General features: G+C 64.0%; 60 protein-coding genes, 1 pseudogene and 1 riboswitch (1 of these 62 only partly in view). Of the genes and pseudogenes, 20 read left to right on the forward strand and 41 right to left on the reverse strand.

Translation table 11 applies throughout. The features are described from left to right. The first annotated feature begins 254 nt into the window (after window positions 1-254). Window positions 255-458 carry a YegP family protein gene (locus IB274_RS02705; protein ID WP_192430545.1) on the forward strand — a complete coding sequence of 68 codons (204 nt, stop codon included), beginning with the start codon at window positions 255-257 and terminating at the stop codon, window positions 456-458. Between the two features lie 74 nt (window positions 459-532). On the opposite strand, the gene ybgF is transcribed toward IB274_RS02705, so the two are convergent. The 13 genes from ybgF to IB274_RS02770 form a co-directional block, all read right to left on the reverse strand. Continuing rightward, the gene (gene ybgF / locus IB274_RS02710; protein WP_192430546.1) at window positions 533-1,375 is read right to left on the reverse strand and encodes a tol-pal system protein YbgF; all 843 of its coding nucleotides are present in this window, start codon (window positions 1,373-1,375) and stop codon (window positions 533-535) included. 6 nt (window positions 1,376-1,381) lie between these two features. Beyond that, complete coding sequence (pal, locus tag IB274_RS02715; protein ID WP_017522099.1) at window positions 1,382-1,888, reverse strand: peptidoglycan-associated lipoprotein Pal; 507 nt, start codon at window positions 1,886-1,888, stop codon at window positions 1,382-1,384. 52 nt (window positions 1,889-1,940) lie between these two features. Further along, window positions 1,941-3,239, reverse strand: a complete 1,299-nt coding sequence (gene tolB, locus IB274_RS02720) for a Tol-Pal system beta propeller repeat protein TolB (RefSeq protein WP_192430547.1) — start codon at window positions 3,237-3,239, stop codon at window positions 1,941-1,943. Beyond that, the gene (tolA, locus tag IB274_RS02725) at window positions 3,236-4,291 is read right to left on the reverse strand and encodes a cell envelope integrity protein TolA (RefSeq protein ID WP_192430548.1); all 1,056 of its coding nucleotides are present in this window, start codon (window positions 4,289-4,291) and stop codon (window positions 3,236-3,238) included. The genes tolB and tolA overlap by 4 nt, the downstream gene beginning before the upstream one ends. After that, the gene (gene tolR / locus IB274_RS02730; protein WP_026079377.1) at window positions 4,288-4,752 is read right to left on the reverse strand and encodes a protein TolR; all 465 of its coding nucleotides are present in this window, start codon (window positions 4,750-4,752) and stop codon (window positions 4,288-4,290) included. Before tolR ends, tolA begins: the two co-directional genes overlap by 4 nt. 24 nt (window positions 4,753-4,776) lie before the next feature. Next, a complete protein-coding gene (gene tolQ / locus IB274_RS02735; RefSeq protein WP_045210353.1) occupies window positions 4,777-5,472 on the reverse strand; it encodes a protein TolQ in 696 nt (231 codons plus the stop codon). Window position 5,473: 1 nt separating this feature from the next. Next, window positions 5,474-5,920, reverse strand: coding sequence for a tol-pal system-associated acyl-CoA thioesterase (gene ybgC / locus IB274_RS02740; RefSeq protein ID WP_192430549.1), 447 nt, complete (start codon window positions 5,918-5,920; stop codon window positions 5,474-5,476). A 52-nt stretch (window positions 5,921-5,972) separates the two neighbouring features. Further along, window positions 5,973-7,031 carry a Holliday junction branch migration DNA helicase RuvB gene (gene ruvB, locus IB274_RS02745; protein WP_192430550.1) on the reverse strand — a complete coding sequence of 353 codons (1,059 nt, stop codon included), beginning with the start codon at window positions 7,029-7,031 and terminating at the stop codon, window positions 5,973-5,975. Between the two features lie 10 nt (window positions 7,032-7,041). Beyond that, complete coding sequence (gene ruvA, locus IB274_RS02750) at window positions 7,042-7,647, reverse strand: Holliday junction branch migration protein RuvA (RefSeq protein ID WP_192430551.1); 606 nt, start codon at window positions 7,645-7,647, stop codon at window positions 7,042-7,044. 34 nt (window positions 7,648-7,681) lie between these two features. Beyond that, window positions 7,682-8,206 (reverse strand): crossover junction endodeoxyribonuclease RuvC, encoded by a 525-nt coding sequence (gene ruvC, locus IB274_RS02755; RefSeq protein ID WP_192430552.1) that lies wholly within the window; start codon window positions 8,204-8,206, stop codon window positions 7,682-7,684. 114 nt (window positions 8,207-8,320) lie between these two features. Then, a complete protein-coding gene (locus tag IB274_RS02760; RefSeq protein WP_192430553.1) occupies window positions 8,321-9,067 on the reverse strand; it encodes a YebC/PmpR family DNA-binding transcriptional regulator in 747 nt (248 codons plus the stop codon). 73 nt (window positions 9,068-9,140) lie between these two features. Beyond that, on the reverse strand, window positions 9,141-10,919 hold the full coding sequence (gene aspS / locus IB274_RS02765) for an aspartate--tRNA ligase (RefSeq protein ID WP_024763363.1): 1,779 nt from the start codon (window positions 10,917-10,919) through the stop codon (window positions 9,141-9,143). A 43-nt stretch (window positions 10,920-10,962) separates the two neighbouring features. Continuing rightward, a complete protein-coding gene (locus IB274_RS02770; protein WP_017522110.1) occupies window positions 10,963-11,232 on the reverse strand; it encodes an FmdB family zinc ribbon protein in 270 nt (89 codons plus the stop codon). Window positions 11,233-11,472: 240 nt separating this feature from the next. Here IB274_RS02770 and IB274_RS02775 point away from each other — a divergent pair, with 240 nt between their 5' ends. The 3 genes and pseudogenes from IB274_RS02775 to IB274_RS02780 all read left to right on the forward strand — a co-directional run bounded on the left by IB274_RS02775 (window position 11,473) and on the right by IB274_RS02780 (window position 12,756). Next, the gene (locus IB274_RS02775) at window positions 11,473-11,943 is read left to right on the forward strand and encodes a Dps family protein (protein WP_017522111.1); all 471 of its coding nucleotides are present in this window, start codon (window positions 11,473-11,475) and stop codon (window positions 11,941-11,943) included. A gap of 216 nt (window positions 11,944-12,159) precedes the next feature. Beyond that, window positions 12,160-12,423, forward strand: a pseudogene (locus IB274_RS29910) (cold shock domain-containing protein membrane protein); the annotation flags it as partial. 93 nt (window positions 12,424-12,516) lie between these two features. Further along, entirely contained in the window at window positions 12,517-12,756 is a 240-nt protein-coding gene (locus tag IB274_RS02780; protein ID WP_192430913.1) for a cold-shock protein, read from the forward strand. Between the two features lie 70 nt (window positions 12,757-12,826). Here IB274_RS02780 and IB274_RS02785 read toward each other — a convergent pair whose 3' ends face one another. Both IB274_RS02785 and IB274_RS02790 read right to left on the reverse strand, forming a co-directional pair. Beyond that, window positions 12,827-13,033: a SlyX family protein gene (locus tag IB274_RS02785; protein WP_192430554.1), complete on the reverse strand. Its 207-nt coding sequence runs from the start codon at window positions 13,031-13,033 to the stop codon at window positions 12,827-12,829. Window positions 13,034-13,036: 3 nt separating this feature from the next. Continuing rightward, window positions 13,037-13,462 carry an HIT family protein gene (locus tag IB274_RS02790; RefSeq protein ID WP_138215296.1) on the reverse strand — a complete coding sequence of 142 codons (426 nt, stop codon included), beginning with the start codon at window positions 13,460-13,462 and terminating at the stop codon, window positions 13,037-13,039. 715 nt (window positions 13,463-14,177) lie between these two features. Here IB274_RS02790 and IB274_RS02795 point away from each other — a divergent pair. After that, window positions 14,178-15,500 carry an OprD family porin gene (locus IB274_RS02795; protein WP_192430555.1) on the forward strand — a complete coding sequence of 441 codons (1,323 nt, stop codon included), beginning with the start codon at window positions 14,178-14,180 and terminating at the stop codon, window positions 15,498-15,500. An 86-nt stretch (window positions 15,501-15,586) separates the two neighbouring features. On the opposite strand, the gene IB274_RS02800 is transcribed toward IB274_RS02795, so the two are convergent. After that, window positions 15,587-15,994 carry a PaaI family thioesterase gene (locus IB274_RS02800; protein ID WP_139791665.1) on the reverse strand — a complete coding sequence of 136 codons (408 nt, stop codon included), beginning with the start codon at window positions 15,992-15,994 and terminating at the stop codon, window positions 15,587-15,589. A gap of 111 nt (window positions 15,995-16,105) precedes the next feature. Here IB274_RS02800 and IB274_RS02805 point away from each other — a divergent pair, with 111 nt between their 5' ends. Both IB274_RS02805 and IB274_RS02810 read left to right on the forward strand, forming a co-directional pair. Continuing rightward, window positions 16,106-17,821, forward strand: coding sequence for a proline--tRNA ligase (locus tag IB274_RS02805; RefSeq protein WP_192430556.1), 1,716 nt, complete (start codon window positions 16,106-16,108; stop codon window positions 17,819-17,821). Between the two features lie 8 nt (window positions 17,822-17,829). Beyond that, the gene (locus IB274_RS02810; RefSeq protein WP_192430557.1) at window positions 17,830-18,786 is read left to right on the forward strand and encodes a hypothetical protein; all 957 of its coding nucleotides are present in this window, start codon (window positions 17,830-17,832) and stop codon (window positions 18,784-18,786) included. 3 nt (window positions 18,787-18,789) lie between these two features. On the opposite strand, the gene IB274_RS02815 is transcribed toward IB274_RS02810, so the two are convergent. Next, entirely contained in the window at window positions 18,790-19,065 is a 276-nt protein-coding gene (locus IB274_RS02815) for an acylphosphatase (RefSeq protein WP_192430558.1), read from the reverse strand. Beyond that, complete coding sequence (locus tag IB274_RS02820; RefSeq protein WP_192430559.1) at window positions 19,065-19,535, reverse strand: TlpA disulfide reductase family protein; 471 nt, start codon at window positions 19,533-19,535, stop codon at window positions 19,065-19,067. The genes IB274_RS02815 and IB274_RS02820 overlap by 1 nt, the downstream gene beginning before the upstream one ends. 30 nt (window positions 19,536-19,565) lie before the next feature. On the opposite strand from IB274_RS02820, the gene IB274_RS02825 reads away from it, so the two are divergent. Together IB274_RS02825 and IB274_RS02830 are read left to right on the forward strand one after the other, a co-directional pair. Further along, window positions 19,566-20,975: a PilZ domain-containing protein gene (locus IB274_RS02825; RefSeq protein ID WP_192430560.1), complete on the forward strand. Its 1,410-nt coding sequence runs from the start codon at window positions 19,566-19,568 to the stop codon at window positions 20,973-20,975. 185 nt (window positions 20,976-21,160) lie between these two features. Beyond that, window positions 21,161-21,556: a hypothetical protein gene (locus tag IB274_RS02830; protein ID WP_192430561.1), complete on the forward strand. Its 396-nt coding sequence runs from the start codon at window positions 21,161-21,163 to the stop codon at window positions 21,554-21,556. Between the two features lie 4 nt (window positions 21,557-21,560). Here IB274_RS02830 and IB274_RS02835 read toward each other — a convergent pair whose 3' ends face one another. Both IB274_RS02835 and IB274_RS02840 read right to left on the reverse strand, forming a co-directional pair. Continuing rightward, window positions 21,561-21,758: a hypothetical protein gene (locus tag IB274_RS02835; RefSeq protein ID WP_192430562.1), complete on the reverse strand. Its 198-nt coding sequence runs from the start codon at window positions 21,756-21,758 to the stop codon at window positions 21,561-21,563. Between the two features lie 157 nt (window positions 21,759-21,915). After that, window positions 21,916-23,145, reverse strand: a complete 1,230-nt coding sequence (locus IB274_RS02840; RefSeq protein WP_192430563.1) for a YihY family inner membrane protein — start codon at window positions 23,143-23,145, stop codon at window positions 21,916-21,918. A 125-nt stretch (window positions 23,146-23,270) separates the two neighbouring features. On the opposite strand from IB274_RS02840, the gene arsC reads away from it, so the two are divergent. Genes arsC through IB274_RS02855 form a run of 3 tightly spaced genes read left to right on the forward strand, consistent with a single transcriptional unit; the run spans window position 23,271 to window position 24,667 of the window. Further along, window positions 23,271-23,624, forward strand: a complete 354-nt coding sequence (arsC, locus tag IB274_RS02845; RefSeq protein ID WP_192430564.1) for an arsenate reductase (glutaredoxin) — start codon at window positions 23,271-23,273, stop codon at window positions 23,622-23,624. Then, window positions 23,621-24,217, forward strand: a complete 597-nt coding sequence (gene wrbA / locus IB274_RS02850; protein WP_192430565.1) for an NAD(P)H:quinone oxidoreductase — start codon at window positions 23,621-23,623, stop codon at window positions 24,215-24,217. The genes arsC and wrbA overlap by 4 nt, the downstream gene beginning before the upstream one ends. Further along, window positions 24,218-24,667 carry a DUF2069 domain-containing protein gene (locus IB274_RS02855; RefSeq protein WP_192430566.1) on the forward strand — a complete coding sequence of 150 codons (450 nt, stop codon included), beginning with the start codon at window positions 24,218-24,220 and terminating at the stop codon, window positions 24,665-24,667. It begins immediately after the preceding gene. Between the two features lie 30 nt (window positions 24,668-24,697). Here IB274_RS02855 and hda read toward each other — a convergent pair whose 3' ends face one another. Together hda and IB274_RS02865 are read right to left on the reverse strand one after the other, a co-directional pair. Next, on the reverse strand, window positions 24,698-25,402 hold the full coding sequence (gene hda / locus IB274_RS02860; protein WP_024764559.1) for a DnaA regulatory inactivator Hda: 705 nt from the start codon (window positions 25,400-25,402) through the stop codon (window positions 24,698-24,700). 144 nt (window positions 25,403-25,546) lie between these two features. Continuing rightward, window positions 25,547-26,587, reverse strand: a complete 1,041-nt coding sequence (locus IB274_RS02865) for a DUF2066 domain-containing protein (RefSeq protein WP_192430567.1) — start codon at window positions 26,585-26,587, stop codon at window positions 25,547-25,549. Window positions 26,588-26,799: 212 nt separating this feature from the next. Between IB274_RS02865 and purM the strand changes: the two genes are divergently transcribed. The 3 genes from purM to IB274_RS02880 are packed head-to-tail and all read left to right on the forward strand — an operon-like array spanning window position 26,800 to window position 29,238. Further along, the gene (gene purM / locus IB274_RS02870; protein WP_192430568.1) at window positions 26,800-27,861 is read left to right on the forward strand and encodes a phosphoribosylformylglycinamidine cyclo-ligase; all 1,062 of its coding nucleotides are present in this window, start codon (window positions 26,800-26,802) and stop codon (window positions 27,859-27,861) included. After that, the gene (gene purN, locus IB274_RS02875) at window positions 27,861-28,511 is read left to right on the forward strand and encodes a phosphoribosylglycinamide formyltransferase (RefSeq protein WP_192430569.1); all 651 of its coding nucleotides are present in this window, start codon (window positions 27,861-27,863) and stop codon (window positions 28,509-28,511) included. Before purM ends, purN begins: the two co-directional genes overlap by 1 nt. Before the next feature lie 10 nt (window positions 28,512-28,521). Further along, window positions 28,522-29,238, forward strand: a complete 717-nt coding sequence (locus IB274_RS02880) for a DUF3108 domain-containing protein (RefSeq protein ID WP_192430570.1) — start codon at window positions 28,522-28,524, stop codon at window positions 29,236-29,238. A gap of 70 nt (window positions 29,239-29,308) precedes the next feature. On the opposite strand, the gene IB274_RS02885 is transcribed toward IB274_RS02880, so the two are convergent. The 5 genes from IB274_RS02885 to IB274_RS02900 form a co-directional block, all read right to left on the reverse strand. After that, complete coding sequence (locus tag IB274_RS02885; RefSeq protein WP_192430571.1) at window positions 29,309-30,244, reverse strand: DUF2167 domain-containing protein; 936 nt, start codon at window positions 30,242-30,244, stop codon at window positions 29,309-29,311. Window positions 30,245-30,414: 170 nt separating this feature from the next. Next, window positions 30,415-30,972 carry a glutathione peroxidase gene (locus tag IB274_RS02890; RefSeq protein ID WP_192430572.1) on the reverse strand — a complete coding sequence of 186 codons (558 nt, stop codon included), beginning with the start codon at window positions 30,970-30,972 and terminating at the stop codon, window positions 30,415-30,417. Between the two features lie 48 nt (window positions 30,973-31,020). Continuing rightward, window positions 31,021-31,143 carry a hypothetical protein gene (locus IB274_RS29805; RefSeq protein ID WP_263866328.1) on the reverse strand — a complete coding sequence of 41 codons (123 nt, stop codon included), beginning with the start codon at window positions 31,141-31,143 and terminating at the stop codon, window positions 31,021-31,023. Then, on the reverse strand, window positions 31,140-32,333 hold the full coding sequence (locus IB274_RS02895) for an MFS transporter (RefSeq protein ID WP_192430914.1): 1,194 nt from the start codon (window positions 32,331-32,333) through the stop codon (window positions 31,140-31,142). The genes IB274_RS29805 and IB274_RS02895 overlap by 4 nt, the downstream gene beginning before the upstream one ends. Window positions 32,334-32,407: 74 nt before the next feature. Continuing rightward, on the reverse strand, window positions 32,408-32,824 hold the full coding sequence (locus IB274_RS02900; protein WP_192430573.1) for a MarR family winged helix-turn-helix transcriptional regulator: 417 nt from the start codon (window positions 32,822-32,824) through the stop codon (window positions 32,408-32,410). Window positions 32,825-33,015: 191 nt separating this feature from the next. Between IB274_RS02900 and IB274_RS02905 the strand changes: the two genes are divergently transcribed. After that, window positions 33,016-34,836 (forward strand): acyl-CoA dehydrogenase C-terminal domain-containing protein, encoded by a 1,821-nt coding sequence (locus tag IB274_RS02905; protein ID WP_192430574.1) that lies wholly within the window; start codon window positions 33,016-33,018, stop codon window positions 34,834-34,836. A 176-nt stretch (window positions 34,837-35,012) separates the two neighbouring features. Here IB274_RS02905 and IB274_RS02910 read toward each other — a convergent pair whose 3' ends face one another. From IB274_RS02910 to cobO, 10 genes are all read right to left on the reverse strand, one after another. Continuing rightward, the gene (locus IB274_RS02910) at window positions 35,013-35,735 is read right to left on the reverse strand and encodes an adenosylcobinamide-GDP ribazoletransferase (protein ID WP_225614665.1); all 723 of its coding nucleotides are present in this window, start codon (window positions 35,733-35,735) and stop codon (window positions 35,013-35,015) included. Between the two features lie 92 nt (window positions 35,736-35,827). Beyond that, on the reverse strand, window positions 35,828-36,415 hold the full coding sequence (cobC, locus tag IB274_RS02915) for an alpha-ribazole phosphatase family protein (protein WP_192430576.1): 588 nt from the start codon (window positions 36,413-36,415) through the stop codon (window positions 35,828-35,830). Next, window positions 36,412-37,467 (reverse strand): nicotinate-nucleotide--dimethylbenzimidazole phosphoribosyltransferase, encoded by a 1,056-nt coding sequence (gene cobT / locus IB274_RS02920; RefSeq protein WP_192430577.1) that lies wholly within the window; start codon window positions 37,465-37,467, stop codon window positions 36,412-36,414. The genes cobC and cobT overlap by 4 nt, the downstream gene beginning before the upstream one ends. Next, window positions 37,464-37,985 carry a bifunctional adenosylcobinamide kinase/adenosylcobinamide-phosphate guanylyltransferase gene (cobU, locus tag IB274_RS02925; protein WP_192430578.1) on the reverse strand — a complete coding sequence of 174 codons (522 nt, stop codon included), beginning with the start codon at window positions 37,983-37,985 and terminating at the stop codon, window positions 37,464-37,466. Before cobU ends, cobT begins: the two co-directional genes overlap by 4 nt. Window positions 37,986-38,181: 196 nt before the next feature. Continuing rightward, window positions 38,182-39,621 (reverse strand): cobyric acid synthase, encoded by a 1,440-nt coding sequence (locus tag IB274_RS02930; protein ID WP_192430915.1) that lies wholly within the window; start codon window positions 39,619-39,621, stop codon window positions 38,182-38,184. An 8-nt stretch (window positions 39,622-39,629) separates the two neighbouring features. Beyond that, window positions 39,630-40,631 (reverse strand): threonine-phosphate decarboxylase CobD, encoded by a 1,002-nt coding sequence (cobD, locus tag IB274_RS02935; protein ID WP_192430579.1) that lies wholly within the window; start codon window positions 40,629-40,631, stop codon window positions 39,630-39,632. After that, the gene (cbiB, locus tag IB274_RS02940) at window positions 40,631-41,560 is read right to left on the reverse strand and encodes an adenosylcobinamide-phosphate synthase CbiB (RefSeq protein WP_192430580.1); all 930 of its coding nucleotides are present in this window, start codon (window positions 41,558-41,560) and stop codon (window positions 40,631-40,633) included. Before cbiB ends, cobD begins: the two co-directional genes overlap by 1 nt. Then, a complete protein-coding gene (gene bluB, locus IB274_RS02945; protein ID WP_192430581.1) occupies window positions 41,557-42,207 on the reverse strand; it encodes a 5,6-dimethylbenzimidazole synthase in 651 nt (216 codons plus the stop codon). The genes cbiB and bluB overlap by 4 nt, the downstream gene beginning before the upstream one ends. Continuing rightward, on the reverse strand, window positions 42,204-43,496 hold the full coding sequence (locus tag IB274_RS02950; RefSeq protein WP_192430582.1) for a cobyrinate a,c-diamide synthase: 1,293 nt from the start codon (window positions 43,494-43,496) through the stop codon (window positions 42,204-42,206). The genes bluB and IB274_RS02950 overlap by 4 nt, the downstream gene beginning before the upstream one ends. A 28-nt stretch (window positions 43,497-43,524) precedes the next feature. Next, on the reverse strand, window positions 43,525-44,136 hold the full coding sequence (cobO, locus tag IB274_RS02955) for a cob(I)yrinic acid a,c-diamide adenosyltransferase (RefSeq protein WP_192430583.1): 612 nt from the start codon (window positions 44,134-44,136) through the stop codon (window positions 43,525-43,527). Window positions 44,137-44,405: 269 nt separating this feature from the next. Further along, window positions 44,406-44,629, reverse strand: a riboswitch (cobalamin riboswitch). Between the two features lie 130 nt (window positions 44,630-44,759). Between cobO and IB274_RS02960 the strand changes: the two genes are divergently transcribed. Genes IB274_RS02960 through IB274_RS02975 form a run of 4 tightly spaced genes read left to right on the forward strand, consistent with a single transcriptional unit; the run spans window position 44,760 to window position 48,255 of the window. Then, complete coding sequence (locus IB274_RS02960) at window positions 44,760-45,905, forward strand: ABC transporter permease (protein ID WP_192430584.1); 1,146 nt, start codon at window positions 44,760-44,762, stop codon at window positions 45,903-45,905. After that, window positions 45,902-46,687 carry an ABC transporter ATP-binding protein gene (locus tag IB274_RS02965; RefSeq protein WP_192430585.1) on the forward strand — a complete coding sequence of 262 codons (786 nt, stop codon included), beginning with the start codon at window positions 45,902-45,904 and terminating at the stop codon, window positions 46,685-46,687. Before IB274_RS02960 ends, IB274_RS02965 begins: the two co-directional genes overlap by 4 nt. Further along, entirely contained in the window at window positions 46,688-47,626 is a 939-nt protein-coding gene (locus IB274_RS02970) for an MlaD family protein (RefSeq protein ID WP_192430586.1), read from the forward strand. After that, the gene (locus IB274_RS02975) at window positions 47,623-48,255 is read left to right on the forward strand and encodes an ABC-type transport auxiliary lipoprotein family protein (RefSeq protein WP_192430587.1); all 633 of its coding nucleotides are present in this window, start codon (window positions 47,623-47,625) and stop codon (window positions 48,253-48,255) included. Before IB274_RS02970 ends, IB274_RS02975 begins: the two co-directional genes overlap by 4 nt. A gap of 121 nt (window positions 48,256-48,376) precedes the next feature. On the opposite strand, the gene IB274_RS02980 is transcribed toward IB274_RS02975, so the two are convergent. The 4 genes from IB274_RS02980 to IB274_RS02995 form a co-directional block, all read right to left on the reverse strand. Next, window positions 48,377-51,487, reverse strand: coding sequence for a type I restriction endonuclease subunit R (locus IB274_RS02980; RefSeq protein WP_192430588.1), 3,111 nt, complete (start codon window positions 51,485-51,487; stop codon window positions 48,377-48,379). A 79-nt stretch (window positions 51,488-51,566) separates the two neighbouring features. After that, window positions 51,567-52,478, reverse strand: coding sequence for a DUF5655 domain-containing protein (locus IB274_RS02985; RefSeq protein ID WP_192430589.1), 912 nt, complete (start codon window positions 52,476-52,478; stop codon window positions 51,567-51,569). Beyond that, entirely contained in the window at window positions 52,475-53,842 is a 1,368-nt protein-coding gene (locus IB274_RS02990; protein ID WP_192430590.1) for a restriction endonuclease subunit S, read from the reverse strand. Before IB274_RS02990 ends, IB274_RS02985 begins: the two co-directional genes overlap by 4 nt. Next, window positions 53,839-54,495 carry the end of a type I restriction-modification system subunit M gene (locus IB274_RS02995; RefSeq protein WP_192430591.1) on the reverse strand. The gene runs 1,182 nt beyond the window's last position, so only the last 657 of its 1,839 coding nucleotides appear in the window; its start codon lies beyond the right edge, outside the window — the gene reads right to left on this strand; the stop codon is at window positions 53,839-53,841. The genes IB274_RS02990 and IB274_RS02995 overlap by 4 nt, the downstream gene beginning before the upstream one ends.

Below are 54,495 nucleotides of genomic sequence, written 5' to 3' on the forward strand. Positions count from 1 at the left end.
AGTACCCGGCAAAGCCCGGAGCACAGCAGACATCAGCCGAGCTGAAACCACTGTCGCTTCCGAGAGCGGCGACGATTCTACCAGAAGTCGCCCTCGCCTTCCGAAGATCGGAGCGTCCGAAACATGCAATGGCGGGTCATCGCTTTCCGTTAGCCACGTCAGACTCGGTGAGCACCGTCCCTAGGCACGCGCCGCGCTGTTAACGTCACCCGACCGGCGCACAAGACCGGCCCCACGCCATGAAGGAGAACTGTATGACGGTTGCGCACTTCCATGTTTACAAGGACATCCGCCACGAATGGCGCTGGCGATTCGTGGCGAAGAACTCGAAAATCATCGCCATGAGTTCGGAGAGCTATCACAACCTCACCGATTGCGAACACTCCATCGCACTACTGCAACATGGAGCCGAAGCGCCCATCCGCGGCGACGAACACTATGAGCAGTTGCGCCCCTGACGACTCGCCATGTGCTGTCCGGCGCCCACAAAAAAAGCCCGCGATCAATGCGGGCTTTTTTTGTGGGCGAATCCTTACTTGAGGTTCTTCAGGTCACGCTGGGACAGTTGTGCAGCGGAAGTACCCGGATACTGGGCCACGACCTGCTGCAGGATGCCACGAGCCTTGTCGTTGTTGCCCAGGCGACGCTCGACGTCGGCAAGCTTGTACAGCGAGTCCGGCACCTTGGCGCTGCTCGGGTAGGCCTGGCTGACGCGAGCGAAAGCCTGGCCGGCGCCCTGCAGGTCACCTTTGGCGAGATTCACCTCACCCAGCCAGTACTGCGCGTTGCCAGCGTACTGGCTGCTCGGGTACTTGCGCAGGAAGGCGCCGAAGGCCTGGCTGGCCTTGTCGAAGTCCTTGGCCTTGATCAGATCGAAGGCGGCGTCGTAGTAGAGCTTCTCTTTTGCCGGGTCACCCGGCTCGCTGCTGGCGGCGGGCTGCTGTTGCTGGGCGGCGGCAGTGCCTGCGCCTGCGGCAACTCCGGCACTTGCGCCGGCAGCGGGGGAATTGGGTTGAACAGCAGCACCTGCCGCTCCTGCACCTGCACCGCTTGAAAGGCGGCTGTCGATGTCCTGGAAGCGTTCCTGGTTTTCCTGCTTCATTTGCTGGATCTGGTTCTGCTGCTCTTCGAGCATGCCACGCAGACGGGACATTTCGTCCTGCATCTGCTGCAGCTGCATGAACAGCTGAGCCTGACCGGAGACGGGAGTAGTCATCCCGCCTCCGGCGTAGGCGCCATCGGCGCCTGCGGTGCCATAACCCGAGGGCGGTGTGCTGGCATAGCCGCCATTACCGTCCTGTACCGGAACCGCGGCTGCCGCCATTAGGGGCAGTCCGCATGCGATCAAGGTCAGAAAACGCAGGCGCATCGGCATCAGGTCTTACTTCTTCAGCTCAACGCGACGGTTCTGGGCCCAGGACTGCTCGTCATGGCCAGTGGCAACCGGACGCTCTTTGCCGTAGGAAACCAGTTCCAGCTGAGCCGGGGAAACGCCCTGCAGTACCAGATAGCGCTGAACGGCCTTGGCACGGCGCTCGCCCAGAGCCATGTTGTACTCACGGGTGCCGCGCTCGTCAGTGTGACCTTCCAGAACTACGCGCTGGCCGGAACCCTTCAGGTCCTTGGCGTGTACGTCCAGGGCACGCATAGCTTCCGGCTTCAGGTCGGAGCTGTCGTACTCGAAGTAGAAGGTGGTGATAGCGCGCAGAGCGGCTTCGTCGCTCAGGGAGCCATCAACGGCACCGCTGTTGGCGCCGTAGCCAGCGTTCGGATCAACGCCGCCATTGGCGCCTTCGCCAGTAGCATCGCCTTTCTTGGACGAACAGCCGACGGCAACAGCCATGGCGAGGGCGATAACGGCAAATTTGCCGAATTTCAGCATTTCCATCATGTAACTCCTAATGAACCCCAGTGTATAAATTTGAAACAGTTGGCAACCGTCAGTTCAGGTAAGGGGACCAGGAAGGCTCGCGCACGTCGCCTTGAGCGGTGGGTAGCGGTAACCGAACACGTCCGTTGATGCTCACGAGCATTAACACGCCCCGGTCCTGCTGGCGGGTGGCGTATATTAGCATCGTGCCATTTGGCGCAACAGTGGGCGAATCATCCAGGTTGGTGTTGGAAAGTACCCGGAGATTACCGCGCTGAAGGTCCTGAGCTGCAATCTGGAAGTTAGTGAAACCGTCCTGGCGGTGAACCATGACCAGGGTCTTCTCGTCCGCCGACAGTTTCGGGTTGGCGTTGTAGTTGCCGATGAAGGTCACGCGGTCGGTAGCGCCCGAGTTCACGTTCATCTTGTAGATCTGCGGTTTGCCGCCACGATCCGAGGTGAAGTAAAGGGTTGAGCCGTCCGCCCCCCAGAAGGGTTCGGTGTCGATCGCCGAGTTGTTGGTCAGGCGACGCAGCTGGCGGCTGCCCAGGTCCATCACGTAAATTTCCGGGTTGCCGTCGCGCGACAGCACAAAGGCCAGGCGGGTGCCGTCCGGCGAGAAGGCCGGGGCGCCGTTGAGGCCTTCGAAGTTGGAGATCTGCTCGCGGCGACCGGTGTCAACGTACTGCATGAAGATGCGAGGACGCTTCTGCTCGAACGACACGTAAGCGATACGGCGGCCATCGGGCGAGAACCGCGGCGAGAGGATCGGCTCGCGCGACTGCAACAGGGTCACCGGGCGTGCGCCGTCATAGTCCGAGCGCTGCAGGGTGTAGCGGGTGTTGTCCACCGAGAAGCGCTCCGCAGTCACGTAGAGCAGCTTGGTGGAGAACGCGCCCTTGATACCGGTGAGCTTCTCGAACGACTGATCAGCGATGTAGTGCGACATGTCGCGTAGCTGGTCGGTAGTGCCGCCCACGCTGCCGGTCAGAACCTGCTCCTGGGTCGCCACGTTGAGCAGGGCGTACTGGATCTGCAGACGGCCACCGCTGGGCACGATGCTGCCGACCAGAACGTACTGCGCGCCAAGGGCCTGCCAGTCGCGGTAGATCACTTCGCTGGCCTGGGCCGGCTGGCTGATCATGTTCTGGCGCGGGATCGGCTCGAAGTAACCGGAGTTGCGCAGGTCATTGCCGATGATGTTCGACATGTCTTCGGGCAGGACGTTGCCGCCCTGCCAACCGAACGGAACCACGGCGATCGGAACGGCCGAGTCACGACCGCTGGAGATCACCAGCGGGTCGGCGGCCTGCGCGACACCGGCCACCAGGGCCAGGGCGAAGAGCGCGAAGCGAATCAGGGTACTCACAGATCTAAATCCTCCGGTTTGAAGACCATTCGGCGCTGACGATACAGGCTATCGAACGTGGCGCGATCCAGTTTTTGCAGTTCGGGAATACGGCCCACGTTTTTGACCGCTGCCACCGCCGAGTCGTCGAACGGCTTGTCACCACTGGAGCGCGTCACACTCACGTTGGTGATGGCGCCACTCGGCAGCATCTGAATCAGCACTTCTACGCTCATTCCGTTACGAGCTGAAGGAGGACGGCTCCACTGCTGGCTAACCAGGCTGACGATCAGATCGTCGAAGTTGCCCGCCACCTCGTTACCTTGCTCGTCGGCCAGGGCCTGTTGCCGCTGCGTGTCATCCGACAGCAGCTCGGCCAGCGCCTGGGCCTTCTTGTCTTCCGTTGCCTTGCGGGCTGCAGCGGCGGCCGCAGCGGCGGCCTTCTTCTTCGCAGCCTCGACCGCGGCAGCCTTCTTCTTGGCTTCGTCCGCGGCGGCTTTTTTCTTCGCATCCTCGGCGGCCTTCTTCTTGGCCTCCTCGGCAGCTTTCTTCTTCGCCTCCTCAGCGGCCTCTTTCTTGGCCTCTTCCTCGGCTTTCTTCTTGGCGATATCCGCCTGCTGTTTCTGCTCGGCAGCCTTCGCCTCTGCCGCTTTCTTGGCGGCCGCAGCGGCATCGGCCGCCTTCTTGGCGTCATCTGCCTTCTTGGCTTCAGCGGCCTTCTCAGCGGCATCTGCAGCTTTTTGAGCGGCATCGGCCTTCTTTTGTTCCTCGGCTTTCGCAGCAGCCAATGCCTGCTGCTCAGCCTTCTTCTGCTCGAGCTGCTCCTGCTCGTATTGCTTGGCCGAAGTCTTCTTCGACTCACCGGCTATCTTCTGGTTAGTCTGCTGGGTCGCCTGGCTCTTGGACTTGAGCTGGTACAGGGTGGCCTGGACGATCGGCCGCGAAGGCGGCAGTTCAGGCGTACTGGCCCAACTGACGAACAACATGGCGAAGATCAGTACATGCAGGGCCACGGCCAGGACCGTGGGCCAGAAGTAGCCTTCCGATTGAGAGCGCTCGAGCTGGTGCATCAACTACCTGGTGCCTCGGTAATCAGACCGACGTTGCCGACTCCGGCCTTCTGCAGACCGCCCATGACGGCCATGACCGAGCCATAGTCGACTGCCTTGTCGCCACGGACGAAGACCTGGACTTTCTTACCCTGGCGGCTGTTCTCGGCCATGATGCCGGAGGCAGCGTTGACCAGTTGATCGAGGTCCACGGCAGTCTGGCTGGCTTTGCCCTGGTCCGGGTCCACTTCGGAGCCCATGTTCCAGTAGTAGGTCTTGTCGGCCTTGATGGAGATGGTGAGCACGCGGGAATCGTTATCCTGCGGCAGCGCTTCGCTGGAAACCTTGGGCAGGTCGACCTTGACGCCCTGGTTGAGCATGGGCGCGGTCACCATGAAAATGACCAGCAGCACCAACATCACGTCGATGTAGGGCACCACGTTCATTTCCGCGACCGGCTTGCGCTTGTGACGAACTCTTGCCATGACGGCTTACCTCTTGGTCGTCGATCAATCGTCGCTGGTGTGCACTTTGCGGTGCAGGATCGCCTGGAACTCGTCGGCGAAGGTGTAGTAGCGACCGATGAGCATTTCCGAGCGGGCGGCGAAACGGTTGTAGGCGATGACCGCGGGGATGGCCGCGAACAGGCCGATGGCGGTGGCGATCAGCGCTTCGGCAATACCCGGCGCCACGGTGGCGAGGGTGGCCTGCTGCACGGTGGCCAGGCCACGGAAGGAGTTCATGATGCCCCACACGGTGCCGAACAGACCGATGTACGGGCTGGTGGAACCGACGGTGGCGAGGAAGGGCAGGCTGGTTTCCAGCTTCTCTTCCTCGCGGGAAATCGCGACACGCATGGCGCGGGAAACGCCCTCCATCACCGCATCCGGATCAACGCCGGCCTGCTGGCGCAGACGGGAGAATTCCTTGAAGCCGGCACGGAAGATCTGCTCGACCCCCGAATCCGGATCGGGGTTGCTGCCCGCCTGGCGATAGAGCTTGGACAGGTCGATGCCCGACCAGAAGCGCTCTTCGAAGGTTTCCAGGGCCTTCTTCGCCGAGCGCATCATGTTGCTGCGCTGGAAAATCATGATCCAGGAAGTGACCGATGCGGCCACCAGGGTCAGCATTACCAGCTGTACCACGACGCTGGCGTTACTGATCAAGCTCCACATGGAAGTATGGTCGACGACGTTCGGTTCCACGTTAATCTCCTGCTGAAAGGGTGTCCGGACTGCCGGCAAATGCCGCACGCAACACATCTGGGATAGCGCGGGGTTTCAGGTTGTCCGCCCGCACGCACGCCACCAGGAATCGCCCCTCGCAGAGCAAGGTCGAATCCGACGCCCGTCGAACCTGTTGACGAAACTTCAGGCTCGCACGGTTCAACTCCTCCACCTCTGCGCTGACGAGCAGCTCATCATCCAGGCGAGCGGGCGCGTGATAACGCGCCTCGGCCGAATGAACGACAAAAAGCAGGTTCTCCCCCGCCAGCTGTGACTGGGCGAAGCCCAGATCACGCAGCCGCTCGGTACGAGCCCGCTCCATGAACTTGAGGTAGTTGACGTAGTAGACGATGCCGCCGGCATCGGTGTCCTCGTAATAGACCCGATACCGCTGCTGGAACGGCTGACCCCCGTGTTGCGCGCGCATACTCTAGAACCAAGTAAAGACTTTGCCAATCGGCAATCGTCTACAAATGCAATTAATTACCATCTTCAGGGACGAACAGATCCGGCGTCGCCCCCTCCCCCATCCGCTTCGGCACGTTCAGGCCGAAATGCAGGTACGCATGCCGGGTAACCACACGGCCACGCGGTGTGCGCATGATATAGCCTTGCTGGATCAGATAGGGCTCCAGCACGTCTTCAATCGTGTGTCTTTCTTCGCTGATGGCCGCCGCCAGGTTGTCGATACCCACCGGACCACCATCGAACTTGTCGATCATGGTCAGCAGCAGGCGGCGATCCTGGTGATCGAAGCCCCTTTCATCCACATCCAGCAGGTTCAGTGCCTTATCGGCGATGTCGCTACTGATGTGCCCGGTGCCGCGCACCTCGGCAAAATCCCGCACCCGACGCAGTAGGCGGTTGGCGATCCGCGGCGTACCGCGGGCGCGCCGGGCAATCTCGTACGCGCCCGCCGGCTCGATCTCAAGACCGAGGATGCTCGCAGAACGGGCAACGATGCTGGACAGGTCGTCCACACCGTAGAATTCAAGACGCTGCACGATACCGAAGCGGTCACGCAGCGGGTTGGTCAGCATGCCGGCGCGCGTAGTCGCCCCCACCAGGGTGAAGGGCGGCAGATCGAGCTTGATCGAGCGCGCAGCCGGACCCTCGCCGATCATGATGTCCAGCTGGAAGTCTTCCATGGCCGGATACAGCACTTCCTCGACGATGGGCGACAGGCGATGAATCTCGTCCACGAACAGGACGTCGTTAGGCTCGAGATTGGTCAATATCGCCGCCAGGTCTCCGGGGCGCTCCAGCACCGGGCCGGAGGTACTCTTGATCGAAACCCCCATCTCCTGAGCGATGATGTTCGCCAGGGTGGTCTTGCCCAGGCCGGGCGGGCCGAAGATCAGCGTGTGGTCCAACGCTTCCTGACGCCCACGAGCCGCCTGGATGAACAGCTCCATCTGCTCGCGCACCACGGGCTGGCCGACGTAGTCCGCCAGCTTGAGCGGGCGGATGGCACGGTCGAACTGCTCTTCGCGGTCACGACTGGAGACAGAGGAAATCAGGCGATCGGCTTCGATCATCACTATCTACCTAGACCATGCCCTTGAGGGAACGGCGGATAAGTTCTTCGCTGGACAAGCCTTCCTCCTGCACGGCGGCCACGGCGCGGCTCGCCTCCTGGGGTTTGAAGCCCAGGGCGATCAGCGCGCTGACCGCATCGGACTCGGCGCTTGAGACTGCGGTTACCAGTCGGGGTTCCACCACCAATGGCGCGATGGAAGGAATATTTTCCCACGCCTTGAAGCGATCTTTCAGCTCCACCAGCAGGCGTTCGGCAGTCTTCTTGCCCACGCCCGGAATCTTCACCAGGGTGGAAGTATCCTGCGCCTGCACGCAACGCACCAGCTCATCAACTTCCAGCCCCGACATCAGCGCCAGCGCCAGCTTCGGCCCCACGCCATTGAGGCGGATCAGCTCGCGGAACAGCTCGCGCTCGCGCTTCTCGGCAAAGCCGTAGAGCAGGTGGGCATCCTCGCGCACCACCAGGTGGGTGTGCAGGGTCACCGGCTCGCCCAGGCTCGGCAGGCGATAGAGGGTGGTCATGGGCACTTCGAGCTCGTAGCCCACGCCGTTCACGTCGACGATCAGGTGCGGCGGTTGCTTTTCCGCCAGAGTGCCACGCAGGCGTCCAATCACGGGTGTTTGTCCTTGCTCAATATTTTTCCGGATATCACAGGCGCAGGCGGCCGCCGCGACGGCGGGCACCGACCAGGCCATGCGGTACCAGGCTCTGACGGGTATGGGCGTGGCACAGGGCGATGGCCAGGGCGTCGGAGGCGTCGATCTGCGGCTTTTGCACGAGCTTGAGCAGATGCATCACCATCATCTGCACCTGCAGCTTGTCCGCGCCGCCGGTGCCGGCAATGGCCTGCTTGACCTGGCTCGCCGTGTACTCGGCTATCTGCAAGCCCTCTTCCGCCGCCGCGACTATGGCCGCGCCGCGCGCCTGCCCCAGTTTCAGCGCCGAGTCGGCGTTGCGCGCCATGAACACCTGCTCGATGCCCATCATGGTCGGCTGGTAGGTCTGGATGACCTCGCGCACGCCACGGAAGACGATCTGCAGGCGCTCGAACAGCTCGCCGTTGCCGGTACGGATGCAGCCCGATGCCACGTATTCGCAGCCACGGCCGGTGTCGCGCACCACGCCGAAGCCGGTAATCCGTGAACCTGGGTCGATGCCTAGAATCAGGGTCATGTCCGTCCGATCAAACCTTGTCCGTAAGCTGCACTTCAAAACAAAAACCGGAAGCGGGAGGCGCCGCTGACGACCACTCCCGCTTCCGGCTTCAGACCAGCGCCGGCGGTGGGATCAGCCCAACTGGGCCATCACCTCGTCCGGGATCTCCGCGTTGGAATAGACGTTCTGCACGTCATCCAGGTCTTCGAGCATGTCGATCAGCTTGAGGACTTTCTGCGCGGTTTCCAGGTCCAGGGCCGCAGTGGTCGACGGGATCATGGTGATCTCGGCGTCCTCGCCCTTGAAACCCGCTTCGGTCAGCGCTTCGTTGACCGAGATGAAGTCGGCGAAAGTGGTGAACACGTCGATGGAACCATCGTCGTTGACCACCACGTCGTCGGCGCCGGCTTCCAGCGCAGCATCCATCAGGGCTTCTTCGTTCACGCCCGGCGCATAGCTGATCTGGCCCTTGCGCTCGAACATGTAGGCCACCGAACCATCGGTACCCAGGTTGCCGCCGCACTTGCTGAAGGCATGGCGCACTTCGGCCGCAGTACGGTTGCGGTTGTCGGTCATCGCTTCGACGATGATCGCCACACCGCTGGGTGCATAACCTTCGTAGGTCAGCTCGGCCATGTTGTCCGCTTCGCTGGAGCCCACGCCGCGCTGGATGGCGCGGTCAATGGTGTCGCGGGTCATGTTGGCGGTCAGCGCCTTGTCCACGGCCAGGCGCAGACGCGGGTTGTCCGCCGGGACCCCGCCGCCCTGCTTGGCTGCGACGGTCAGCTCACGAATGAGCTTGGTGAAGATCTTGCCCTTCTTGGCGTCCTGACGTTCCTTGCGGTGCTTGATGTTGGCCCATTTGGAATGACCAGCCATAACTCACTCCGTATCGCTTGTTTGCTTCGCACGCGGCGCCCGGTTTGCGGGCGCCGCGGCAATCTGGATCGACTTACTCGGCGGCCTTCTGCTGCTCGCGCAGGCGGATGTTGAGCTCGCGCAGGGCTTTGGCATCCACAGTGCCCGGAGCCTGGGTCATGACGTCGCCGGCGCTCTGGGTTTTCGGGAAGGCGATGACTTCGCGGATCGACGCCGCGCCGGTCATCAGCATCACCAGGCGGTCCAGGCCGAAGGCCAGACCACCGTGCGGCGGTGCGCCGTACTTGAGGGCGTCGAGGAGGAAGCCGAATTTCTCTTCCTGCTCCGCATCGTCGATGCCCAGCACGCGGAACACCGCCTGCTGCATGGCCTTGTCGTGGATACGGATGGAACCGCCGCCCAGCTCGGTGCCGTTGAGCACCATGTCGTAGGCACGGGACAGCTTGCCGGCCGGGTTGGCCTCCAGCTCTTCCGGGGTGCACTTGGGCGCGGTGAACGGGTGGTGCAGGGAAGTCAGGCTGCCGTCGTCGTTCTCTTCGAACATCGGGAAGTCCACGACCCACATCGGCGCCCACTCCTTGGTGAGCAGATTGAGGTCATGGCCGACCTTGATGCGCAGCGCGCCCAGGGCGTCGCAGACGATCTTGGCCTTGTCGGCGCCGAAGAACACGATGTCGCCATCGACCGCACCGACGCGATCGAGGATCTCGTTGAGGTTCGGTTCGGCGATGTTCTTCACGATCGGCGACTGCAGGCCTTCCACGCCCTTGGCGCGCTCGTTGACCTTGATGTAGGCCAGGCCCTTGGCGCCGTAGATGCCGACGAACTTGGTGTAGTCGTCGATCTGCTTGCGCGGCATGCTTGCACCGCCCGGAACGCGCAGGGCGGCAACGCGGCCCTTCGGATCGTTTGCCGGGCCGGAGAAGACCTTGAACTCGACGTCCTTCAGCTGGTCGGCCACGTCGACCAGTTCCAGCGGGATACGCAGGTCAGGCTTGTCCGAACCGTAGCGGCGCATGGCCTCTTCGAACGGCATGTGCGGGAATTCGTCGAACTCGACGTTGAGCACTTCCTTGAACAGCTGGCGAACCATCTTCTCGGTGATCTCGATGATGTCGCTTTCTTCGAGGAAGCTGGTCTCGATGTCGATCTGGGTGAATTCCGGCTGGCGGTCGGCACGCAGGTCTTCGTCGCGGAAGCACTTGGCGATCTGGTAGTAGCGGTCGAAGCCAGCCACCATCAGCAGCTGCTTGAACAGCTGGGGCGACTGCGGCAGGGCGAAGAAGTGACCCGGGTAGGTGCGGCTCGGCACCAGGTAGTCACGCGCACCTTCCGGAGTCGGGCGGCCGAGGATCGGGGTTTCCACGTCGAGGAAGCCGTTTTCGTCCAGGTAGCGGCGGATGCTGCTGGTGATGCGCGCGCGCAGCTTCAGTTTGGCGGCCATCTCCGGGCGACGCAGGTCGATGAAGCGATAGCGCAGGCGGGTTTCTTCGCCCACGTCGGAGTATTCGTCCAGCGGGAACGGCGGGGTTTCCGCCTGGTTCAGCACTTCCAGTTCGTGGCCCAGCACTTCGATGGCGCCGGAAGCCATGTTCGAGTTGCGCGCGCCTTCAGGGCGCAGGCGCACCTTGCCGGTGATCTTCACCACGTACTCGCTGCGCACGCGGTCGGCCTTGGCGAAGGTCTCGACGCGATCCGGGTCGAACACCACCTGGGCCAGACCTTCACGATCACGCACGTCGAGGAAGATCACCCCGCCGTGGTCGCGGCGACGGTGTACCCAACCGCAAAGAGTGACTACCTGGCCGTCCAGGCTCTCGTTCAACTGGCCGCAATAGTGGCTGCGCATCATGGTGTGTTTCGCTTCTCGAAAGTCTTGAATTCTAGGGAACCGCTCATTCGCTGGCGGAGCAGGCGCCGGCACCGCAACCGGTGGCCGGACAGGCCGCTGGGGCATCGCCGGAGGCCAGGTTCTTCTTCGCTCCGGTCTTGAAGTCGGTCTCGTACCAACCGCTGCCGCCCAGGCGGAAGCCCGGAGCCGACAACATCTTCTTCAATTCGGGAGCCTTGCAGGCCGGACAATCGACCAACGGCGCATCGCTGATCTTCTGCAGCGATTCCAGCTGATGCGCGCAGGACTGGCACTGGTACTCGTAAATCGGCATGGAACACCTTGGCTGTGTAACGCCACGGGTCCGCGTCCCGCGGCAAAGAGGCCGATTATAGCCTGAAAAATCCGCAGGTTGCAGCCGGGCTCCGGTGGCGAAAAAGCCCGCCGGGCGCACCGCCTTTTAATAGAAATGCTCAATCGATTGCCTTGATATAGACCAAGAGCTTCGCACCTTCCCCGGTGATAGCCTCGAATCCAGCGCTTTAAATCATTCATGCACGATGAGGAGATCGCCATGGACATCGATATCGGAATCGCCAAACAGGATCGCGCCGCCATCGCTGACGGCCTGTCGCGCCTGCTGGCCGACACCTACACGCTGTACCTGAAAACCCACAACTTCCACTGGAACGTCACCGGCCCGATGTTCAACACCCTGCACCTGATGTTTGAGGGTCAGTACAACGAACTGGCGCTGGCCGTCGACAGCATCGCCGAGCGTATCCGCGCCCTGGGCTTCCCGGCGCCGGGCACCTACGCAGCCTACGCTCGCCTGTCCTCGATCAAGGAAGAAGAAGGCGTGCCGGACGCCCAGGAGATGATCCGCCTGCTGGTGCAAGGACAGGAAGCCGTGGTGCGCACGGCACGCAGCATCTTCCCGCTGGCCGACAAGGTGGCGGACGAGCCGACCGCCGACCTGCTGACCCAGCGCATGCAGGTCCACGAGAAGACCGCCTGGATGCTGCGCAGCCTGCTTGCCGAGTGATCCCTCCTTATATAAGGAAGCCCGCCAGTCGGCGGGCCTTCCTTCCCCTACGAATGGCCTAAGCGGTTGATTTGAGAAGGCAAGTGGTTTGCGGTTAAATAACCGCCGTGCGTTTAGCGCATAGGCCGTCCGACACGCTTTCATTTTCTTATCCGGCGTGGAACCTGGTGACGGCTGCTTCTTTTTTCGTTACCCGCTCAAGGTGAATCCGTAGCCATGCTCAAAGTCGTCCATCTCGTGACGGGCGTTGCCGCACTCGTGCTGTCCCTTATCCCGAGTCTGCGCAGTGATGCCCTGCCCTACCTGCAACAGAGCGATGCCATTTACCTGGCTCTGCTCGGCCTGACCAGCCTCCTGCTCGCCCCGGGCAGCAACCTGAAACAGCCTTCGGCCCTGCAAGGCCTGGCCACTGCCCTGGTGGTTCTGGCCGTGGTGCTGCAGGTGCTGATCCTGCTCGCCCCGCTACCCTTCATCGGCGAACAGCCAGCCATCGTACTGCCGCTGCTGAGCCTGGCGGGCGCCGTTGTCCTGCAATGGATCGCAAGCCTGAACAAACCGAGCACCAGCATCGCCATCGAAACCTTCGCCGGCGTCGACCGCGAAACCGGCACCGTGAAGTGGTTCAACACCTCCAAGGGCTTCGGCTTCATCTCCCGCGACTCGGGCGAGGACATCTTCGTCCACTTCCGCGCCATCCGCGGCGAGGGCCACCGCATCCTGATCGAAGGGCAGCGCGTGGAGTTCTCGGTGGTGCAGCGCGACAAGGGCCTGCAAGCGGAGGACGTGATCGCCGCCCTGCCCAACCGCCGCTAATTCACGGCACCATGAAAAAGCCCGCCAATCGGCGGGCTTTTTTATTTCCGCACCTAGTTAACAGTGCGGCCTAATAGTGCGGCGGCGGAACATCATCTTCCGCCACACCAACCTGGCCCTGCAGGTCTTCCAGGCGCTTGAGCAGCGCCTGCATCTGCAGACGGGTGCGCTCGATCACCCGCTCCTGCTCGTAGACCACGTCGCTTAGGGTCTGCAGTGCGTCATCCTGAAAGGCCAGCCGGCTCTCCAGGTCCATCACTCGAGTTTCCAGATCCATCATTCACTCCTGACTGAAGCGAAAGCCATCGCCCAGCGCCATGCGAAGCTTCTCGCGCACCCGCGCCAGCTCTTCTTCTTTATAAGGAACCGCCGGATGCTTGCCCCAGACCGGCCCCGGCCAGGCGACGTCATCCTGCTTGCGCACAATTACATGCACATGCAGTTGACTGACGACGTTACCGAGATTGGCCACGTTCATCTTGTCTGCATCGAAAGTGTCCTTGAGCACTTCTGCCAGCTGAGTCGCTTCGCGCCACAACTGTTGCTGATCGGCGGAATCCAGCTGGAAGATTTCACTGACGTCTTCGCGACGCGGAACCAGGATGAACCACGGGTACTGCGAGTCATTCATCAACAGCAGGCTGCTCAGCGGGAAATCACCCAGCGCAACGGTGTCCTGCTGGAGACGGGAATCCAGGGCGAACATAAGACCTCTCCTGTTCGACGAGCCTTGTTTAAGCCTAGCTCCACGGGGGAGCCGAAGGGCGCGAAGAATACTAGAGAGCCCTTCCGGCGAACATGCCCGACCGACGCATCGCGCTGGAGCACGTCCCTTGCAGCGCCGCACCAGGATCGTGCATGGCGCGAATTGACACATCCCGACAACAGGCGCGTGCAGGAATCTGCACGGCAATCCCGGCAATCAGCAGCGAAAAACCGTTTAAACAGCTACAACTACGGGATGCCAGAAAACGACATGCGTGCTCATGGATGTTGCAAATCCCCAACGGAAGCCGTGAAATGCGTCAACGCGTCGCAAGACGAACACTGTGAAGGCGGCTCCGGGCATTTGTGCACGGTTGTTGCTAGAGGCAAGGACAGCGCACCGACGGCCACCCCTTTGGAGAAGTGGACGCGGAGGCGAGAGAACTTAAGAAGTGGTCAATGGAATAGAGAACCACAAGGACTGAAGCATCAATGAAGCAATCAGGGGGCAATCTCTTTTTGCACCATGAGAACTGCTTGAATGCGACATGCGTCATGCAGCTTTGCGACAGCCCCGTAAAGATTTTGTGTGTTCATTTGGGCAACTATCGCCAACTGAACACGCGTGCTATAAGTTAGCGCCGACAAAAAAAGAAAGAGCCGTCACCGCGGCATTAGTGATGGCGAATAATTTCAAAACCAAAGGAGCAATCACAATGAAAGTGATGAAGTGGAGCGCCATCGCCCTGGCCGTTTCTGCAGGCACCACGCAACTGGCAATGGCCGAGCCCTTCGTAGGCAATCAGGCTGACGCTAAAGGCTTTGTCGAAGACAGCAGCCTGAACTTCCTGGTTCGCAACTACTACTTCAATCGCAACAAGAAAGACGGCGCCACCGATGCCCGTGACTGGACCCAAGGTTTCTGGGCCAATTACAACTCCGGCTTCACCCAAGGCACCGTTGGTTTCGGCGTTGATGCTTTCGGCTACCTGGGTCTGAAACTCGACGGTGGCAGCGGCTACGGCGGCACAGGCAACCTGCCGGTTCATGATGACGGCGACAAGGCTGACGACTTCGGCAAGGCCGGCGCAGCTGTCAAGATCCGCATCTCCAAGACCGAGCTGAAATTCGGCGACATGCAGCCCACCGCTCCGGTGTTCGCTGTAGGCGGCACCCGTCTGCTGCCGCAAACCGCCAGCGGCTTCAGCCTGATGAGCAGCGAAATCGACGGCCTGGATCTGGAAGGCGGTCACTTCTACTCCGGTACTGGCCAGGACACCACCAACCGTGACGGTGAGATCTGGTCCCAATACGGTGGCGTTACCGCCAACAGCGCTGACTTCCTGGGTGGCAAGTACGCCATCAACGACCAGTTCTCCGCTTCGCTGTACGGCGCCAAGGTCGAAGACCTGTGGAACCAGTACTACGTAAACCTGAACTACACCCTGCCGATCGCTGACAATCAGTCCCTCGGCCTGGACTTCAACTACTACAACACCCGCGACGAAGGTTCTGCCAAGCTCGGCGACATCAGCAACAACACCTTCTCGCTGGCCGCCGCCTACACCATCAGCGCCCATACACTGACCCTGGCCTTCCAGAAAGTGAACGGCAACACCCCGTTCGACTACATCGGGATCGGCGACAACAACGCTGGCGGCGACTCCATCTTCCTCGCCAACTCCGTTCAGTACTCCGACTTCAACGGCCCAGGTGAAAAATCCATCCAAGGCCGCTACGACCTGAACATGAAAGAGTACGGTGTTCCGGGCCTGACCTTCATGGGCCGCTACATCTACGGTAAGGACATCGACGGCGACAAGATCGATCCGACCAGCCCCTACGCCAACTATGGTTATGGCCCGGACGGCAAACACCGCGAGACCAACCTGGAAGCCAAATACGTCATCCAGAGCGGCCCGGCAAAAGACCTGTCCTTCCGCGCTCGTCAGGCTTGGCACCGCGCCAACTCCGACCAGGCTGAAGGCAACATCGATGAATTCCGCCTGATCATCGACTACCCGCTGTCCGTTCTGTAATCCAGAACGAACTGCAGGTAACTGAAAAAGCCCGGCATCTGCCGGGCTTTTTTATTGCAACTTACCTACAACTTCGAACGTATCTGTTACATCGGCAATACATAAGTGCCAGTTACATGAGCAACCAACTCCTGCGGATTGCTGACCGAGTAGACAGCTACTTCGCAAACGACCTGCCGGCGCCCCAGCTTCAATATCTTCGCCTCGGCCAGCAGGTCTTCCGGCTTGGGCTTGCTGAGAAAGTTGATATTCAGGTTGGAAGTAACAGCCATCTCGACGTTATCCAGCTGCGCCAGGATCACCGCGTACATCGCCGCGTCCGCCAGTGCCATGATGGTAGGCCCGGACACCGTCCCGCCCGGTCTCACCAGCTTTCCATGGAAGGGAATCCGCGCGAAGGCGCTACGCCCTTCCAGGGCATCGATGCGGAAATCCATCTCGTCCGCCATGGGCAATCCCGCCCGGATGAACGCCTGTACCTGCGCTGCATTCAATCGACTCACACCACTCCTCCGTCTCCACCCGCCGCGCGCTGTACGCAGCCAGACCTGCACCGTACAATGCCCAGCCTATATTCCCCTTCGCAACCGACAAAACGGCCAAAGATGCGTACCAGTCAGTACCTGCTGTCCACCCTGAAAGAAACCCCTTCCGATGCGGTCGTCATCAGCCATCAGCTGATGCTGCGCGCCGGCATGATCCGCAAGCTGGCGTCCGGTCTCTACACCTGGCTGCCAATGGGTCTGCGGGTACTGCGCAAGGTGGAGACCATCGTTCGCGAAGAGATGAACGCCGCCGGCGCACTGGAAGTGCTGATGCCCGCCATCCAGCCTGCCGAGCTGTGGCAGGAATCCGGCCGCTGGCAGCAGTACGGCCCCGAGCTGCTGCGCCTGAAGGATCGCCATGACCGCGACTTCTGCGTCGGCCCGACCCACGAGGAAGTGATCACCGACCTAGCGCGCAACGAACTGAACAGCTACAAGCAGCTGCCGATCAACATGTACCAGATCCAGACCAAGTTCCGTGACGAGATCCGTCCGCGCTTCGGCCTGATGCGCGGTCGAGAGTTCATCATGAAGGACGCCTACTCCTTCCACGCCAGCCAGGACTCGTTGCAGGCAACCTACGACGTCATGTACGGCGCGTACAGCAAGATCTTCACCCGCCTGGGCCTGGACTTCCGCGCCGTGCAAGCCGACAACGGCTCCATCGGCGGCAGCGGCTCCCATGAATTCCACGTGCTGGCTGGCTCCGGTGAAGACGACATCGTCTTCGGCGAATCCACCGACTACGCCGCCAACATCGAGAAGGCCGAGGCCCTGCCCCGCGAAACCGCTCGTGGCGCCGCCAGCGAAGAGCTGCGCCTGGTCGACACCCCCGAGACCAAGACCATCGCCGCCCTGGTGGAGAAGTTCGGCCTGCCGATCGAGAAGACCATCAAGACCTTGGTGGTGCACGCCGCCGAGGAAGGCAAGCTGATCGCCCTGATCGTCCGTGGCGACCACGAGCTCAACGAGATCAAGGCCGGCAACCACCCGCTGGTGGCCAGCCCCCTGCAAATGGCCAGCGAAGCGGACATCAAGGCCGCCATCGGCGCCGCGCCCGGCTCCCTCGGCCCGCTAAACCTGCCGCTGCCCTGCATCATCGACCGTTCCGTCGCGCTGATGAGCGACTTCGCCGCCGGCGCCAACGTCGACGACAAGCACTACTTCGGCGTGAACTGGGAACGCGACCTGCCGGTACCGGAAGTCGCCGACCTGCGTAACGTCGTCGAAGGCGACCCGAGCCCGGACGGCAAGGGCACCCTGATCATCCGCCGCGGCATCGAAGTCGGTCATATCTTCCAGCTCGGCACCAAGTACAGCGAAGCCATGAAGCTCTCCGTACTGGGCGAGAGCGGCAAGCCGGTCACCCTGATCATGGGCTGCTACGGCATCGGCGTATCCCGCGTGGTCGCCGCCGCCATCGAGCAGAACTACGACGACCGCGGCATCCTCTGGCCGGCCGCCCTGGCGCCCTTCCAGATCGCCATCGTGCCGATGAAGTACGAGAACGAAGCCGTGCGCGCCGCCACCGACAAGCTCTACGCAGACCTCACCGCTGCCGGCTTCGAAGTGCTGCTGGACGACCGCGACAAGAAGACCAGCCCCGGCGTGAAGTTCGCCGACATGGAGCTGATCGGCATCCCGCACCGCATCGTCGTCAGCGAGCGCGGCCTGGACGAAGGCACCCTGGAGTACAAGGGCCGCCGTGACGCCGAGTCGCAGCCTGTCGCCCTGTCCGACCTGCAAGCCTTCATCACGGCCAAGATCCGCAACTGAGCAGAGCGATGTCCACCGGAAGTACCACAAGCCTCGCGGCTGCCGCCCTGTGCGGCAGCCTCCTGCTGAGCGGCTGCGCCAACCAGCTGTCGCAACGCAGCGAGCATGAAGAGCGAGTCGAGCGCAAGCTGCTCGACCACAGCCTGCAGATCGACGTGGGCACACCGGGCACCCTGGAACTGCCGCAGCGCCGCATCCGCGTGCAGGAACAGAAGACCTTCGAAGTCACCGAGTTCGAGGTGACCCGTCGCTACGACCGCTACACGCCGTATCAGGGCTGGCGCAAGGTGTATGAAATGCCGCTGGGCATTGTCGCCTTTGTCGGTGGCATCGGCGCCAACGTGGTCAACGTGTTCGCCCTCGGCAACCTGCCTGAAAGCGTCACCCGCGGCTGGATTCGCTATGGCATCGACGGGATGAATCCGTTCATGAACGTCGAGTCCAACGGTCGCGCCGAGCAGAACCTGGCATCGATCGACGAGAAGCAGCGCGACAAGCGCACCGAGTACTCCAGCCTGCCATGGTCGGAGCGCCCGGTGACGGTCACCGCCGGCAATAACTCCCAGGAGCTGCTGACCGACCGCCACGGTGTGCTGCGCCTAAACCTGCTGGAAGGCCCTTTCAGCGACGACGAGGTCAGCCGCATCGGTCGCTTGCAGTTCAGTGTCCAGGACCCTTCGGACGACACCCGTGCCGACGCCAGCCTGCTGGTCAGCCGCTCGCTGCGAGGCAAGCTGCAGGAAGCCCACGCACTGATCTACGACGACCTGGAAGGTGACGACGTGCACCACTGGGTACACCGGGTGAAACGCCTCTCCGACCTCGGCCTGGAAGAGGAAGCGAGTGAGCTGGAACAGAGCCTGATCGAGCTGACCCGCAACGATCCGGAGCTGCAGAAGGAATTCCTCCACAGCCTGATGACTGACGCCGGTCGCCTGGCAGCAGACCCCGGCGTCAGCAACTGACGTCTAGCGGCGAACGATGAAACCGGTGATGCCCTGAGGCGTCATCGGCTTCAATTCCACCGCAGTCACCTTGGCTTTCACCGGGCCGCGCGCCAGCCACTTCTCCAGCTCGCGCACAGCATCTTCCTCACCTTCGATCAACAACTCGACGCGCCCGTCCTCGAGGTTGCGCACCCAGCCATCGATCTCCAGCCGATCTGCCTGTTCCTGGGTGCTCTGGCGGTAATAGACGCCCTGCACCTTGCCGCTGATGTAGCCGTGCAGACAGATTCTCGCCATCACTGCCCCTCCTCGCGCAGTGCGCTCAGCCGCGCCTGCAGGCCGGCGGCGGTCTGCTCACCAAGCAACTGCTCGCGCATTTTGCCTTCAGGGTCGACGATATAAGTGACAGGCAACGCTTCGCTGCGCGGCAGGCTGAAGCGCGGTGCAGGGTCGTCCGCCAACACGGTGTACTCCACGCCCAGGTCCTGCGAAGCCTTCACCAGGTCCGCGTCGCGCAGCCCGTCGAAGTTCACCCCCAGCACCCGGAAGCCCTTCGTCTTGCCCTCCGCCGCCAGGTGATTCAGCTCGGGAATTTCCCTGCGACACGGCGCACACCACTCGGCCCAGTAATTAATAACTAGCCACTGGCCATCTACGCTCGCAGCGGGTACTTTCTGTCCATGCTGATCGGTGCCATAGTCCGCCGAACAACCGGCCAGGATCAGGCCGGCCATCAAGCCCAACACAATACGGAGCCGCACTCCCATGCCTTCAATCCTCGTGTATGCGGGGTGGTCATGATGCTCGATGCCCTGCGTCTGGAGGTGCCGGACATCCTCGAAGAAGACGCCGAGGCAATGAGCAACCTGGCGGCCAGGCTCCAGGAATCGCGGCAGCAGCCCCTGCAGGAAGGTTTGCAGAGGGCCCTGGGCACGCTGTTCCGCCTCAACCGATGCGCGCTGACCTTACTGGAAAGACAACGCGCCCTGCAAAGCCTCAGCGAAGAATACCGGCATTACGAACGACTCATCCGCCAGGAAAAGACGCCGCCGGCACTCTTCATGCACTTCTGCAGCGAACTGGCCGCCGGCTTCAAGCGCCTGCTGCTGCAGATCCTCAATGGACACAAGCCGTCGCGCCCACACATGGCATGGTGCCTGTACATGGCGCAACACTTTCTCGCCCAGGCCCTGCTGCGCCATTACCAGCAATACCAGCAGCCACCGGGCAGCCTTTGGCGCGACAGCCACCTGCTGTACTGGATCGGCGAGCATCAGGACTGCCTGGACGAGCCCGTGGCCGCAGCCTTCGATCCGGTACCAGCCGGCACTCTGCGTGGGCTCTATCAGCAAATCCTCCTGCTGGCCCTGAGCAACCCCTTCCATCTGACCGAGGGCGAGGCGCCGCAACTCTTCAGCGCACTGGCGCCACTGGCCGCACTAGGCCGACTGCTGGCCTGGGACGATGAGGAACAGGAGGGCTTCGTGGTCGACCTGGGCTCGGACCAGCCCTGTCTCGCCGTCGAACAGGTCGCCAACGCACCGGCCGAACAACTGCGTCGCCTGGAACTAGGCGCGCTGCTAATCGCCCTGCACGACCCGGCGCCATTGCGCCATCTGGACGAGGGCGTGCTGCTCGAGCGCGTTCGCCACCATTGGCTCGGACACCAGACGCGCCGTCATGAACGTGCCGAACAGAAGGGTACCTGCCGCGTCGTCGTCGGCCTTCCGGCTATCCAGCAGCACCTGCTGGACAGTGCGGCCAACCGCTGCCGGGAAGCGACACTGATGGACGCCAGCGCGGGCGGCGCACGCATCCTCTGCACCGGCCAGCAGGCCGGGCAACTACCGGTCGGCCAGTTGCTGCTGATACCCGGTAACGCAGGCACGCCAACCCTCGCCGTGGTGCGCTGGCGACACCTCAACAACGAAGGGCTGCACCTCGGCCTGCGCTACCTGAAGGGGCTTCCCCGCCCTGTCTGGTTGCGCCGCGCACCTGACGCACAGCGTCACCCCGGCGTCCTGCAGAGTACGCCGGAACCGGGCAATGGCTGGTATCACGGACTTTGGGTAGCCCAGGGACAGTTCGTCGAAGGCGAGAACCTGTGGCTGCAACTGGCCAGCTTCGACAACCAGACCATCCTGCCGCTGCCCATCGCCAACCTCAGCACGCCATTGGTAGCTCGCCATCCACTGCGCCTGGCCTGATTATCGAATTTGGGAGAGATGTCACAGGCAAGACCGGCAGTAAGCCCGGAATGCCTGAAAGCCTCCTCCCTATAATTCGAACGCTCGTCCCGACTCTCGGGACCACTCTCGCTCGCCGATCATTCAGCGGCCTTCAGAATGCGACTGGCGCCACGTACGCCAGCCTCCATCGATAGGACAGCCCGATGCAGCCTACAGACCAGCTTGTCAGCAAGGTTCCCAGCCATATCGTCGCCAGCGCGCGGCCGGCCAATGCGGCCAATGGGGGACGACTGGCCGACTTCAATGTCGCGGTCTGGCTGCATTTGCCCGGGGTGGCGGAACTGCCGGTGACGCTGCTGCTCAGCTACCGAGATGGCGAGCGCAGCCGGGAAGTGGTGATCGATCACGGCACGGTCAACAAGCAGAGCCGCATTCTGCTGTCGGGCGTGGCGCGCCTGGCGTTTTCCCTGCGGATCGAGGAAGCGCAGATCAAACTGCGCGCGGCCATCCCCGTGTCGCGGGTGATCGCCGAGGAAGTCTTCGTGCAGGCGGTGGAACAGCAGGCCGGCGCAACGCGCCCAGTAGCCACCAGCCTGTGAAGATTCAGCCCAGCTGACGCACCAGCGTGTCGTCTTCCGACGGCTTTACTGCGGCGGGTTCGGCAGCTTCCTGCGAGACGGACGGCAGGAGCGATTCGGGCCAACTGCTGAAGTGCAGACCAGTAATTCTATTCAACCGCTCCAGGGCGCTCGTCAGATCGCGCTGGTGCAGATGTACTACGTTGCTCTGGTCTTTTTTCATGGATTCACTGGCCTTGGAGGAACTTCTGAAGGACTCCTGTGTCCTGAATCCTTCATAGCCAGAACTGTGCCAATTCTGAAATAGCCAGAAATGGCGCATTTCTGAAGTGGTACAAAGCCGCCAAAGCATCAGATTCGCCGCAAACTGACGTTTTGCGTCACTCGGAATGTGACGGCTTCAACCATTTCGCCAAACTGCCACCGAACAGCTCCTGACGATCCGACTGGTAGCGCGCCAGCGTTTCCCGTAGTTCCGAGTACCAGGGCTCGTCCAACTCCGCCGGCAGCGCTTCCAGGCAAGGCAGCGGCCAGGGGCTGCGGTTGAGGAGGTGATGCAGGCTGTAGCTGCCCAGGTCGCGGCACAGCACCCAGGCAGCGGTTGCCGAGCCGGCACGGCAGACCAACTGCTCGCCCTCGAGGAAATCCAGCACCTCTTCCCACTCATCTTCGGGCAGCAGCCAGCCAGCACGATGCAGATGCACCAGACGCGTCGGCAGGCCATGGCGCTGACGGTCGAAGAACACCCGCAGCACGCCGAGTATCACCAGCAAACGCGGCATTGCCCGACGACGCCAGAGACGGGTCGAGGACAGGTTGCAGACCAGTTCCGCGCCAAACAGCACGATCAGCCATGACAGGTAGATCCACAGCAGGAATAGCGGCACCGTGGCGAATGCGCCGTAGATCAGCTTGTAGCCGGGGAAGAAACTCACGTAGAAGCCGAACAGCGACTTGGCCGCTTCGAACAGGATGGCGGTGAAAACGCCGCCGGCCAGAGCATGCAGCACCGGAACCCGCGCGTTGGGCACCGCCGCGTAGATCAGCGTGAAGGCCGCCACGCTGGCCAGCAGCGGCATGAATTTCAGCAGCATCGCCGCTCCCGGCAGCGCGTGGGGGCCGGAGAGCAACGACAGTGAAGTGATATAGGTCGACACCGCGAACCCCGTACCCAGCAGCAGCGGACCCAGGCTTAGGATCGCCCAGTACAGCAGGAAGCGCGTCACGCCGCGGCGCGGCTGGCGCACGCGCCAGATAGCATTGAATGCCTTCTCGATGGTCACCAGCATGGTGAAGGCGGTGACCGCCAGGAAAGCCACGCCCAGCCACGTCAGATGCCGCGCCTGCACGGTGAAGTTGCGCAGGTAGGCCTCGACCGCCTCGCCGGTGGACGGCACGAAGTTGCGGAACACGAACAACTGGATGCGCTCCCCCATGCCTTCGAAGGCCGGAACGGCCGAGAGCATGGCGAAGGTCACGGTCATCATCGGGACTACCGCGAACAGCGTGGTGTAGGTCAAGGCTGCGGCGCTATTGGGCGCTTTGTCGGCGAGGAAGCGCTGGACCAGATAGCGGCCGAATTCGACCAAGCCCTGCAAGCGTTCGTGCATGAAGTGTCCTTTGGCTGCACTGAAAAAACCGTCCTCGTAGATCGCGGCGAACGACAGCGGTTCAGTCCAGTCCGAGGAGGCGGTTAGAATAGCCGCCACTTCATCGGCCTTGCGAGTCCCGGCACATGAGCCAGATTTCAATTTTCCACAATCCGCGCTGCTCCAAATCCCGCGGCGCCCTCGAATTGCTCGAAGCGCGCGGTATCCAGCCGACCATCGTTCGCTACCTGGAAACCCCGCCCAGTGCCGCCGAACTCAAGGCACTGCTCGGCAAGCTGGGTATCAGCGCGCGGCAGCTGCTGCGCACTGGCGAGGACGAATACAAGGAACTGGACCTGGCCAACCCGGCGCTGGGCGATGACCAACTGATCGCGGCGATGGCTGAACATCCCAAGCTGATAGAACGTCCGATCGTCATCGTCGGCGACAAGGCAGTGATCGGCCGTCCGCCGGAGAAAGCGCTGGAGATCCTGCCTTGAGCGCGCCCTATATCCTGGTCCTGTACTACAGCCGCCACGGCGCCACCGCCGAAATGGCCCGGCAGATCGCCCGCGGCGTCGAGCAAGGCGGCCTGGAAGCCCGCGTGCGTACGGTGCCGGCGATTTCCACCGAGTGCGAAGCGGTCGCCCCAGACATCCCGGCCGAAGGCGCCCTGTACGCGACCCTGGATGACCTGAAGGACTGCTCCGGCCTCGTCCTCGGCAGCCCGACCCGCTTCGGCAACATGGCCGCGCCGCTCAAGTACTTTCTCGACGGCACCAGCAGCCTGTGGCTGACTGGCGGCCTGGTGGGCAAGCCGGCGGCGGTGTTCACCTCCACCGCCAGCCTGCACGGCGGCCAGGAGACCACCCAGCTTTCGATGATGCTGCCGCTGCTGCACCACGGCATGATCATCACCGGCATCCCCTACAGCGAGCCCGCCCTCCTGGAAACCCGCGGCGGCGGCACGCCTTATGGCGCCAGCCACTTCGCTACGGCCGACGGCAAGCGCAGCCTGGACGAACACGAAATCACCCTGTGCCGCGCGCTGGGCAAGCGCCTGGCCGAAGTTGCCCGCAAACTGGAGAGCTGAATGGCCCGCAAGAACAAACCGCTGCCGCCCATGGAATGGCTCAAACCCCGGCTGGCCGCCAGCCGCGCGGTGGCCCTCGGCAGCTTCATCGGGCTGATCCTGCTCATCGTCATCTGGGACGTGCTGTTTGCCGACGCCCACGGTGGCGCGCACTGGGTACCGTGGGCCTTCCTCGGCTTCAAGCTGCTGCCGCTGCTGGTGGTGGCGCCGGGGATCCTGATCGGCAGCGCGCGCGGCCACGCCTGGGCGTGCTACGTGATCAACCTGTACTTCATCCTCGGCGTACTCAACGCCTTCGATCCCAACCACGCCATCTTCGGCTGGGCGGAGATCATCCTCAGCGTATCGCTGTTCTGTTCGGCGCTGATGTATACGCGCTGGCGCTTCCAGTACGACCGCAAACTGGCCGGCGAGGACCAGGAACCTCAGCAGGAAGCGACGAGCGCCTGATCGGAAACCGCGAATTGGGGAAACCGGGGCTTACCAGCCCATGGTTTCCTTGAGGAAGGGAATGGTTAGCTTGCGCTGAGCCTGCAGTGAGGCCTTGTCCAGCTCGTCCAGCAGGTCGAAGAGGAACTGCATGCTGCGCGCACCGCGGGTGAGGATGAAGCGTCCCACTTCGTCGGTCAGGTGCAGGCCCCGGCGCGAAGCGCGCAGCTGAAGGGCGCGCAGCTTCTCGTCGTCGGTCAGCGGGTGCAGCTGGAAGATCAGCGAGAGGGTCAGGCGGGATTTCAGGTCCGGCAGCTTCACCCCCAGCTCGCGCGGCGACACCGAGGCCGACAGCAGCAACTTGCGACCGGAATCGCGCAGGCGGTTGAACAGGTGGAACAGCGCCTCTTCCCACTCGCGCTTGCCGGCCAGGGCGTCGAGATCATCCAGACACACCAGCTCGCGCTGTTCGAGGTTGTCGAAGATTTCCGGACCGTAGGCCACCAGGTCGGCCATCGGCAGGTAGACCGACGGCTCACCCAGTTGTTCGGAACGAATGCAGGCGGCCTGCAGCAGGTGGCTGCGACCCACGCCTTCAGCGCCCCAGAGATAGATCAGGCTTTCCGTCCACCCCGCCTCGGGCTCGCACAGACGCTCGACATAGCCGAGCGCCGCGGCGTTGGCACCGGGGTAGTAGTTGGCGAACGTTGCGTCATCGCGCAGACGTACGCTGAGTGGGAGCTGCATAGGAGTCATGCCGGGCCGGCGTTTCTTCAATCGCTTGGGGTGGGCCTTGGTGACTGAAAGTTTATCCAAATCAGAAGGATAACGCAGCTACCATGTGCGACTCAGAGCCACCGGGGGCGGGAAGCGGGACTTTGCCCGCTTCCAGGGCGCTGATCACCAGTGGAAGCGCAGGGTGTTCTGTGCCGGCACCGCCGCGTTCGGCACCGGTTGGCCATTGGCGTCGACTGCCGGTTGCGCCGGCTCGGCCGGGGCTTCCTGCAGGCGAGCCAGCGCCAGTTGCGCGCGCAGTTGCTCGGCGCTGGCAGTCACTCGGTAGACGAGCTTGTTACCCTGCACCTCCACCAGCTTGGCACCCATCGGCTCCAGCAGGCGGGAAACCTCGGCGTAACGGGCCAGGTCGGCGCCCTCGATCTGCAGGACCTGGGCCGAAGCCGAGCCTGCCGAACCGACGAAACGCTGCGACAGACGCTGCGACACACCGAGCATCACCGCATCGGCCAGCGCGTCCGGGGTGTCGCCCTGGGCCTGGCCCTGTTCACGGCTGTCGCCCATCCACACGCGCCACGTGGCGGTCCACTTGCCGTCGGCTTCCTTGGCGTCCACCGCCAGCAGGGCATCGGCGCCGTAGCGCTCGGAGGCAGCTTTCAGCGCATCAGGCTGGGCGGCGTTGAGGTTCTCGGGGGTGCCGACCTGCTGTTCGCTAAGGTCGGCCATCGGCAGGCGCAGGGGCAGGCCGCGGCGCTGGGAAGCGCGGTTCAGCGGCGCGGAGGCTTCCTGGCTATCGCCGACCAGGCTGCTGCCGCTGGCGCTTTCATTCAGCCACCAGGCCAGCACGCTTGGGCGGCTGGCACCCCAGACCGGCAGGCCAGCCTGGCGCAGGGCGTTGTCGGTGGCGGTCGGATCGAAGTCCACCACCAGCGCCATGGGCGGGCCGTTCTCGAAGCCGTACTGGCTGATGAGCTGCTGCGGGTCCTTGAAGTAGCCGGCCAGCGCCGGGCTCTGTGCGGCGGAGGCGTTGCCGGTCAGGCGCAGCACCAGTGTCTGCAGGGCGCGGGTCAGGCCGGCATTGCGCTCGTCCGGCTGCTGGGAAGCGACCGGTTCGTGCACCTGGTACAGGTTGCCCAGCGTTTCAGCGAAGGACGGCAGGCTGAACAGCGACAGGCAGAGGATCAACAGGCGGGCGGTCAGGCGCATGGCGGGCTCTCGCGGCAAAAACGAAGATGCCAGCGTGCAACGAGCTGGCAAGGAAGGCCTATACCTTAAACAGCCGTCCGGCCAGCGGCAACAGCGCGAGATGGCCGCTGCCGGGCAAGCCTGATAAAATCCCGCGCCTCCCGCGCAGGCCGGGAAGCGCGAACGGCGCACCCGGCGGCAAGACGAATCATCCCTTCTATAGGCCTGGATTTATGAGCAACAAGCAACCCTCGTTGAGCTACAAGGACGCCGGTGTGGACATCGACGCCGGCGAAGCCCTGGTCGAACGCATCAAAGGCGTCGCCAAGCGCACCGCGCGTCCGGAAGTCATGGGCGGCCTGGGTGGCTTTGGCGCTCTGTGCGAAATCCCGGCCGGTTACAAGCAGCCCGTACTGGTCTCCGGTACCGACGGCGTCGGCACCAAGCTGCGCCTGGCGCTGAACCTGAACAAGCACGACAGCATCGGCCAGGACCTGGTCGCCATGTGCGTCAACGACTTGGTCGTGTGCGGCGCCGAGCCGCTGTTCTTCCTCGACTACTACGCCACCGGCAAGCTCAACGTCGACGTTGCCGCCACCGTGGTCACCGGTATCGGCGCCGGTTGCGAGCTGGCCGGTTGCTCCCTGGTCGGTGGTGAAACCGCCGAGATGCCGGGCATGTACGAAGGCGAAGACTACGACCTGGCCGGCTTCTGCGTCGGCGTGGTGGAGAAGTCCGAGATCATCGATGGCTCGAAAGTAGTCGCCGGCGACGCCCTGATCGCCCTGCCCTCCTCCGGCCCGCACTCCAACGGCTACTCGCTGATCCGCAAGATCATCGAAGTCTCCGGCGCCGACATCGAAGCCACCCAGCTCAACGGCAAGCCCCTGGCCGACCTGCTGATGGCCCCGACCCGCATCTACGTGAAGCCGCTGCTGCAGCTGATCAAGCAGACCGGCGCGGTCAAGGCCATGGCCCACATCACCGGCGGCGGCTTGCTGGACAACATCCCGCGCGTCCTGCCGGACAACGCCCAGGCCTTGGTTGACGTGGCCAGCTGGCAGCGCCCGGCGGTCTTCGACTGGCTACAGGAAAAAGGCAACGTCGACGAGACCGAGATGCACCGCGTGCTGAACTGCGGCGTAGGCATGGTCATCTGCGTTGCGCAGGATCAGGTCGAGGCTTCCCTGAAAGCCCTGCGTGACGCCGGCGAGCAGCCGTGGGTCATCGGCCGCATCGACGCTTGCGCCGCCGACGCCGAGCGCGTCGTCCTGAACAACCTGAAAGGCCACTGATGTCCACACCTTGCAATGTCGTAGTGCTGATTTCCGGCTCCGGCAGCAACCTGCAAGCCCTGATCGACAGCCTCGCCGGCGCTGACACGCCGGCGGTGATCCGCGCGGTGATCTCCAACCGCGCGGACGCCTACGGCCTGGAGCGTGCGCGCAAGGCCGGCATCGAGACTCGCTTCCTCGACCACAAGTCCTACGCCGACCGCGAAAGCTTCGACGCCGCGCTGATCCAGGCCATCGACGGCTTCGACGCCGACCTGGTGCTGCTCGCCGGCTTCATGCGCATCTTGAGCGCGGACTTCGTGCGCCACTACCAGGGTCGCCTGCTGAACATCCATCCGTCCCTGCTGCCCAAGTACAAGGGCCTGCATACCCACCAGCGCGCGCTGGTGGCTGGCGACGCCGAGCACGGCTGCAGTGTGCACTTCGTCACCGAGGAACTTGATGGCGGTCCTCTGGTCGTACAGGCGGCAATCCCGGTAGAGTCTGACGACACGCCGGAAACGCTGGCGCAGCGCGTTCACGTGCAGGAACATGTGATCTATCCGCTGGCCATGCGCTGGTTCGCCGAAGGCCGAGTGAGGCTGGGCGAACAAGGCGCCACGCTGGATGGGGAGCTTCTGCCCGCATCCGGCCATTCGTACCGAACCTAGGAGATTCGTGATGCGTAGAGCCCTGCTGTTCCTGATGGCTGTACTGACCTTGCCGGCCCAGGCTTTCGACCTGAAGCCGTTCGAGGCCAGCTACACCGCCGACTGGAAACAGATGCCGATCAGCGGGACCGCCTCCCGCAGCCTCAAGCAAGGCGACGGCGGCCGCTGGGAACTGGATTTCAAGGCGTCCATGCTGCTTGCCAGCCTCACCGAGATCAGCACGTTCAAGGTCGAGAACGACACCTACCTGCCGCTGACCTACCGCTGGGCCCGCGAAGGCCTGGGCAAGAACAAGCAGACCGAGCTCGATTTCGACTGGGCCGAGAAGCAGGTGCTGGGCAGCGACCGTGGCGACCAGGTGCGCCAGCCGCTGAACAAGGGCCAGCTGGACAAGTCCACCTACCAGCTTGCGCTGCAGCATGACGTGGCCGTCGGCAAGAAGGCCATGAGCTACCAGGTGATCGAGGGTACCGATACCGATACCTACGACTTCCGCGTACTCGGCGAAGAGAAGGTCCGCACCCAGGCCGGCCTGATCACCGCAATCAAGGTGGAGCGCGTGCGCGACCCCACCAAGAGCAACCGCAAGACCATCCTCTGGTTCGCCAAGGATTGGGACTTCCTCCTCGTGCGCCTGTACCAGCAGGAGTCCGACGGCAAGGAATACCAGATCATGCTCAAGGAAGGCACCGTGGGCGGCAAGGCCGTCCAGGGCGAGAAAGGCTGATCCTTCAGCGCACAAGAAAAAGCCGGGCAGATGCCCGGCTTTTTTGTGCCTCGAAACCCTGGTCGGTGAATCAACCTTCGTTCGACGGCTTGCGCTTGAAGCGGCGAGCGATCCAGCCGATCGCCAGGGCCGGGATGATCCACAGCTTCTTCACCAGGACCAGCAGGGTCGCGAACAGACCGACCTTGGCGGCGACCTTGCCGGCGATCAGCGCACCCAGGCCATAGGCGGCGACCTTGTCGACGCTGGGGTTGAAGTCGACATAGCGGCTGCCCGGATTGAACTCGGTCATCGCCAGCACCTTGCTGACGTTCTTCTCGATTTCCGGCAACTGCTCCATGCCCGCGACGAAGTTCAGCACCAGCACGCCTTTGCGGCCCAGCGCGCGGATGTTGTAGTTCAGCGTGTGTTCCTTGGCGTCGCCGAACTGCAGCTCCTTGGCCCAGTACAGCTTCTTCTCCGCGGCGTCATAGCGCGGCGGCGCGGCCCAGCCGATCAGTTGGATCGCCTCGAAGCCCTGCTGCTCGCGCTGCGGATTGGCTTCCTTGAGGTCGTCCTGCATGTCCTTGAGCATCTCGGCGTAGTCGATCTTCGCCGCATCCTCGTCGGAAACGTAGCCGCTCTCCTCGTACTGCACGGTCACCGCCCAGGACTCGGCAGCGAAGGGCGAGACTCCGGCCGGCATCAGCATGCCCAGCGGCGGTTCGGAACTAGGCGGGTTGCCCCAGGCTTCGAGGACGCGCTCGGCATCCTTGCTGTCGAGAAAGACGAAGTTGTCCGGGAGGTCGAAGGTCGCGAGGTTGTCGCCCACTACCACCTTGCCCTTCTGGAAGTGCAGGCTGGCGACGAAGGTCTCGGGCGACATTTCCTCGTCCGACTCAGCGGCAGACGCGGTGGCAGCCGCCGCGGGGGCTTCGCTCTGGTTGGAGGCGGCGGGTGCGGCGAATGCCGGCGTGGCGACGGCCTGCGCGAGCAAGGCAGCCAGGAAGAGGGCTTTGCCATCCATAGGGTGAATCTCCTGAATCGTATCCATGACATCGACGGCCAACTGCTGTGTCGCCGGCCTCGAATTGTCGCACTCCAATGTCGGACCTGTAACAGAAAATTTCCTTTCCACCTGCGCTGGCGCACAAAAAAACCGGGCATCAGCCCGGTTTCATCGAGCGCGGCAAACCGTCAGGGCTGGCTAGCGATAGCCTTCTCGATCGCCGCCTGCAGTTGCGGATCATCCGGCTTGGTCAGGCTGGAAAACTGGGCCACCACCTTGCCCTGGCGGTCCACCACGTACTTGAAGAAGTTCCAGCGCGGCACCTGGTCGGCCTGCTGGGCGAGGTCCTTGAACAGCGGGATCGCCTCGTCGCCGCTGACGTGCTGCACCGCCGTCATGTTGAAGGTCACGCCGTAGTTGCCGTAGCAGACCTTGGCGGTCTCGGCGGCGTCAGCGTCTTCCTGCTTGAAGTCATCGGAGGGCACGCCGAGCACTTCCAGGCCCTGCCCCTTGTACTTCTGGTAGACCGCCTCGAGGCCCTTGAACTGCGGAGTGAAGCCGCAGTGGCTGGCGGTATTCACCACCAGCAGCGGCTTGCCGGCGTACAGCTCGCAGAGATCGAGACTGTCCTTGGAGCGCAGCTTGGGCAGTTCACCCTGGGTCTTGAGCAGCGCCGGGCAGTCGGCGGCCTGTGCGGCCATCGGCAGCAGCAGGGTCAGGGCGAGTAGGGAAAGATGTGGGCGCATCGTGGGAATCCTCCGGTGATCAGGCCACGCTACCGCGCGCGCCACCTATCAGCAACTGCCCATACCCAGTTGCATCAGCACCAGCCCACCGCGCTGCCAGCCCCACCAGGCCAGAGCGGCCAGCGCCAGGCCGAAACCCAGCACCAGCGCCATCACCAGCGAGCGCTTCACGCCGCTCCCAGCGCGGCACGCTCGACCGGACGCTCGCGCACCGGCCAGTTCAACAGGCCGGCCAGCAGGCTGAGGAGGATGGAAATCTGCCAGACCAGGTTGTAGTTGCCGGTGTGGTCATACACGTACCCCCCCAGCCAGCCGCCGAGGAAGGCGCCGACCTGGTGAAACAGGAAGGTGATGCCGCCGAGCATCGACAGGTTGCGCACGCCGAACAGAGTGGCGACCGTGCCGTTGGTGAGCGGCACGGTGGACAACCACAGCAGCCCCATGGCGATGCCGAAGGCGTAGGCCGTCCAGACGCTCAATGGCGTCCAGATGAAGGCGACGATCACTACCGCACGCAACAGGTACAGGCCAGTGAGCAGCCTAGGCTTGCTCATCTTGCCCCCCAGCCAGCCGGCGATGTAAGTGCCGAACACGTTGAACAGCCCCACCAGTGCCAGCACCGTGGTGCCGACCGTCGCGGGCAGGTGACGGTCCACCAGGTAGGCCGGCAGGTGCACGCCGATGAACACGACCTGGAAGCCGCAGACGAAGAAGCCCAGGGACAGCAGCCAGAACCCGGAATGCCCGGCCGCCTCGCGCAGCGCCTCGCCGAGGGTCTGCTCGTGGCCCTGCACTGGCAACGGCTTATCGCGCATCAGCGCCGCCAGCGGCACGATCAGGGCCACCAGCAGGCCTAGCGCCAGCAGCGCGGCAGACCAGCCCAGCCACCCGATCAGCCCGAGGGTGCCCGGCAGCATGGCGAATTGGCCGAAAGAGCCGGCCGCCGCCGAGATACCCATGGCCATGCTGCGGCGCTCCAGCGGTACCGCGCGGCCGACTGCGCCCAGGATCACCGAGAACGACGTGCCTGACAGGCCGACACCGATCAGCAGGCCAGCACTCATGGACAGGCTGAAGGCCGAGTCGGAGTAGCCCATCAGCACCAGGCCGACGGCATAGAGGATGCCGCCCACCAGCACGGTACGCATGGCACCGAAGCGGTCGGCGATAGCCCCGGTGAACGGCTGGGCGATACCCCAGATCAGGTTCTGCAGAGCGATGGCGAAGGCGAAGGTCTCGCGCCCCCAGCCGAATTCGGCGCTCATCGGCGCGAGGAACAGGCCGAAGCCATGGCGGATGCCCAGGGACAGGGCGAGGATCAGGGCGCCGGATACCAGTATCCAGAACCCCGTGCGCGACAGCTTCGACATCGGTTGCTCCTACACGGGTATATACCCGCTTTTATTCGTTCTTCTAGACAGTACGCAGGCAGCGGCTAGCTCTCCAGCGCGGCCAATTCATCCAGCAAGGTTTCCAGCTGACGGCGCTTTTCATCGCCCAGGTGCGCCGCCACATCCTGCTGCGCCGCGTCCCAGGCATCCCGTCCGCGCACGATGCGTTCGAGCCCGGTCGGTGTCAGCACCACGATGCGATTGCGCTGATCCTCGCCCTCTTCCAGCTTCACCAAGCCTTCGGCCTCCAGCGGCTTGAGATTGCGCCCCAGCGTGCTGCGGTCCAGGCCCATGGCATCGGCCAGCTCGGAGATGCTCGGCTGTTCCAGCCGTGAAAGGTGCCGCAGCAGGGAGAACTGCGCAGTGGTCAGCCCGACGCCCCTCAGGGCATCGTCGTAGACGCGGGTCACGGCACGGGCCGAGCGGCGCAGTTTGGTGCAAAGGCATTGGGTCGTCAGCATGGATACGTGTATATACCCGCAACTCCCGCTCGGTCAATGGCCGGCGCGACTGATTGTCCCATCTGGCCTATTGTCCCAACTGCCAGTGCGAGGCGTTGGCGCAGCCAAGGGCACCACCGCGCCCCGGCCGTATAACTGCGGTCATCCAGCCCCGCGCTTTCGACGGGGCGCATCACGGTCCGAGGTCCCCGATGCCCGTCTACAAAGCCCCGCTGCGCGACACCCGCTTCCTGCTCAACGAAGTCTTCGATTTCCCCAGCCACTACCAGAATCTGGTCAACGGTGGCGAAGCCACGCCGGACATGGTCGACGCCATCCTTGGCGAATGCGCCAAGCTCTGCGAGGAAGTGATCGCCCCGCTCTACCACAGCGGCGACGAGGAAGGCTGTCATCTGGAGAATGGCGAAGTGCGCACGCCCGCAGGCTTCAAGGAAGCCTACGACGCCTACGTCGCCGGGGGCTGGCAAGGCCTTTCGCACCCGGTGGAGTACGGCGGCCAGGGCCTGCCGATGAGCCTGGGCGCGCTCAAGCAGGAGATGCTGGGCACCGCCAACTGGCCGTTCTCGATGTATCCGGGCCTGTCGCTGGGCGCGATGAACACCGTGATGCAGCACGGTACCGAGGAACAGAAACACACCTACCTCACCCCGCTCACCGAAGGCCGCTGGGGCGGCACCATGTGCCTGACCGAGCCACAGTGCGGCACCGACCTGGGCCAGGTGAAGACCCGCGCGGAAACCAATGCCGACGGCAGCTATGCGATCACCGGCACCAAGATCTTCATCTCCTCCGGCGAGCACGACCTCACCGAGAACATCGTGCACATCGTCCTCGCGCGCCTGCCCGATGCGCCCAAGGGCACGCGCGGCATCTCGCTGTTCATCGTGCCGAAATTCCTGCCGGGCGACGGCGCCAGCCTGGGCCCGCACAACGGCGTGACCTGCGGCGCGCTAGAAAAGAAGATGGGCATCAAGGCCTCGGCCACCTGCGTGATGAACTTCGACGGCGCCACCGGCTACCTGATCGGCGAGCCGAACAAGGGCCTGGAGTGCATGTTCACCTTCATGAACAGCGCACGCATCGGCACCGCCATCCAGGGCGTCGCCACCGCAGAACTGGCCTACCAGGGCGCGCTCGCCTATGCCCGTGAGCGTCGTTCGATGCGTGCTCTCTCCGGCACCAAGGAGCCGGGCGAGATCGCCGACAGCCTGATGCACCACGGCGACGTGCGCCGCATGCTGCTGACCCAGAAAGCCGTGGCCGAGGGCGGCCGCGCGCTGATCTACCTGGCCACCCAGTACGCCGACAAGATGATCCAGGGCCTGCTGACCAACGACAACGCCGAGTACGACCGCTGGGACGACAAGCTCGGCTTCCTCACCCCGATCCTCAAGGGCTGCCTGACCGAGCTGGGCCTGGAAAGCGCCAACCTCGGCATGCAGGTATTCGGCGGCCACGGCTACATCAAGGAACACGGCATGGAGCAGATCGTCCGCGATGCGCGGATCGCCACGCTCTACGAGGGCACCACCGGCATCCAGGCGCTGGACCTGCTCGGCCGCAAGGTGCTGCTGATGACACAGGGCAAGGCCGTGCGCGACTTCACCCGGCAGGTGGCGAAGTTCGCCGTCGAACTGCTCAAGCAGGAGCCGGCCATGCGCGGTCGCGCGCTGACGCTGCTCAAGCTCTGCGCGCAGTGGAACCTGCTGACGATGCGCATCGCCCTCACTGCCCGCAAGCAGCGCGACCTGGTGAGCACCGCCAGCCACGACTACCTGATGTTCTCCGGCTACGCCGCGCTGGCGTACTCCTGGGCGCTGCAGGAGTCCGCCGCGCGCAGGCGCCTGCGCCAGGGCGGCAGCGAGTCGAGCGACTTCTACAAGGCCAAGATCGCCACTAGCGACTTTTACTTCGCCCGCCTGTTGCCGCGCGCCAAGGGCCATGCGGCGGCGATGGCTAAGCCGGTGCGGTCGATCATGGGGCTGAAGACGGAGCATTTCGCCTTCGATTGACGCATGCGCTTTTTGTAGGAGCGAGCTTGCTCGCGAACAATCTCACCGGACACGCAGGCGTTATGCGGTTCGCGAGCAATAACGATGGCGTCCCCCCTCGCTCCTACAGGATTGCTCCGGCGGCGCAGGATATCGAGAACCTAGGATGTATAGGTCAGGCTAACGGCAAGGCGAGATCAGAGCGCCAACGCCACCAGCACGGCGCACTCGATCACTTCCAGCATCGCCCCGGCGGTATCGCCGGTGGTACCGCCCAGGCGGGCGATGAAGCGGCTGCGCAGCCAGACGAACACCACCAGCGCCACTACCAGCGCCAGCAGGCCGGTGAGGCCCACCAGCACCATCAGGGCGGCGTTGGCCGCCAGCATCCACGGCATTGCGCCGCGCGGCAGGTGATCGGCCAGCGCCTGGCCCAACCCGCCCTTGCGCGCATAGTCAGTGGTGAAGAACAGCAGCGGCAGCGCGCAGCGCCCCAGCCAGGGCGCCAGCAGCAACCCCCAGTGCTGGTGATTGCCAAGGATCGCGGTGATCGCCGCGAACTTCAGCAGCAGCAGCAGCACCAGCGCGACCACCGCCGCCGGGCCGCAGCGCGGGTCCTTCATGATCGCCAGGGTACGTTCGCGATCACCCAGGCCGCCGATCCAGGCGTCGGCCGAATCGGCCAGGCCGTCCAGGTGCAGGGCGCCAGTGAAAGCCACCCACACCAGCAGGATCAGCGCCGCCTGCAACAGCAGGTGCACGCCACTGAGCAACTCGCCCATGGCGAACAGCACGGCACCGATCAGCAGCCCCACCAGCGGGTAATACAAGGTGGCACGGCCAAACTGCTCCGGCGTCGGCATGTGTCCCAGGCGCACCGGCAGCCGGGTGAGGAACTGCACCGCCACCAGCGGCAGCAGCCAGTCGCTGAGGTGGGGGGCGTGCACCTCCGCCCCGCTCTGCTCAGCGGGCTCGGGTGCCTCTTGCTCGTGGTCCCGATGCGGGTCGTTCATCAGTTGCTTGCCTTGTGGATGCGCCAGCCGGCGCCGTCGCGGGTCACGTCCAGCGCCATGCATTCGCCGTGGGCCACCACCACTTCCAGCAGGCGCCTGGCCGGCAGGCCGATGGCCAGCGCGCCGAGCAGGCGCATCACACCGCCGTGGGTGACGACCAACACGGACGAGCCGGCGTGGGCTTGGTAGAGGCGCTCCAGCGCCGCGAAGACGCGGGCTTCGAAGTCGCCCATGGCCTCGCCACCGGGCGGCGGGAAGGCGTATGGATCGTTCCAGAACTGCTCCAGCGCCGCGGCATCGCTCTCCATCAGCTTAGCTGGCGAAAGGCCTTCCCACTGGCCGAAATCCAGCTCCTGTAGGCCCGGCTCGAAGCCCAGCGGCAAGCCATGGCGCGCCGCCAGCTCCTCGGCGAAAGCCGCGCAACGCTGCAAAGGCGAGCTGACCAGCGCCGCCCAGCGGCACTCATCGCCCAGCGCGCCGCGCATCTGCGCCCAGCCGGTTTCGGTGAGCGCGTCGTCCAGGCGGCCGCGAAAGCCGCCGCCAAGTTCGGTCTCGCCGTGGCGCAGCAGTTCCAGGCGCAGCGTCATGCCGGGCGATCCGACACCGCTGCTTCGGCGAAGGTCGCCATCCCCGAGTGCAAGCGGCAAGCCTGGCGCAGCAGCGGCACCGCCAACGCGGCGCCGCTGCCTTCCCCGAGGCGCAGGCCGAGGTCGAGCAGCGGCCGCGCATCGAGCGCAGCGAGCACGCGGTTATGCCCTGGCTCGGCGCCGGCGTGGGCGAACAGCAGCCAGTCGCGGCAGCCGGGGTTCAAGTGCGTCGCGCAGAGTGCGGCGGTGGTGCAGATGAAACCGTCCACCAGCACGGGAATACCTTTCTGCGCACAGGCGAGATAGGCGCCCACCAGCGCGGCGATCTCGAAACCGCCAAGCCGGCACAGGGCCTCGAAGGGCTCGTCGCAATGGGCGCGGTGCAGCGCCAGCGCGCGGTCGATCACCTCGACCTTGCGTGCGACGCCCTGCAAGTCCAGCCCGGTACCGGGACCGACCAGCGCCTGCGCCGGCTCGTCCAGCAGGGCGCAGGCCAGAGCCGCCGCCGAGCTGGTATTGCCGATGCCCATTTCGCCACCGATGAACAACTCCGCGCCGCCCTGCTGCGCGCGGCGCACGGATTCGCGGCCGGCTTCCAGAGCGATCAGGCATTGGGCCGCGGTCATCGCCGGCTCTTTGGTGAAGTTCGCAGTGCCCGCGCCGACCATCACATGCAGCACACCCGGCAGCGGTTCCAGTGGCGTGGCGGTTCCCAGGTCGATCACCTCCAGGCGCGCGTCGAGATCGCGTGCCAGCACACTGATCGCCGCACCGCCGCGAACGAAGTTACGCAGCATCTCGACGGTCACCGCCTGCGGGTAAGCCGACACGCCTTCGGCGACCACACCGTGGTCACCGGCGAACAGGGCGATCCAGATGTGTTCCAGAGTTGGCCGCTCGCGGCCCTGCAGGCCTGCCAGGCGGACGGTTTCCTCTTCCAGCCGGCCCAGCGCGCCGCGCGGTTTGGTCAGCTGGTCCTGGCGCGCGGCGGCCTTGTCCTGCGCCACGCGGTCGATCGGCTGGGTGCCTTGCAGCCACCATTGCAGACTCATAACGCTTCCCCCTTCAACACCATGGGCAGGCCGGCGACGGTGAACACCACGCGCTCGCTGACCTCGGCCAGGGACTGGTGCAGCCAGCCGGCCTCGTCGACATATCGGCGGCTGAGCTCGCCCATCGGCACCACGCCCAGCCCGGTTTCGTTGCTGACCAGAATGATTCGTCCGGGCAGTTGCGGTAGCGTTTCCAGCAGCGCGTCGATCTCGCTGCGCAGTCGCCAGCCGTCTTCATGGAGCAGCAGGTTGGTGACCCACAGGGTTAGGCAGTCCACCAGCACGCACTGCTGCGGCGCCGCCAGGCGCTCGAGTGCGTCGGCCAGGGCCAGCGGCTCTTCCACCAGCCCCCAGTGTTCAGGGCGGCGCTCGCGGTGCTGGAGGATGCGCGTGGACATCTCGCCGTCGCCGGCCTGGGCCGTGGCGACGTAGGTGACCGGCAGGCCGCTTTGCAGCGCCAGGCGCTCGGCCAGGCGGCTCTTGCCCGAACGGGCGCCGCCGAGGATCAGTTCAAGCATGGGTTCTCCATTTGTAGGAGCGAGCGTGCTCGCGAACGCTCTCGCCGGACGCCGGCGTTATGCGGTTCGCGAGCAAGGACTGGGGCGTCCCCCTCGGTCCTACGAAAAGCTGCCGTAGGGCGCATAACGCCCCAAGCGTTATCCGCCGGAACATTGGCAAGCAGAAACGGCGGGCAACTGCGAACGGTTATCCGCCCTACAGTCCGCACAGCCGCCTCAGTTTTTCCGTATCCAGATGCGCCTCGACCTGATCGGCCAGGCGCTCGATGTCGCGTTCGCGCAGGGCGTGGTAATCGATGCTCTGCACCTCGCGCAGCCCGGCCCAGCGCAGCAGCGCCGAACTGGATGCACTGGACTCGAACAGCCCGTGCAGATAAGTCCCCATCACCTGTCCGTCGGCGCTCAGCGCACCGTCGCCGCGGCCATCGCTCAGGTGCACGGCCGGCTGCGCTAGCGCCGGGCCTTCGGTGACGCCGGCATGAATTTCGTAACCACTCACCGGGGCGTCTTCCAGCGCCAGCTGGCCGCTGACGTTGCGCAGCTGTTTTTCCGGTTCGAGGACGGTGCGGAAATCCAGCAGGCCGAAGCCGTCACTCTCCCCCGCCGAACCTTCCAGTCCGTGCGGGTCGGCCAGGCTACGGCCGAGCATCTGCAAGCCGCCGCAGATGCCCAGCAGCTTGCCGCCGTAGCGCAGGTGGCGACGGATCGCCTCCTCCCAGCCTTGGGCGCGGAGGAAAGCCAGGTCCGGCCGCACGCTCTTGGAGCCGGGCAGGATGATCAGGTCTGCCGCCGGGATCGGCTGGCCGGGACCGACGAAGGTCAGCTCCACCTGCGGGTGTAAACGCAGCGGGTCGAAGTCGGTGTGGTTGCTGATGCGCGGCAGCACCGGCACCACCACGCGCAGACGCTCGCCGGTCTTGGCGGCCTGGCGGGTGTCGATGGCGTCCTCGGCTTCCAGGTGGAAGTCCATCAGGTACGGCAGCACGCCGAGCACCGGCACGCCGGTACGCTCTTCCAGCCAGTCGAGGCCGTTCTGCAGCAACGCGATGTCACCGCGGAAACGGTTGATGACGAAGCCCTTCACCCGTGCCCGTTCGCTCTCGGAAAGAAGCTCCAGGGTGCCGACCAGATGGGCGAACACGCCGCCACGATCGATGTCGGCAATCAGAATCACCGGGCAGTCCACCGCCTCGGCGAAGCCCATGTTGGCGATGTCGTTGGCGCGCAGGTTGATCTCCGCCGGCGAGCCCGCGCCCTCCACCATCACCACCGGGTATTGCGCACTGAGGCGCTGGTGGGATTCGAGCACCGCCTGCATCGCCACGCGCTTGTAGTCGTGGTAGGCCACGGCGTTCATGCTGGTCACCGCGCGGCCATGGATGATCACCTGGGCGCCGGTGTCGCTGTTGGGCTTGAGCAGCACCGGGTTCATGTCAGTGTGCGGTGCTAGATGGCAGGCCTGCGCCTGAACCGCCTGGGCGCGGCCGATCTCGCCGCCGTCGGCGGTCACTGCGCTGTTGAGCGCCATGTTCTGCGGTTTGAACGGCACCACGGCCACGCCCTGTCGGCGCAGCCAGCGGCACAGTGCGGTCACCAGCGTGCTCTTGCCGGCATCGGATGTCGTGCCCTGCACCATCAGTGTGCTCACCGCAGGCTCTCCATCTGGTTGAAGGTGCGCAGGCCATGCTCCAGGCGTTCCCAGCCTTTCTCGTCCGGCGGCAGACCGAAGCGCAGGCTGGCGGGCGTTTCGAACAGGCGCACGAAGATGCCCTGGCGCGCCAGATGATCGCGCAGCGCGTGGGCGCGCATGGAGACCACCCACTGGAACAGCGCCGTGCCGCCCTGCGGGGCGAACCCATGTTCGCCGAGCAGCCCGGCCAGATGCCGGCTCGCCTCATGCAGGTCGCGGCGGCGCTGGATCTGTTCCTGGAACTCGCCCAGCACGGCCTGCGCGATCCACCGCGTCGGGCCGCTCACCGCCCAGGGGCCGAGCAGTTTCGCCAGGCTATCCAGCAGGCGCGGTTCGGCGAAGGCGAAGCCCAGGCGCGCGCCAGCGAGGCCGAAGAACTTGCCGAAGGAGCGCAGCACGATCAAACCCGGACGGCTTGCGCAGCTGGGCGCCAGGCTGTGCTCGGGCGTGCAGTCCATGAAGGCTTCGTCCACTACCAGCCAGCCGCCGCGTTCCTGCAGGCGCGCATGCCATTCCAGCAGCACGCCGGCCTCGATGCGCCGGCCGGTGGGGTTGTTCGGGTTGACCACCACCAGCACGTCGAAGCGCTCCAGGTGATGGGGGACTTCCTGGTCGCTGACCTCGCGCAGGATGTGTCCGGCGGCGCGCCAGGACTCGGCATGCTCGGCATAACAGGGCGAGATCACACCGACCTTGCCGGGACGACGCAGTCGCGGCAACAACTGGATCGCCGCCTGGCTGCCGGGCAGCGGCAGCAGCTTTTCGGCGCCGTAGTAGCGGCGCGCGGCGGCTTCCAGGCCGTCGCCGTCCTCGGGCAGGCGCATCCATGATGCCGCCGGCACGCTGGGCACGGCCCATGGCCAGGGCGAGATGCCAGTGGACAGGTCGAGCCACTCGGAGAGCGGAATTCCGTACTGCTGCGCCGCTTTGCGCAAACGGCCGCCGTGTTCGAGCATCAGAGCACTCCCAGAATGAAAATGACCACCAGCCACAGCAGCACACCCTGGCGCACCAGGGTCAGCGCGCGCCAGATGTCCGTGGCGGTCGGCGCCGGGCCTTCGCCCAGCTGCGGGCGTTCGTGAAGTTCGCCGTGGTAGCGGGCGCAGCCGCCGAGCGACACGCCCAACGCCCCCGCCCCGGCCGCCATCACCGGGCCGGCGTTGGGGCTGTCCCACTGCGGCGCCTGTGTACGCCAGCAGCGCAGGGCGAGCCGGGTGTGGCCAAGCAGCGCGTAGGTGAAGGCCACCAGGCGTGCCGGGATGTAGTTGAGCACATCGTCGATTTTCGCCGCGGCCCAGCCGAAGCGTTCGAAGCGCGCGTTGCGGTAGCCCCACATGGCGTCGAGGGTGTTGCTCAGGCGATAGAGCATCACGCCCGGCGCGCCGGCCACGGCGAACCAGAACAGCGCGGCGTAGACCGCGTCGCTGCCGTTTTCCAGTACCGACTCGGTGGCGGCGCGGGCCACGGCGGTGTCGTCCAGCTGGGCGGTTTCGCGGCTGACCATGTAGCCCACGCGCAAGCGCGCTTCGCTCAGGTCACCGGCGCGCAGGGCCAGTGCCACCGGCTCGGCATGCTCACCCAGGCTGCGCAGGCCCAGCGCGGCGTACAAAGCGAGCGCCTGCACGACCCAGCCGACATAGGGCAGCAGGCTGAGCAGCAGCGCGATCAGGGTCAGCGGGATGACAGCGATGATCCAGGCAGTGACGCCGTGGCTGCGCCAGCCGAGGCCGAGGGTGTCCTTGCCAGCGTCGGCGCGGGAGCGATTGAAACGCCGCTCCAGCCGATCCGCCAGACGCCCGAAGGCCACCAGCGGGTGCCAGCGTTTCGGTTCGCCGAACAGGGCATCCAGCACCACGCCGAGGACGCTCAGCAGAGCCAGGCTCATGGCTGTTCTCCCCAGCGATTCTCGAACAGCAGCTCGCTGAGCGCGCGCGGTTGGCGCCAGCCTTCCAGGGCCAGCATCGGCGCCGGGTAGAACTCGCTGACCGGGCCGAGGCAGATCACCGCCACGGCCTCGGCTCCCGCCGGCAGGCCGAGCAGTTCGCCCAGCGCGGCGGGGTCGAACAGCGATACCCAGCCCATGCCCAGGCCTTCGGCGCGCGACGCCAGCCAGAGGTTCTGGATGGCGCAGGACAGCGAGGCCAGGTCCATGTGCGGCAACGTGCGACGACCGAATACATGTGCCTCGCGGCCCTCCATCAGCGCGGCCACCAGTACTTCGGCGCAGTCGAGCACGCCCTCGACCTTCAGCCGCATGAACTCGTCGGAACGCTCGCCCAGTGCCTCGGCGGTGCGCACGCGCTCCGCCTCCACCAGCCCATGGATCGACTGGCGCAGCTCCCGCGAGGTGACGCGGATGAATCGCCAAGGCTGCATCAGCCCGACGCTGGGCGCCTGGTGCGCCGCTTCGAGCAGGCGCGCGAGCAGTTCCGGCGCCACCTCACCGCCGCTGAAATGACGCATGTCGCGACGCTCGGCAATGGCGCGATAGAGCGCGGCGCGCTCCTCAAGGCTGTAGGCGTGCTCGGTCATGGTCTCAGCAGGGCTGCTGCAGCGTCCGGGTCGGACGGCAGGTAGAAGTGGATGTAGGAGGCGGTGAGCCGGCCGCGGCGAAACACCGCTTCGGCCACCGGCTTGTCGTTGGGGCAGACGCCTCGGGCCAGCGGCTCCTCGCTGCTGTCCAGCAGCGAGTGGTGGAAGGTGTGCCCGCGCAGAGTGCCTTCGGGCAACGTCACCGCCTGCAACGCCAGCGCGGCGAGGCGCTTCTGCATGCGCGCCTTGCCCGGCAATAGGCCGAGTAATTCGGCGCGCTCGCCGGCCACGTCGGTCAGCGCATCGAGCAGATAGAGCATGCCGCCGCACTCGGCGAGGATCGGCTTGCCCATTTCGTGGTGCGCGTGGATGGCCTGGGCCATGGCGCGGTTGCCAGCCAGCGCCTGCAGGTGCAGTTCGGGGTAGCCACCGGGCAGATAGAGGCTGTCCACGTCCGGCAATGCGTCATCACGCAGCGGCGAGAAGAACACCAGTTCGGCGCCCAGTTCACGCAGCAGGTCGAGGTTGGCCTGGTAGAGGAAGGCAAAGGCGTTGTCCCGTGCCACGCCGATCCGCACGCCATCGAGGCGGGAAGACTCACGGCGCAACTCAGACGCGGCGAAGCTCACCGGCAGCGGCAGCTCGGTACTGGCGCTGGCCGCCAGGGCATCGGCGGCGGCGTCCAGGCGGGCGTCGAGATCGGCCAGCTCATCGGCCTGCACCAGGCCGAGGTGTCGGCTGGGCAGCTCCACTTCGGTATCGCGCGGCAGCGCGCCATACCAGCGAATCCACTCCGGCAGGCTGTCGCGCACCAGGTCGCGGTGACGCTGGCTGCCGATACGGTTGGCGAGCACGCCGGAGAACGGCAGGTCGCTCTGGTAGGTCGCCATGCCAACGGCCATGGCGCCGAAGGTCTGCGCCATGGACTGGCCGTTGATCACCGCCATCACCGGCACATTGAAGCGCCGCGCCAGGTCGGCCGCAGACGGCGAGCCGTCGAACAGGCCCATCACGCCTTCGATGAGGATCAGGTCGGCCTCGCCGGCCGCTTCCCATAGCAGCCGACGGCTCTCTTCCTCGCCGACCATCCACAAGTCCAGTTGGTAGACCGGCGCGTCACTGGCGCGGGCGAGGATCATCGGGTCGAGGAAATCCGGGCCGCACTTGAACACCCGCACCTTGCGCCCAAGGCGCGTGTGCAGGCGCGCCAGGGCGGCGGTCACGGTGGTCTTGCCCTGGCCAGAAGCGGGAGCGGCGATCAGCAGTGCGGGGCATTGGCGCGAGGTCATTGAGTGCGCTCCGCCACAACGAAATGCATCAGAACTCCACCCCTTTCTGCGCCTTGATGCCGGCCTTGAAGGCGTGTTTCACCAGGCCCATCTCGGTCACGGTGTCGGCGGCCTCGAGCATCGCCGGCTGCGCGCCACGGCCAGTGGCGACCACATGCTGCATCGACGGACGCGCGGCGATATCGGACAGCACGGTGTCCAGTTCCAGGTAGCCGTGTTTGAGGGCGATGTTCACCTCGTCCAGTACCACCAGGCCGACTTCGGGGTCGGCCAGCAGCTGGCGCGCCACGTCCCAGGCGAGCTGCGCCTTGGCGATGTCACGCTGGCGGTCCTGGGTTTCCCAGGTGAAGCCCTCGCCCATCACGTGAAAGCTGACTTCCTCGGGGAAGCGGCGGAAGAACGCCTCTTCGCCCGTGGTTGCGGCGCCCTTGATGAACTGCACTACGCCTACCTTCATGCCATGGCCAAGCGCGCGGGCGACCATGCCGAAAGCCGAGCTGCTCTTGCCCTTGCCGTTGCCGCTGTTGACCAGGAACACGCCGCGCTCCCCCTGGGCCTGGGCGATCTTCTCGTCGATCACTGCCTTCTTGCGCTGCATGCGCGAGCGATGGCGCTCGTCCTTTTCCGGGGATTCAGTCATGGAAAGTTGCTCCTGAAAGCGAATGCGCAGGCGTCAGGCTGCCGCCCGGGTGGCAGCGCACGAGGAATGGAATGGGCAGGGACGAACCGCAGCGACGCACAAGCGCCATGCGGCAGAGGCCGCCCAGCGCAAAGGCTGTCGACCTGGGGAATAGGGATTGCACCTGAAGGATTCTCCGCCGCTCTCACCCGCGCGGCACTGACCAGTCGGGGCAGGCGGAGGACGGCAACGCGCGGCGCGCAGCGCCGACGTCGGCAGCGCCTCCCGCGATGCCATGCGATGCAGCAGGCCGGTCTCCGGGCTTGCGAGTGACGCCGTGAGGCTGTCGATGAACCGCGCCTTCCCATGCCGATGGCACAGTGGCGGATTGCGGTTCGAAGCTCGCTTACCGTTGCGGGGGCAGCGCCGGAATGGTCGATTGCGCATCGATTTCACCGGCTTCCCTGTTTCACTCGCGGCTTGCGCCGAAAGCACCTGAAGCAGGCGCGCAGCTTAGTGGCTGGCGGGTTGGGGCGTCAATTGAACAGGATGTCGCCGGGCTTGTCCCAGCACCAGGCAGGCGCTCTACAATGCGACACACCTGTCCAATCATGGCACTGTGTAACTCCGCTAGAATGCGAACCATGACGATGACCGCCCAGCCCGGCCAGCTTCAGCTCGACACCTCCGCCAGCCCGCCGCTGATGCACGTCAGCGGCGACTGGACGCTCGCGCATTTCTCCGCACTGGAAGCCCAGGTAGCCGCCCAACGCCATGCCGAATCCCCCGCCGAGCTGGATTTTGCCGGCCTCGGCGCGCTGGACACCGCCGGCGCCGCGCTGCTCGCCGAGATCATCGGCGGCGCGCGCATGAGTCAGCTGGAACAAATCGCCCGCAACCTCCCCGCCGAACGCCAGGCCTTGCTGCGCGCCGTCGGCAGCGCCATCACCCAGTGCCGCCTGGATGAAAAAGCGCCGGAGCCGGGCAACGCCCTGGTCGATGTGCTGGAGCGCATCGGCATCGCCACCCTGACCTTCCGCGAACACCTGGTCGGCGTGCTCGGCTTCATCGGCCTGACCCTGCAGACGCTACTGCGTAACCTGTTGCGCCCGCGGCGCTGGCGGCTCACCTCGCTGGCCGCGCATATGGAGGAAACCGGGCTGGACGCCGTGCCCATCGTCGCCCTGCTGACCTTCATGGTCGGTGCGGTAGTGGCCTTTCTCGGCGCCACGGTGCTGCAGAAATTCGGCGCGCAGATATACACCGTCGATCTGGTGGGCTTCTCCTTCCTGCGCGAATTCGGCGTGCTGCTCACCGCGATCCTGCTTGCCGGCCGCACCGCCAGCGCCTTCACCGCGCAGATCGGCTCGATGAAGGCCAACCAGGAAATCGACGCCATCCAGGCCTTGGGCCTCGACCCAGTGGAACTGCTGGTGTTGCCACGCGTCCTGGCCCTGCTGCTGACCCTGCCGATGCTGACCTTCCTGGCGATGATCTCCGGCATCTTCGGCGGCGGCGTGGTCTGCGCCCTCGCCCTTGATATCTCGCCACGCATGTTCCTCTACATGCTGCAGAACGACATCGCCGTGCAGCACTTCCTGGTCGGCATCGTCAAAGCCCCGATATTCGCTTTCATCATCGCCGTGATCGGCTGCCTGGAGGGCTTCCGCGTCAGCGGCAGCGCGCAGTCAGTGGGCGAGCACACGACCTCAAGCGTGGTCCAGTCGATCTTCGTGGTGATTCTGCTGGATGCGGTCTTCGCGCTGTTCTTCATGGAGATGGGCTGGTGAGCGAACCGATCATCGTCGTCCGCGACCTCGCCAACCGTTTCGGTACCCACGCCGTGCACGAGCACCTGGACCTCGACGTGATGAAGGGCGAGATCCTCGGCGTGGTCGGCGGCTCGGGCACCGGCAAGTCGGTGCTACTGCGCAGCATCATCGGCCTGCGCCAACCCAGCGAAGGCAGCGTGCATGTGTTCGGGCAGAACCTGCCGGCGCTGCCTCCCCTTGAGCGCTCGAAGCTGGAAAGGCGCTTCGGCGTGCTGTTCCAGAACGGCGCGCTGTTCTCCTCGCTGACCGTGAGCGAGAACATCTGCCTGCCGCTGATCGAGCACGCCGGGCTGTCCCGCGCCGATGCGCAGTTCATGGCCAAGGTAAAGATTTCCCTCGCCGGCCTGCCGCCGGATTCCGGCAGCAAATACCCGGCCGAGCTCTCCGGCGGCATGGTCAAGCGTGCCGCCCTGGCCCGCGCCCTGGCGCTGGACCCGGACATCCTGTTTCTCGACGAGCCCACCGCCGGCCTCGACCCCATCGGAGCGGCGGCTTTCGACCAACTCATCCTGACCCTGCGCGACGCCTTCGGCCTCACGGTATTTCTGGTCACCCACGACCTGGACACCCTCTACACCATCTGCGACCGCGTCGCCGTGCTGTCGCAGAAACGCGTGCTGGTGGTGGGGCCACTGGACCAGGTCGCCCGTACCGACGACGCCTGGGTACAGGAATACTTCCACGGTCCGCGCGGCCGTGCTGCGCTGCAGGCCACCGAACACCTGCGGGAGGAAAGCTGAATGGAAACCCGTGCCCATCACGTGCTGATCGGCCTGTTCACCCTGGTCGTGTCGATCGGCGCGCTGCTCTTCGCCCTGTGGCTGGCGCAGTCGAGCAACGACCAGAAGTACAAGGTCTACGACGTGATCTTCAACGAGGCGGTGACCGGCCTGTCCGAGGGCGGCACCGTGCAGTACAGCGGCATCCGCGTGGGTGACGTGGTATCCCTGCGCCTGGACCCGAACGACCCGCGCAAGGTCCGCGCGCGCATCCGCGTCTACGACAGCACGCCGATCCGCGAGGACACGCGCGCCAAGCTGGCCCTCACCGGCGTCACCGGCCAGGCCATCATCCAGCTATCCAGTGCCGCCCAGGACAGCCCGCCGCTGGCCAGCAAGGACGGCGAAGTGCCGGTGATCAAGACCATCCCCTCGCCGTTCGCAAAGTTGCTGGCCAACGGCGAGGACATCGCGACCAACATCAACAACCTGATCAACAACGTGAACCGAATGTTCTCCCAGGAGAACGTCGACCGCATCAGCCGCACCCTGGACCACATCGACCAGGCAACCGGCGTGGTCGCCGAACAGCGCGACGACATCCGCCAAACCTTCAAGGAACTGGCTGCCGCCAGCGAGCAGGCGCGCATCACCCTGGCCAACGCCAGCCAGCTGCTCGAACGGGCCAACCAGACCCTGGGCGGCAAGGGTCAAGACATCCTTGATGACACCCAGAAAACTCTCGCTTCCCTGCGCACCAGCAGCGAGCGCGTGGAGCAGTTGCTGAACAGCAACTACGACTCGGTGAATGGCGGCCTCAATGGCCTGGGCGAGATTGGTCCGGCGGTCCGCGAACTGCGCTCCACCCTGGAAGACCTGCGCGGCGTCACCCGCCGCCTGCAGGAAAACCCCACCGGCTACCTGCTCGGCCGCGAGCGCAACAAGGAGTTCCAGCCATGATCGCCCCTCCCCGCCTGCTCGGCGCTGCTGCCCTGATCGGCCTGCTGGGCGCCTGCTCGATCCTCCCGGAAGCGGAAAGCCCGGACTTCTACCTGCTGCCGGCAACCCTTCAACCCGTGCGCAGCAACGCGGCGGTGAACTGGTCCCTGCGCGTCAGCGCGCCCACCGCCAGTCTGGCGCTGGATAGCAACCGCATTGCCGTAGTCCCGCAGGGCAACCAACTGAGCAGCTACCAGGGCGCGCGCTGGAGCAACCGCGCACCGGGCCTGCTGCGTGATCGCCTGCTCGACGCCTTCACCGCGAGTGGCAGTATCCCGGCCCTGAGCAGCGACGAGACCAGCCTGCAGGCCGATTTCGACTTGACGGGAGAGCTGCGCGCCTTCCAGAGCGAATACCAGAACGGCAAGCCGGTGATCCACATCCGCTATGACGCCCGCCTGGTGCGCACGCTTGGCCAGCGCATCATTGCCTCGCGCAGCTTCGAGGTCAGCCAGCCGGTAGATGGCAAACAGGTGCCCGAAGTGGTCAGCGCCTTCGGCAAGGCGGCCGATCAGCTTTCGGCGCAGGTAGTGGAGTGGACGTTGCAGCAGGGGCAGTTGCAGAAGCTCAACAGCACAACGGCGAACTGATCGAGGGTTAACCCCAGGACAACAGCAACCAGCGCACCAATGGCTCGCCAGCGACAGATACTGGGTCACTGGTGCACGTATTCGCTACAGCAAGAGGCCGGCAACTGCCGGCCTCTTGCACTCAGGATGAAATACCCGCTCGTTCTCGCAACGCCTCATAGAGCCTGGCTGGCCCCAGTAGCAAATGCAGCAACTCACGCTGCAATTGCTCTGAATTGAGTGCCTGAAGACTGAGATTGTTTTGTGCGGACTGACTGTCAATCAAGGCGTCAATCAGTGTCGGTAAAAGGTCCGGCGAGTTCGCGAACTGCTCCTTGGCATTGTTCGCCGCCTGCTGCGTCAACACATCCGACTCCAGCAATTTGGCCCGCTGGCTGTTCAGCCAGGAAAGCTTGTCGCCGTCGGTGGTATCGGCGCCGAACAGCTCGTTGACCTTCTCGATGATCTCTTCCAGGTACTTCTTCTGCTTCTCCTGCACCTGGCCACTCCCGGTGGCGCCCATTGGCGGCAGCTTGGGATATTCCCCTGCTACCAAAGGCAAATCCCGATTGCCCTTGTCCCTAAGCTTGTAGCGCACCAACTCCAAGCGCGAGAGATCGACACCCTCGCGCTCACGGCCGAACTCGATCAGCGGCAGCAAGTGCTTGAAGAACAGATAGCGCTTTTCGATATCCGTGTTGCCGTAATTGAAAATCTGCGAGAGGAAGGTGTACAGCCGCTGGAACGACCCCATATCGCGCTTGAACAGAATCAGCGCATCCATCTCGTCTTTTGCCGCCTGCAGTGCCGCAGCATCACCCTGCGCTTCGGCTATACGGTAGTCCGTCTGCGCATCGCGATAGCGCACCAGCAGGCGATTGGCCACCGGCGTCAGAGCCGCCGTCAAATCGCTCTGGCGTGCAGTTGGGTCGAGCAGCACCGCTGCCATACGATCCACCTCGAACTGATCGTAGTGCCCGGCGCTATCGAGCTTGCCGCGCAAGTCGAAGACCAGATACGGATCGCTGACCGACTCCAGCTCCGCCGTGCTGTAGTAGGTCTGGAAGGCCTTGAGAATCTCCTCGGGCTCGTTGACGAAATCCAGCACATACGTCGTGTTCTTGCGCGGGTAAGCCCGGTTCAGGCGCGACAGTGTCTGCACCGCCTGAATGCCACCCAGCTTCTTGTCCACATACATGCCGCACAGCAAAGGCTGATCGAAGCCAGTCTGGAACTTGTTGGCCACCAGCAGCACCTGATACTCGCTCCCGGCAAACGCCTCGCGAATATCCCGTCCACGCAGGCCAGGATTGAGCACTTGGCCAGTCTCGGTGAACGGTTCAGGCCCGGAGTCCTCATCGTTCACCTCACCGGAGAACGCCACCAGCGTGCCGATGGGATAGTTCTGCCGCTTGACGTACTTCTCGATCGCCAGCTTCCAGCGCACCGCTTCCTGCCGGCTGCCAACCACCACCATCGCCTTGGCCTGGCCCTCCAGCAACGGCTGGACATTCTCCCGGTAGTGCTCGATCACCACCTGCACCTTCTGCGCAATGTTGTAAGGGTGCAGCCTCACCCAGCGCATGATGCCTTTGAGCGCCTCGCTGTTATCCACTTCCTCGCTGTCCAGCTCTTCGCCGTTGTGCGCCAGCTTGAAGGCCAACTTGTAGCTGGTGTAATTGCGCAGCACATCCAGAATGAAACCTTCCTCGATGGCCTGGCGCATCGAATACACATGGAACGGCTCCGGCTTGTTCAGATCCGAGGCATCCTGCGCCGGATCGGGCCGACGGCCGAACAACTCCAGCGTCTTGGCCTTGGGCGTCGCCGTGAAGGCGACATAGGTGATACCGCCCGCCCCGGCGCGCGCGCTCATGTTCGCAGCAAGCATGTCCTCAGCGGCGATCTCGCCGCCGTCCACCAGCTCCTTCATCTCCTCAACCGACAGCAACTGCTTGAGCGTGGCGGCCGAGTCACCGGTTTGCGACGAGTGCGCCTCATCGGCGATCACCGCAAAGCGCTTGCCCTCGGTGGCGGCCAACTCCTGCACTGCTTTCAGCGCAAAGGGGAAGGTCTGAATGGTGCACACCACGATCTTCTTGCCGCCCGCCAGCGCCTGAGCCAGTTCGCCGCTCTTGCTCGCCGACTCGCCGGTAATGCTCGCCACCACACCCGTGGTGCGCTCGAAGGCGAAGATCGCCTCCTGCAACTGGGCATCCAGCACCGTGCGGTCCGACACTACCAGTACCGAGTGGAACAGCTTCTGCTGCTGCGCATCGTGCAAGTCCGCGAGGAAATGCGCAGTCCAGGCAATCGAATTGGTCTTGCCCGAGCCCGCCGAATGCTGGATCAGGAACTTGCCGCCCGGCCCTTCGGCCAACACCTGCGCCACCAGCTTGCGGGTGGCGTCGAGCTGGTGAAAGCGCGGGAAGATGATCGACTTGAGCTGCTGCTTCTTGTCCTTCTGCCCCACCAGGTAGCGCGCCAGAATCTCCAGCCAACTATCGCGCTGCCACACCTGTTTCCACAGATAGTCCGTGGCATGCCCGGCCGGGTTGGGCGGGTTGCCGGCACCGCCATCGTTACCCAGGTTGAACGGCAGGAAGCGCGTAGCCGCGCCTTCCAGGCGGGTAGTCATGCGCACTTCGGCATTGCTCACGGCAAAATGCACCAGCGCGCCGGACGGGAAGCTCAGCAGCGGTTCTATGCGGCCCTTGGGCTTGGGCTCGCGGTCGAACTTGTACTGGTCCTCCGCGTCCTGCACCGACTGGGTGAAATCGGTCTTCAGCTCACAGGTCGCCACCGCAATGCCGTTGAGGAACAGCACCAGATCGATGGAATTCTCGCAGGCCAGCGAATAGCGCACCTGGCGCACCACCCGCAGGCGATTGGCCTGGTACTTCGCCATCAAATCCGGGTTCATCGCCAGCGCCGGCTTGAACTGCGCCATTGGCAGCGGCTGGCGCAGCCCCAGCAACTCGATGCCGTGGCGCAGCACATCCAGCGTACCGCGCTCATCCAGCGACTTGCGCAAACGGTCCAGCAGCGTGGCCTCCGCCGCTGCACCATGATTCTTGCTCAGTGCGGCCCAGGCTTGCGGCTGGGTGGCTTGCACCCAGGCCAATACATCCGCCGGGAACAATGCACGGGCGCGGTCGTACTGCTGCGCATCGCCTGCGGCGTACAGCCAATCGTGGGCTGCCAGGTGCTCGCAGATTTCGCTCTCGAACGACACTTCCTTATGCAGGCTCATTGCGGCCTCTCTCCCAATTCATACCGGCGCCGCCGGTCATATCGCCCCACTCTACTGCAGGCAAGCTGCCTGGGGCGCTTCAGTTTTCCTGGTAACTACGCTCGATCAGGTGCCGCGCCCGCTCCAGGTCCGCAGACGTGCGCAGGCTGAGTTCCACATCGCCCGTGCCCCAGTGGCCGATGCTGCGAACATCGCGGCTGAAGTCTTCTACCAGTGCGATCGAGTCCGGATTCAGCTTGAGAAACACCAATAGCCGCTTGTTCTGCACCACCACGCTGGCGAAGTTCTTCAGGCGGCGGAATGCCACATAAAGCCTCAGCGGCTTTTCCTGTACGTCGTCACCCAGCGAGTTCAGGTAGCTGGTGACCTGCTCGAACAGCGCCACGATCTCCGGCTGGGCCGACTGCAATTGCTCCTGCCAGGTTTTGTCCTTGCTGCTCTTGCTCAACTCCGCCACAACTACCGGCTCCGCCACGGCCGTGGGCGCGCTGACAGCATTCACCAGCTCCAGCAGCAACAGGTCCTCGCCAAACAGCTTGTAACGGATCAGCTCCACATTGCGCTGGATCAGCTGTACCGCGTGCTGGTCGTAACGGGTGAAGTCGGCGGCGATGCACAGCAGCCGCGTGCCGCCCCACTCGATCTGCTCCGCCGCGGCCTTGCCCAGCTTCTCCATCACCAGCCAGCGGAACTCCGCCTGGTGGTCCAGCAGCCAGTCCAGGTAGAACAGGCCCTGATTGATCACATTCTCATTGCTGTGGCGTTTGTACTCGACGATCACCGGGCAGCCGTTTTCATCCAGCCCCAGCGAATCGATACGGCCCTTGTGGGTCTTGCCGGTGGTGTACTCGGTGGCAAGAAAGCGCACGCCGAGCAAGGTTTCCATCTGGTTTTCGATCAGCGCTTGCAGCTGCTTTTCCACGGCGGCGGCGCGGCTGGGGAGTTCACTGGCGGTGCCGTTGCTGATGCGGAAGAGCTGGAGATCACTCATGCGGCTTCATCCTTGACTAGGCCACGGACGTCGATTTGGCCGGTGACGGCGGCGGTGATTAGTGCGGAGCGGTGTTCCTTCAACAAGGCAATGGCACGTTCGGCTTCGCCCGCGAGCGAGATCAGCTTTTCCATTTCCGCCTCCACCATGGCAACCAGCTCCACTTGCTCAGTCTTCGGAGGAATTGCAATCGTGAACCCTTTGAGACTGGACTGCGGAAGGTTATTGGCCAAGCCTTCTGCACCACTGATAGCTTGCTCTATCTGGAGCCGCATGTAGCGAGCACTAAAGACAATGGCAAAGAATCGAGAGTCCACGTCGCAACTCAAATGAAGCCGAAAAATCTTGTCCGACAACATCAACCGAGAGGGTGGCTCCGACACGTAAGCCACCGAGCCGACGAGCGCTGGAGATCCACTCGCCCGAGACATCAACAGGTCACCGTCACGCACCTCTATGTTGGCATCAGGCTCCAGTGTGTCAGGCAAGGCTTTGTTTTCACTCGAACGGAATATCCCACCATTGACGCAGCCAGCCTTCAGTACTCCCCACTCACCCTGTTCGGCCGCTCTACTGAAACACTCAGGACTCCAGCCTTGCTCTATACGTTCAACAACACGGCGCACAGCGCAAACAGTCCAATGCGCCGGTATTTCCCCCAACCATGCCACGTTAGAACTCTTCATCGGAGCATTGGGATTGAGGCCGCGAGTGACGGCATGGGAAATCGTGGCCTGACGCTTTTCGGCCAGCAGAGCGATAAGCTTTTCCTGCTCGCCAATCAGCACATCAATCTTGGCAGTTTCACGATCAAGGAAGGCAGCGATGGCGGTTTGTTCCTCAAAAGGCGGTAGAGGAACAACTGTGTCAGATAGGTACGAATGCTCAATACTTTCAACTGTGGCGCCCTGCTTTGCCCAAGCAAGTAGGAGGCTATCATTAAGTCCTTGAACCCAGCGAAGAAAGAAACCGGAATTACAAGTCGATGACTTGAACTCCAACGCCTTCATATCTTGATTTAAAGAAACAGGAACAGCATTGATCGCGACAGGAATCGTGTGCTTCAAAATTCCCGATCGAACGACCAGAAGAACCTTATTTGGAGCGACCAGAGTGGTCGAACTGTTTGCAAGACCAGCATCTGTTATCCGTTCCTCAGAATCATGAATCAGCTCGGACTTCATGTCCTTGGGCGAAACCCAGGGGATTTCTCCACCCCAAAACATCCGCTCTTCTCGATTCGGTGTGCCTCCACCGGTAAACCGAGTGAAATGTTTGAGTTTTGGCAATGTCCAGTGTGCTGGTATGCAACCAATCCACTCCACCCCACTATCCTTGTACCCCGAATACCTCGGCAAACTCATTCCGCCAACTCCCCCAGCATCTTCATGATTTTCGCCGTTACCGCTTTCAGCTCTTCATCAATGTCATGCAGGCTGCGTGGCGGTTCGAATACATAGAAGTGGCGGTTAAAGGGAATTTCATAACCGACCTTGGTCTTGTCGTGGTCAATCCAGGCATCCGCCGCGTGGGGCAGTACTTCGCGCTTGAAGTACGCCTCCACATCCTCACCCAGCGGCACGTTTTCGGTATCGCGCAGGCTGGAGTCGGGTTGCGGTTTGCCTTTCTGTTTGCCCTTCTGGCCGATCACGATCTCGCCATTTTCGTCGCGCTGTGGGCGCTCCACGGTGATGGTGCGGTAGCCGAAGCTTTCATTGCGCAGTAGCAGGGACAGTGGAGCGATTTTTACCTTGCCGCCGGCTGGCGCGCTGGGTTCGGCGTCACCGTTGCGCAGGATGTGGCGCGCCACTTCCTTACCCTCGGCGTCCAGCACGGTGGCCAACCGCGCTTCGGCGCATTCGCCGAACAGGCGGGTGATGTCGTCGATGGCGCTGTCGGGCATTTCCTTGCGCTTGGAACCGAGGCTCTTGCGCATTTTCTGCCAGAAGCTGGAGGCGTCGATCAGTTGCACCAGGCCCTTGCGCGCCGCCGGTTTGCGGTTGGTGAGTATCCACAC

This window comes from Pseudomonas sp. PDM18, assembly GCF_014852585.1.
Taxonomy (GTDB): Bacteria; Pseudomonadota; Gammaproteobacteria; order Pseudomonadales; family Pseudomonadaceae; genus Pseudomonas.

Bases quoted from the DNA above. Each gene is read 5' to 3' on its own strand.
- IB274_RS02705 (WP_192430545.1), top strand. From the start codon at position 255: ATGACGGTTGCGCACTTCCATGTTTACAAGGACATCCGCCACGAATGG.
- ybgF (WP_192430546.1), bottom strand. From the start codon at position 1,375: ATGCCGATGCGCCTGCGTTTTCTGACCTTGATCGCATGCGGACTGCCC.
- pal (WP_017522099.1), bottom strand. From the start codon at position 1,888: ATGGAAATGCTGAAATTCGGCAAATTTGCCGTTATCGCCCTCGCCATG.
- tolR (WP_026079377.1), bottom strand. From the start codon at position 4,752: ATGGCAAGAGTTCGTCACAAGCGCAAGCCGGTCGCGGAAATGAACGTG.
- ybgC (WP_192430549.1), bottom strand. From the start codon at position 5,920: ATGCGCGCGCAACACGGGGGTCAGCCGTTCCAGCAGCGGTATCGGGTC.
- ruvB (WP_192430550.1), bottom strand. From the start codon at position 7,031: ATGATCGAAGCCGATCGCCTGATTTCCTCTGTCTCCAGTCGTGACCGC.
- ruvC (WP_192430552.1), bottom strand. From the start codon at position 8,206: ATGACCCTGATTCTAGGCATCGACCCAGGTTCACGGATTACCGGCTTC.
- IB274_RS02760 (WP_192430553.1), bottom strand. From the start codon at position 9,067: ATGGCTGGTCATTCCAAATGGGCCAACATCAAGCACCGCAAGGAACGT.
- aspS (WP_024763363.1), bottom strand. From the start codon at position 10,919: ATGATGCGCAGCCACTATTGCGGCCAGTTGAACGAGAGCCTGGACGGC.
- IB274_RS02770 (WP_017522110.1), bottom strand. From the start codon at position 11,232: ATGCCGATTTACGAGTACCAGTGCCAGTCCTGCGCGCATCAGCTGGAA.
- IB274_RS02775 (WP_017522111.1), top strand. From the start codon at position 11,473: ATGGACATCGATATCGGAATCGCCAAACAGGATCGCGCCGCCATCGCT.
- IB274_RS02785 (WP_192430554.1), bottom strand. From the start codon at position 13,033: ATGGATCTGGAAACTCGAGTGATGGACCTGGAGAGCCGGCTGGCCTTT.
- IB274_RS02790 (WP_138215296.1), bottom strand. From the start codon at position 13,462: ATGTTCGCCCTGGATTCCCGTCTCCAGCAGGACACCGTTGCGCTGGGT.
- IB274_RS02795 (WP_192430555.1), top strand. From the start codon at position 14,178: ATGAAAGTGATGAAGTGGAGCGCCATCGCCCTGGCCGTTTCTGCAGGC.
- IB274_RS02805 (WP_192430556.1), top strand. From the start codon at position 16,106: ATGCGTACCAGTCAGTACCTGCTGTCCACCCTGAAAGAAACCCCTTCC.
- IB274_RS02810 (WP_192430557.1), top strand. From the start codon at position 17,830: ATGTCCACCGGAAGTACCACAAGCCTCGCGGCTGCCGCCCTGTGCGGC.
- IB274_RS02815 (WP_192430558.1), bottom strand. From the start codon at position 19,065: ATGGCGAGAATCTGTCTGCACGGCTACATCAGCGGCAAGGTGCAGGGC.
- IB274_RS02820 (WP_192430559.1), bottom strand. From the start codon at position 19,535: ATGGGAGTGCGGCTCCGTATTGTGTTGGGCTTGATGGCCGGCCTGATC.
- IB274_RS02825 (WP_192430560.1), top strand. From the start codon at position 19,566: ATGATGCTCGATGCCCTGCGTCTGGAGGTGCCGGACATCCTCGAAGAA.
- IB274_RS02830 (WP_192430561.1), top strand. From the start codon at position 21,161: ATGCAGCCTACAGACCAGCTTGTCAGCAAGGTTCCCAGCCATATCGTC.
- IB274_RS02835 (WP_192430562.1), bottom strand. From the start codon at position 21,758: ATGAAAAAAGACCAGAGCAACGTAGTACATCTGCACCAGCGCGATCTG.
- IB274_RS02840 (WP_192430563.1), bottom strand. From the start codon at position 23,145: ATGCACGAACGCTTGCAGGGCTTGGTCGAATTCGGCCGCTATCTGGTC.
- arsC (WP_192430564.1), top strand. From the start codon at position 23,271: ATGAGCCAGATTTCAATTTTCCACAATCCGCGCTGCTCCAAATCCCGC.
- IB274_RS02855 (WP_192430566.1), top strand. From the start codon at position 24,218: ATGGCCCGCAAGAACAAACCGCTGCCGCCCATGGAATGGCTCAAACCC.
- hda (WP_024764559.1), bottom strand. From the start codon at position 25,402: ATGACTCCTATGCAGCTCCCACTCAGCGTACGTCTGCGCGATGACGCA.
- IB274_RS02865 (WP_192430567.1), bottom strand. From the start codon at position 26,587: ATGCGCCTGACCGCCCGCCTGTTGATCCTCTGCCTGTCGCTGTTCAGC.
- purM (WP_192430568.1), top strand. From the start codon at position 26,800: ATGAGCAACAAGCAACCCTCGTTGAGCTACAAGGACGCCGGTGTGGAC.
- purN (WP_192430569.1), top strand. From the start codon at position 27,861: ATGTCCACACCTTGCAATGTCGTAGTGCTGATTTCCGGCTCCGGCAGC.
- IB274_RS02880 (WP_192430570.1), top strand. From the start codon at position 28,522: ATGCGTAGAGCCCTGCTGTTCCTGATGGCTGTACTGACCTTGCCGGCC.
- IB274_RS02885 (WP_192430571.1), bottom strand. From the start codon at position 30,244: ATGGATGGCAAAGCCCTCTTCCTGGCTGCCTTGCTCGCGCAGGCCGTC.
- IB274_RS02890 (WP_192430572.1), bottom strand. From the start codon at position 30,972: ATGCGCCCACATCTTTCCCTACTCGCCCTGACCCTGCTGCTGCCGATG.
- IB274_RS02900 (WP_192430573.1), bottom strand. From the start codon at position 32,824: ATGCTGACGACCCAATGCCTTTGCACCAAACTGCGCCGCTCGGCCCGT.
- IB274_RS02905 (WP_192430574.1), top strand. From the start codon at position 33,016: ATGCCCGTCTACAAAGCCCCGCTGCGCGACACCCGCTTCCTGCTCAAC.
- cobC (WP_192430576.1), bottom strand. From the start codon at position 36,415: ATGACGCTGCGCCTGGAACTGCTGCGCCACGGCGAGACCGAACTTGGC.
- cobT (WP_192430577.1), bottom strand. From the start codon at position 37,467: ATGAGTCTGCAATGGTGGCTGCAAGGCACCCAGCCGATCGACCGCGTG.
- cobU (WP_192430578.1), bottom strand. From the start codon at position 37,985: ATGCTTGAACTGATCCTCGGCGGCGCCCGTTCGGGCAAGAGCCGCCTG.
- IB274_RS02930 (WP_192430915.1), bottom strand. From the start codon at position 39,621: ATGGTGCAGGGCACGACATCCGATGCCGGCAAGAGCACGCTGGTGACC.
- cobD (WP_192430579.1), bottom strand. From the start codon at position 40,631: ATGCTCGAACACGGCGGCCGTTTGCGCAAAGCGGCGCAGCAGTACGGA.
- cbiB (WP_192430580.1), bottom strand. From the start codon at position 41,560: ATGAGCCTGGCTCTGCTGAGCGTCCTCGGCGTGGTGCTGGATGCCCTG.
- bluB (WP_192430581.1), bottom strand. From the start codon at position 42,207: ATGACCGAGCACGCCTACAGCCTTGAGGAGCGCGCCGCGCTCTATCGC.
- IB274_RS02950 (WP_192430582.1), bottom strand. From the start codon at position 43,496: ATGACCTCGCGCCAATGCCCCGCACTGCTGATCGCCGCTCCCGCTTCT.
- cobO (WP_192430583.1), bottom strand. From the start codon at position 44,136: ATGACTGAATCCCCGGAAAAGGACGAGCGCCATCGCTCGCGCATGCAG.
- IB274_RS02960 (WP_192430584.1), top strand. From the start codon at position 44,760: ATGACGATGACCGCCCAGCCCGGCCAGCTTCAGCTCGACACCTCCGCC.
- IB274_RS02970 (WP_192430586.1), top strand. From the start codon at position 46,688: ATGGAAACCCGTGCCCATCACGTGCTGATCGGCCTGTTCACCCTGGTC.
- IB274_RS02975 (WP_192430587.1), top strand. From the start codon at position 47,623: ATGATCGCCCCTCCCCGCCTGCTCGGCGCTGCTGCCCTGATCGGCCTG.
- IB274_RS02980 (WP_192430588.1), bottom strand. From the start codon at position 51,487: ATGAGCCTGCATAAGGAAGTGTCGTTCGAGAGCGAAATCTGCGAGCAC.
- IB274_RS02985 (WP_192430589.1), bottom strand. From the start codon at position 52,478: ATGAGTGATCTCCAGCTCTTCCGCATCAGCAACGGCACCGCCAGTGAA.
- IB274_RS02990 (WP_192430590.1), bottom strand. From the start codon at position 53,842: ATGAGTTTGCCGAGGTATTCGGGGTACAAGGATAGTGGGGTGGAGTGG.